This window comes from Ruegeria sp. YTSA075, from assembly GCF_059610245.1.
Genome location: NZ_JBXWNG010000016.1, coordinates 1 through 44,439 on the forward strand (window position 1 = coordinate 1; position 44,439 = coordinate 44,439).

The 44,439-nt window shown below is 56.2% G+C and carries 39 protein-coding genes and 1 tRNA gene; 19 read left to right on the forward strand and 21 right to left on the reverse strand.

Annotated features, from left to right (window positions below):
* Positions 1-342: 342 nt before the first annotated feature.
* Complete coding sequence (gene katG / locus AC2FGE_RS18880; RefSeq protein WP_496820835.1) at positions 343-2,544, reverse strand: catalase/peroxidase HPI; 2,202 nt, start codon at positions 2,542-2,544, stop codon at positions 343-345.
* A gap of 390 nt (positions 2,545-2,934) precedes the next feature.
* Here katG and AC2FGE_RS18885 point away from each other — a divergent pair, with 390 nt between their 5' ends.
* On the forward strand, positions 2,935-4,554 hold the full coding sequence (locus tag AC2FGE_RS18885) for a GMC family oxidoreductase (protein WP_496820836.1): 1,620 nt from the start codon (positions 2,935-2,937) through the stop codon (positions 4,552-4,554).
* Between the two features lie 6 nt (positions 4,555-4,560).
* Here the strand turns inward: AC2FGE_RS18885 and AC2FGE_RS18890 are convergent, their stop codons facing one another.
* Positions 4,561-5,406 carry an SDR family oxidoreductase gene (locus AC2FGE_RS18890; RefSeq protein WP_496820837.1) on the reverse strand — a complete coding sequence of 282 codons (846 nt, stop codon included), beginning with the start codon at positions 5,404-5,406 and terminating at the stop codon, positions 4,561-4,563.
* A gap of 87 nt (positions 5,407-5,493) precedes the next feature.
* Here AC2FGE_RS18890 and AC2FGE_RS18895 point away from each other — a divergent pair, with 87 nt between their 5' ends.
* Positions 5,494-6,126 (forward strand): class I SAM-dependent DNA methyltransferase, encoded by a 633-nt coding sequence (locus AC2FGE_RS18895; protein WP_496820838.1) that lies wholly within the window; start codon positions 5,494-5,496, stop codon positions 6,124-6,126.
* A gap of 67 nt (positions 6,127-6,193) precedes the next feature.
* On the opposite strand, the gene AC2FGE_RS18900 is transcribed toward AC2FGE_RS18895, so the two are convergent.
* Genes AC2FGE_RS18900 through AC2FGE_RS18910 form a run of 3 tightly spaced genes read right to left on the reverse strand, consistent with a single transcriptional unit; the run spans position 6,194 to position 10,142 of the window.
* A complete protein-coding gene (locus tag AC2FGE_RS18900; RefSeq protein WP_496820839.1) occupies positions 6,194-6,973 on the reverse strand; it encodes a carnitinyl-CoA dehydratase in 780 nt (259 codons plus the stop codon).
* Positions 6,970-8,985 (reverse strand): acetate--CoA ligase family protein, encoded by a 2,016-nt coding sequence (locus AC2FGE_RS18905; protein WP_496820840.1) that lies wholly within the window; start codon positions 8,983-8,985, stop codon positions 6,970-6,972. The genes AC2FGE_RS18900 and AC2FGE_RS18905 overlap by 4 nt, the downstream gene beginning before the upstream one ends.
* Complete coding sequence (locus AC2FGE_RS18910; RefSeq protein WP_496820841.1) at positions 8,982-10,142, reverse strand: acyl-CoA dehydrogenase family protein; 1,161 nt, start codon at positions 10,140-10,142, stop codon at positions 8,982-8,984. The genes AC2FGE_RS18905 and AC2FGE_RS18910 overlap by 4 nt, the downstream gene beginning before the upstream one ends.
* 77 nt (positions 10,143-10,219) lie before the next feature.
* Here AC2FGE_RS18910 and AC2FGE_RS18915 point away from each other — a divergent pair, with 77 nt between their 5' ends.
* Positions 10,220-11,161 carry a GlxA family transcriptional regulator gene (locus tag AC2FGE_RS18915; protein WP_496820843.1) on the forward strand — a complete coding sequence of 314 codons (942 nt, stop codon included), beginning with the start codon at positions 10,220-10,222 and terminating at the stop codon, positions 11,159-11,161.
* Here the strand turns inward: AC2FGE_RS18915 and AC2FGE_RS18920 are convergent.
* Positions 11,158-12,147: a sterol desaturase family protein gene (locus AC2FGE_RS18920; protein ID WP_496820845.1), complete on the reverse strand. Its 990-nt coding sequence runs from the start codon at positions 12,145-12,147 to the stop codon at positions 11,158-11,160. The two genes, AC2FGE_RS18915 and AC2FGE_RS18920, sit on opposite strands and share 4 nt — an antisense overlap.
* A 22-nt stretch (positions 12,148-12,169) precedes the next feature.
* The gene (locus tag AC2FGE_RS18925) at positions 12,170-12,925 is read right to left on the reverse strand and encodes a class II aldolase and adducin N-terminal domain-containing protein (RefSeq protein WP_496820846.1); all 756 of its coding nucleotides are present in this window, start codon (positions 12,923-12,925) and stop codon (positions 12,170-12,172) included.
* Between the two features lie 111 nt (positions 12,926-13,036).
* On the opposite strand from AC2FGE_RS18925, the gene AC2FGE_RS18930 reads away from it, so the two are divergent.
* The 7 genes from AC2FGE_RS18930 to AC2FGE_RS18960 all read left to right on the forward strand — a co-directional run bounded on the left by AC2FGE_RS18930 (position 13,037) and on the right by AC2FGE_RS18960 (position 20,529).
* Positions 13,037-13,897, forward strand: a complete 861-nt coding sequence (locus AC2FGE_RS18930; protein ID WP_496820847.1) for a LysR family transcriptional regulator — start codon at positions 13,037-13,039, stop codon at positions 13,895-13,897.
* 146 nt (positions 13,898-14,043) lie between these two features.
* A complete protein-coding gene (gene ade / locus AC2FGE_RS18935; RefSeq protein ID WP_496820848.1) occupies positions 14,044-15,846 on the forward strand; it encodes an adenine deaminase in 1,803 nt (600 codons plus the stop codon).
* Entirely contained in the window at positions 15,843-17,303 is a 1,461-nt protein-coding gene (locus tag AC2FGE_RS18940) for an AMP nucleosidase (protein ID WP_496820849.1), read from the forward strand. Before ade ends, AC2FGE_RS18940 begins: the two co-directional genes overlap by 4 nt.
* A gap of 130 nt (positions 17,304-17,433) precedes the next feature.
* The gene (locus AC2FGE_RS18945) at positions 17,434-17,721 is read left to right on the forward strand and encodes an HU family DNA-binding protein (protein WP_496820850.1); all 288 of its coding nucleotides are present in this window, start codon (positions 17,434-17,436) and stop codon (positions 17,719-17,721) included.
* A gap of 241 nt (positions 17,722-17,962) precedes the next feature.
* Positions 17,963-18,619 carry a transglycosylase domain-containing protein gene (locus tag AC2FGE_RS18950; protein WP_496820851.1) on the forward strand — a complete coding sequence of 219 codons (657 nt, stop codon included), beginning with the start codon at positions 17,963-17,965 and terminating at the stop codon, positions 18,617-18,619.
* Positions 18,620-18,736: 117 nt separating this feature from the next.
* Positions 18,737-19,450: a 3-keto-5-aminohexanoate cleavage protein gene (locus AC2FGE_RS18955; RefSeq protein WP_496820852.1), complete on the forward strand. Its 714-nt coding sequence runs from the start codon at positions 18,737-18,739 to the stop codon at positions 19,448-19,450.
* 191 nt (positions 19,451-19,641) lie between these two features.
* Complete coding sequence (locus tag AC2FGE_RS18960; RefSeq protein ID WP_496820853.1) at positions 19,642-20,529, forward strand: DMT family transporter; 888 nt, start codon at positions 19,642-19,644, stop codon at positions 20,527-20,529.
* Here the strand turns inward: AC2FGE_RS18960 and AC2FGE_RS18965 are convergent.
* A complete protein-coding gene (locus AC2FGE_RS18965; RefSeq protein ID WP_496820854.1) occupies positions 20,505-21,026 on the reverse strand; it encodes a glutathione peroxidase in 522 nt (173 codons plus the stop codon). The genes AC2FGE_RS18960 and AC2FGE_RS18965 overlap by 25 nt on opposite strands.
* Before the next feature lie 142 nt (positions 21,027-21,168).
* Between AC2FGE_RS18965 and msrB the strand changes: the two genes are divergently transcribed.
* Together msrB and msrA are read left to right on the forward strand one after the other, a co-directional pair.
* Complete coding sequence (msrB, locus tag AC2FGE_RS18970; RefSeq protein WP_496820855.1) at positions 21,169-21,615, forward strand: peptide-methionine (R)-S-oxide reductase MsrB; 447 nt, start codon at positions 21,169-21,171, stop codon at positions 21,613-21,615.
* Positions 21,615-22,124 carry a peptide-methionine (S)-S-oxide reductase MsrA gene (msrA, locus tag AC2FGE_RS18975; RefSeq protein ID WP_496820856.1) on the forward strand — a complete coding sequence of 170 codons (510 nt, stop codon included), beginning with the start codon at positions 21,615-21,617 and terminating at the stop codon, positions 22,122-22,124. The genes msrB and msrA overlap by 1 nt, the downstream gene beginning before the upstream one ends.
* Before the next feature lie 31 nt (positions 22,125-22,155).
* Here msrA and AC2FGE_RS18980 read toward each other — a convergent pair whose 3' ends face one another.
* The 8 genes from AC2FGE_RS18980 to AC2FGE_RS19015 form a co-directional block, all read right to left on the reverse strand.
* Complete coding sequence (locus AC2FGE_RS18980; RefSeq protein WP_496820876.1) at positions 22,156-24,159, reverse strand: hydantoinase/oxoprolinase family protein; 2,004 nt, start codon at positions 24,157-24,159, stop codon at positions 22,156-22,158.
* A 71-nt stretch (positions 24,160-24,230) separates the two neighbouring features.
* Positions 24,231-25,268: a tRNA epoxyqueuosine(34) reductase QueG gene (queG, locus tag AC2FGE_RS18985; RefSeq protein WP_496820857.1), complete on the reverse strand. Its 1,038-nt coding sequence runs from the start codon at positions 25,266-25,268 to the stop codon at positions 24,231-24,233.
* A 65-nt stretch (positions 25,269-25,333) separates the two neighbouring features.
* Complete coding sequence (gene fzlA / locus AC2FGE_RS18990) at positions 25,334-25,999, reverse strand: FtsZ-binding protein FzlA (RefSeq protein WP_480826121.1); 666 nt, start codon at positions 25,997-25,999, stop codon at positions 25,334-25,336.
* Positions 26,000-26,057: 58 nt separating this feature from the next.
* Positions 26,058-26,792 (reverse strand): monofunctional biosynthetic peptidoglycan transglycosylase, encoded by a 735-nt coding sequence (gene mtgA / locus AC2FGE_RS18995; protein ID WP_496820858.1) that lies wholly within the window; start codon positions 26,790-26,792, stop codon positions 26,058-26,060.
* 39 nt (positions 26,793-26,831) lie between these two features.
* The gene (locus AC2FGE_RS19000; protein WP_496820859.1) at positions 26,832-27,746 is read right to left on the reverse strand and encodes a Hint domain-containing protein; all 915 of its coding nucleotides are present in this window, start codon (positions 27,744-27,746) and stop codon (positions 26,832-26,834) included.
* Between the two features lie 183 nt (positions 27,747-27,929).
* Positions 27,930-32,462, reverse strand: coding sequence for a glutamate synthase large subunit (gene gltB, locus AC2FGE_RS19005; protein WP_496820860.1), 4,533 nt, complete (start codon positions 32,460-32,462; stop codon positions 27,930-27,932).
* The gene (locus AC2FGE_RS19010; RefSeq protein ID WP_496820861.1) at positions 32,459-32,893 is read right to left on the reverse strand and encodes a GFA family protein; all 435 of its coding nucleotides are present in this window, start codon (positions 32,891-32,893) and stop codon (positions 32,459-32,461) included. The genes gltB and AC2FGE_RS19010 overlap by 4 nt, the downstream gene beginning before the upstream one ends.
* A gap of 26 nt (positions 32,894-32,919) precedes the next feature.
* Positions 32,920-34,353: an NAD(P)-dependent oxidoreductase gene (locus AC2FGE_RS19015; RefSeq protein WP_496820862.1), complete on the reverse strand. Its 1,434-nt coding sequence runs from the start codon at positions 34,351-34,353 to the stop codon at positions 32,920-32,922.
* A gap of 230 nt (positions 34,354-34,583) precedes the next feature.
* On the opposite strand from AC2FGE_RS19015, the gene AC2FGE_RS19020 reads away from it, so the two are divergent.
* The gene (locus tag AC2FGE_RS19020) at positions 34,584-35,387 is read left to right on the forward strand and encodes an undecaprenyl-diphosphate phosphatase (protein ID WP_496820863.1); all 804 of its coding nucleotides are present in this window, start codon (positions 34,584-34,586) and stop codon (positions 35,385-35,387) included.
* Here AC2FGE_RS19020 and AC2FGE_RS19025 read toward each other — a convergent pair whose 3' ends face one another.
* Entirely contained in the window at positions 35,388-36,371 is a 984-nt protein-coding gene (locus tag AC2FGE_RS19025; protein ID WP_496820864.1) for a complex I NDUFA9 subunit family protein, read from the reverse strand. It lies immediately after the preceding gene.
* A 200-nt stretch (positions 36,372-36,571) separates the two neighbouring features.
* On the opposite strand from AC2FGE_RS19025, the gene AC2FGE_RS19030 reads away from it, so the two are divergent.
* A tRNA-Leu gene (locus AC2FGE_RS19030) sits at positions 36,572-36,658 on the forward strand.
* Positions 36,659-36,765: 107 nt separating this feature from the next.
* On the opposite strand, the gene AC2FGE_RS19035 is transcribed toward AC2FGE_RS19030, so the two are convergent.
* Complete coding sequence (locus AC2FGE_RS19035) at positions 36,766-37,674, reverse strand: SDH family Clp fold serine proteinase (protein ID WP_496820865.1); 909 nt, start codon at positions 37,672-37,674, stop codon at positions 36,766-36,768.
* Entirely contained in the window at positions 37,640-37,837 is a 198-nt protein-coding gene (locus AC2FGE_RS19040; RefSeq protein WP_496820867.1) for a hypothetical protein, read from the reverse strand. Before AC2FGE_RS19040 ends, AC2FGE_RS19035 begins: the two co-directional genes overlap by 35 nt.
* A 483-nt stretch (positions 37,838-38,320) precedes the next feature.
* Here AC2FGE_RS19040 and aac(6') point away from each other — a divergent pair, with 483 nt between their 5' ends.
* Complete coding sequence (gene aac(6') / locus AC2FGE_RS19045) at positions 38,321-38,767, forward strand: aminoglycoside 6'-N-acetyltransferase (protein WP_496820868.1); 447 nt, start codon at positions 38,321-38,323, stop codon at positions 38,765-38,767.
* A gap of 24 nt (positions 38,768-38,791) precedes the next feature.
* Here aac(6') and AC2FGE_RS19050 read toward each other — a convergent pair whose 3' ends face one another.
* Complete coding sequence (locus AC2FGE_RS19050; protein WP_496820869.1) at positions 38,792-39,184, reverse strand: P-loop NTPase family protein; 393 nt, start codon at positions 39,182-39,184, stop codon at positions 38,792-38,794.
* 724 nt (positions 39,185-39,908) lie between these two features.
* On the opposite strand from AC2FGE_RS19050, the gene AC2FGE_RS19055 reads away from it, so the two are divergent.
* On the forward strand, positions 39,909-41,336 hold the full coding sequence (locus tag AC2FGE_RS19055) for a tyrosine-type recombinase/integrase (protein ID WP_496820870.1): 1,428 nt from the start codon (positions 39,909-39,911) through the stop codon (positions 41,334-41,336).
* A 244-nt stretch (positions 41,337-41,580) separates the two neighbouring features.
* Positions 41,581-41,766, forward strand: a complete 186-nt coding sequence (locus AC2FGE_RS19060) for a hypothetical protein (RefSeq protein ID WP_496820871.1) — start codon at positions 41,581-41,583, stop codon at positions 41,764-41,766.
* Between the two features lie 340 nt (positions 41,767-42,106).
* Here the strand turns inward: AC2FGE_RS19060 and AC2FGE_RS19065 are convergent, their stop codons facing one another.
* A complete protein-coding gene (locus AC2FGE_RS19065; protein WP_496820872.1) occupies positions 42,107-42,574 on the reverse strand; it encodes a hypothetical protein in 468 nt (155 codons plus the stop codon).
* 244 nt (positions 42,575-42,818) lie between these two features.
* Between AC2FGE_RS19065 and AC2FGE_RS19070 the strand changes: the two genes are divergently transcribed.
* Together AC2FGE_RS19070 and AC2FGE_RS19075 are read left to right on the forward strand one after the other, a co-directional pair.
* Entirely contained in the window at positions 42,819-43,712 is an 894-nt protein-coding gene (locus tag AC2FGE_RS19070; RefSeq protein WP_496820873.1) for a hypothetical protein, read from the forward strand.
* Between the two features lie 96 nt (positions 43,713-43,808).
* On the forward strand, positions 43,809-44,261 hold the full coding sequence (locus tag AC2FGE_RS19075; protein ID WP_496820875.1) for a DUF2799 domain-containing protein: 453 nt from the start codon (positions 43,809-43,811) through the stop codon (positions 44,259-44,261).
* The last annotated feature ends 178 nt before the right edge of the window (positions 44,262-44,439 follow it).

The following is a 44,439-nucleotide window of genomic DNA, read 5'->3' on the forward strand; positions in this document are numbered from 1 at the left end:
CGTCTCAACCGTCTCTCCGGCCAGTCTCCGCCGTCGCCAGCGTCCCAACAACAACCTCAGCGCCGCCGGTGAAGGGGTATTTACGGATTAGGTCTGACACCTGCAACCCCCATTTTGAAAAAACTTCACATTTCTCGGCGAAAACTTACTAATGACAATAATAACAATAGGTTAGATACATGAACCATACCGAATTCCTGCCGATCCTGTGCTGTAGTTACGGCAAAAGCCAACCATCTGGTGGAATCGTACCCAATGCTTGGTATGCGCCCGAGAGTCGGACCAACAAAAAACGCCGCCCGAGTCTCCTCGGGCGGCGATATTCCTGCAATCAAAGCGGGATTACTTCAGATCGAAGCGGTCCGCATTCATCACCTTGTTCCAGGCCGAGACAAAGTCACATACGAATTTACCCTCGGCACCGGCCTGACCGTAGACCTCGGCCAGCGCTCGCAATTGCGAGTTCGAGCCAAAAACCAGATCGACGCGGGTACCGGTCCACTTGACCTCGCCACTTGTGCGGTCGCGGCCTTCATATACGCCTTTGCCAGACGGCTTCCATTCTGTGCTCATGTCCAGAATGTTGGTGAAGAAATCCGTGCTGAGCGTTCCGACGCGATCTGTGAACACGCCATGTTTGCTGTCACCAAAGTTGGCGCCAAGAACACGCAGACCGCCCACAAGCACGGTCATTTCGGGTGCTGACAGGGTCAGCAGCTGTGCACGGTCTACCAGCAGTTCTTCAGGTGAAACGGTATAGTCAGCCTTCTGATAGTTCCGGAATCCGTCAGCGGCGGGCTCCATCACTGCGAAACTGTCCACATCCGTCTGCTCTTGCGTCGCATCAGTGCGGCCCGGCGTGAACGGAACCTCGACATCCTGACCACCCGCTTTCGCTGCCTGTTCGACACCTACAGCACCGGCCAGAACGATCACATCGGCCAGCGACACTTTCTTGCCCCCGGACTGCGCATCGTTGAACGCAGCCTGAACACCTTCCAACGCGCCCAGCGCCTTGGACAGCTTCATCGGCTCGTTCACATCCCAGTCTTTCTGCGGCGCAAGACGGATGCGGGCTCCATTAGCCCCCCCACGCTTGTCCGACCCACGGAAGGTCGATGCCGAAGCCCAGGCGGTCGAGACCAGCTCGGACACCGACAAGCCGGTTGCGGCGATCTTGGCTTTGAGATCAGCCACATCCGCATCATCGACCAGATCGTGATCGACGTCGGGAACGTTGTCTTGCCACAACAGCTCCTCGGTCGGGGCCTCCGGACCGATATAGGCCGCGCGTGGGCCCATGTCGCGGTGAGTCAGCTTAAACCATGCGCGGGCGAAGGCATCGGCGAACTCGTCCGGGTTCTCATGGAAGCGTTTCGAGATCGGGCCATAGATCGGATCCATGCGCATCGCCATGTCGGCGGTGGTCATCATGGTTTTGACCTTTTTCGACGGATCATGCGCCGCTGGGGCCATGTCTTCTTCTTTGACGCCGACCGGCTCCCATATATATGCGCCCGAGGGGCTTTTGGTCAGGTTCCAGTCATATCCGAACAGCAGATCGAAAAAGCCGTTATCCCATTTGATCGGGTTGGCGGTCCATGCACCTTCGATACCACTGGTGGTGGTGTCGTCGCCCTTGCCGGACCCGAACTTATTGATCCAGCCAAAGCCCATGTCCTCAATCGGGGCGGATTCAGGGTCCGGACCAACCAGGTCGGGGTCACCTGCGCCATGCGCTTTACCAAAGGTGTGGCCACCTGCGACCAGAGCGACGGTTTCCTCGTCATTCATCGCCATCCGTCCAAAGGTGTCGCGGATATCGCGACCCGAGGCCAGAATGTTCGGTTCACCATCCGGACCTTCGGGGTTCACATAGATCAGACCCATCTGCACCGCGGCCAGTGGGTTTTCCAAATCCCGCTCACCTGAATAACGACTATTGGGATTGTCGGTCGGCGCAAGCCACTCGGTCTCGGACCCCCAATAGATGTCTTCCTCGGGCGCCCAGATATCCACGCGACCACCGGCAAAGCCAAAGGTCTTGCCGCCCATCGACTCGATGGCGCAGTTACCAGCCAGGATCATCAAGTCAGCCCAGGAAATCTGGTTACCGTATTTCTGCTTTATCGGCCACAGCAGGCGGCGCGCCTTGTCCAGGTTGCCATTGTCCGGCCAACTGTTGATCGGCGCAAACCGCTGGTTGCCGGTCGAAGCCCCGCCGCGGCCATCCGCCGTCCGATAGGTTCCCGCGCTATGCCAGGCCATCCGGATGAAGAAACCACCATAGTGCCCGTAGTCTGCGGGCCACCAGTCCTGTGAATCCGTCATTAGCGCATAAAGGTCGTCTTTCAGCGCCTTCATATCCAGTTTCTGGAATTCTTCGGCATAGTCGAAGTCAGCATCCATCGGGTTCGAAGCTGGCGCATGCTGATGCAAGATCGACAGGTTCAGTTGATTGGGCCACCAGTCACGATTTGATCGTGTCCCGGCACCGTGCATCACGGGGCATACGCCCGTTTTGGGGTTATCACTTCCATCCATATCGATCTCCAATGCTGGCTAAGGACTTGCGGCTTTGCGCAGTAAAACTTGCAATCAACAAGATCACAGAAAGATGTCACCGATATCGTTTTCAAGCCTAAGCCCAGAACGCTGGTGCGGTTTCTTCTCTGATCTCTTGCGTCGCGCCTCGTATATCAAAGCAAAACCATGAGAATAAGTTTTCTTTTTGGATTGTTTTGATAGTTTTTTGTTATTGATCATAGTGTGATTCCAGCCACCCTGACGATACCGACACAATGACCCTGTGTCCTGACTGAAATTGGCGATTGTATTTTCACATCCCGCTCGGGCACAGTCGGCGCTATTACCACGCGCCGTTCCCCTGACCCCTACATCACGCGGCGCCCCCAAAATGTTAAAGGCACTTGAATGGAATTTGACTATGTCATTGTCGGTGGCGGATCGGCGGGATCTGTCCTTGCCAACCGCCTGAGCGAAGATCCGCAAAAAACGGTTTGCTTGCTCGAAGCCGGGGGGCCGGGCGATCACCTCATCATAAGAATGCCCGCCGCCATCGTCGCCGCGTTACCGGGGCGCCCAAAGATCAGCAACTGGGCGTTCGAGACAGTTCCTCAACCCGGTTTGAACGGGCGCAAAGGCTATCAGCCGCGTGGCAAAGCACTAGGCGGATCAAGCGCCATCAACGCGATGCTCTATGTACGTGGGCAGCGACAGGACTATGATGGCTGGGCCGATCAAGGGTGCATCGGTTGGGATTGGGACAGCGTCTTGCCCTATTTCAAAAAGTCCGAAAACAACGAACAGGGCGGCGATGATTTGCATGGCGACAAAGGCCCGCTGCAGGTGTCACATCAAAAAGAACCGCGCCCAGTGACCCATGCCTTTGTAGAGGCGGCAGAACAACTGCAACATAGACGCACCGAAGATTTCAATCGCGGCAATAATGAGGGCGTGGGCCTGTATCAGGTGACCCAGTTTCATGACCCGGACAGAAATGGCGAACGCTGTTCCACCGCAGCCGCTTATGTTCACCCGGTGATGGATCGTCCGAACCTGAAAGTGATCACCTATGCTCACGCGAAGGAACTGACCTTTGAAGGTAAACGCGCCTCCGGAGTGGTCTACAAACGAAAGGCGAAAGGCCCCGACCTCAGTGTATCTGCCAGACTAGAAGTGCTGATCTGCGCCGGGGCGCTTCAATCGCCGCAACTGCTGCAGCTGTCTGGGATCGGCGCAGCGGATGAGTTGCAGCGGCACGGAATACCCGTCCGGCACGCGCTGCCCGGTGTAGGCAAGAACCTGCAGGACCATCTGGATTTCATTCTGGCTTACAAAAGCAAGGACACGGATAATTTCGGCCTAGGTCTCATCGGTGCGGCACGCCTGTTGGGCCACCTCTGGCGTTGGCGCAAAACCGGCGCGTCGATGGCGGCAACACCCTTTGCCGAAGGGGGCGCATTTCTAAAGACCTCGCCGGGTCTCGACCGCCCCGATATCCAGCTGCATTTCGCCATCGCGCTGGTCGATGATCACGCCAGAAAACTGCATTATGGCTACGGCTACAGCTGCCATGTCTGCAAACTGCGCCCGCACAGCCGTGGTTCGGTGGGGCTGCACAGCGCCGACCCGTTTGCCGCCCCCGCCATTGATCCCGGATTCCTGTCCGATGACCGCGATCTTGAAACCATGATCAAAGGCGCCCGCATGATGCGCGAGATCATGCAAGCCCCCGCTTTGGCCCCGTTCCGGCAATCCGAAATGTTCGGAACCGACACTGCAACCACGGATGCGGATTGGGAACAGCATATTCGCGCCCGCGCCGATACGATCTATCACCCCGTCGGGACCTGCAAAATGGGCCAGGATGATATGGCCGTGGTCGACCCCGAACTCAAAGTACGCGGGATCGACGGGCTAAGGGTTGTCGATGCCTCGATCATGCCGACACTGGTATCAGGCAATACCAACGCACCCACAATAATGATTGCTGAAAAAGCGGCAGACATGATCAAGGCGGCAGCGCGATGAACCGGGCTATTGCCCTTTCAGCAACGCCTCAAGGCCAACACGATAGTTGGGGTACAGCAACTGTACCCCAAGCTCATCCTTGATCCGATCATTCCGAACGCGTTTGTTCTCATCGTAAAAACTGCGTGCCATGGGGGTCAGATCAGCTTGGTCATAGGGCACGGCTGGCGGTAGGGGCAGTCTCTGTAGCTCGGCTGCATAGCCGATCACATCCTGCGGCGGCACCGGTTCGTCATCGCACACATTGTACACTGCCCCCGGATTGGGCGCTGTCATAGAGGCCACCAGAACCTGCGCGATATCGTCGACATGGATGCGTGAAAACACCTGCCCCGGCTTGATGATCCGCCGCAACCCACCGCGTTTGAGCTTGGAAAACGGCCCCCGCCCCGGCCCATAGATTCCCGCCAGACGGAAGATATGGACAGGCAGCCCTGGAATGGCAGCCCATTGCTCCTCGGCAATCAAGCGCCAGCGTCCCCGCTTCGCCGTTGGCGCAGGCGGGGTCGCCTCATCCACCCAATCGCCTTGATGATCGCCATAGATCGCCGTGGTCGACAAATACCCCACCCAAGTGAACTGAGCAGCCCGCGCTGCGATCTCATCCCTCAGCGCGGCCAGAACAGGATCACCCTCTTCGGTCGGCGCAGTGGAAATCAAAACATGTGTTACACCGTTCAGATCCGGTATCTCACCAGGCCAGACCAAGGGCACGGCACCAGACGCTCGGATCGCAGCCATGCCATCGGCGCTGCGGGTGGTTCCGATGATGTGCCACCCATCCGGAGCCAACCGGCGTGACAAAGCCTGCGCCGAATAGCCATGGCCAAAAGAGAAAAGCGTTCGTGTCATCCCCCCTAGATGATCTGGACGGAACCGGGATGCAAGCACCTCATGGACGACTTGATTCGAATCCCCTCCTGCGCCTTTCATAAAAGCATGGCCCAGAAAACACCCGACCTGCACGCCGCCTATGCGCTGACCTCGCCCGAGGATAACAAACGTCTCTATGCCGAATGGGCAGGCGACTATGATGACGGTTTTGCCGCGCGCGAGGATTATCAGCTGCATATCCACACCGCGCGCGCCTTTGTAAGCGCCTTTGGGCAGGGCCCAGTATTGGACGTGGGCGCAGGCACCGGCCTTTGCGGAGCAGTTCTGACCCGCTTAGGCGTAGGCCCGATAGACGCCACCGATATAAGCGCGGAAATGCTGGGACAGGCCATGCGCAAGGATATCTACCGTGATGCGATCGAAGCCGACCTCAACACCGGTATCCCTGTGCCGCGCCACAGCTATTCCGGCATCGTATCCTCAGGCACTTTCACCCACGGGCACCTCGGTCCCGAGGTACTGCCCAGCTTGCTGCGCGTCGCACGTCCCGGCGCTCAATTCGCGCTGTCGATCAACACGAAGCATTTCGAAAAACTGGGCTTTGCCGATGCGTTCCGCCAGTTGGAACAGGGTCGGATTCGAAACCTCTCCCTGCCCAAAGTCAAAATCTACGGCGATCTCGCCGCCGGCCCCAACAAAGACGACACTGCATTGATCGCACTGTTCGAGCGCAGCTGATCCGAACTTCATCTGGCCAAAAACACCTTGGGGGAGGTGCGGCTTGCCGCGCCGGAGGCGGAGCCCCCTACCGCCCTTTCCAAACAGGATCGCGCTTTTCAGCAAAGGCGCGCGCGCCCTCCAGATTGTCCTCGGACCCATAGAGAACATCCACGCTGGGCAGCTGTCGCTTCGTGATCCGATTCATTGCATCCTGAAACTTCGCATCCTCGGCATCGCGCACGATCTCCTTGATCGCGGCATAGACCAGAGGTGGGCCGCTGGCCAACAACCGCGCAAGTTCCCAGGTGCGATCCATCAGTTGATCGCCGGGCACGATTTCGTTGACCAGCCCCCAACGATGCGCCTCATCCGCGTCGAACCAGCGTCCGGTCAGCAACAGCTCCATCGCAATGTGATACGGGATGCGTTTGGGCAACTTGACGCTGGCCGCGTCTGCAACCGTCCCTGACCGTATCTCGGGCAGGGCAAAACTGGCGTGATCTGCTGCGATGATCATGTCAGCGCTCAGCGCCAGTTCCAGCCCGCCACCGCAGGCGATACCATTCACTGCCGCGATCACAGGCTTGTTCAGGCCGCGCAGCTCCTGCAACCCTCCAAACCCACCGACGCCATAGTCACCGTCCACCGCATCCCCATCAGCGGCTGCTTTCAAATCCCAGCCGGGGCAAAAGAACTTCTCTCCTCCACCCGTCAGAATCGCCACGCGCAGCTCGGGATCGTCCCGAAATTCCTGAAACGCTTCGCCCATGATCCGGCTCGTGGCCAGATCAATCGCATTGGCTTTGGGACGGTCCAAAGTAACTTCGAGGATGGCGCCATCACGGCGGGTTTTGATCGGACTCATTGGCGTGCCTTTCGGATTAGCGCATCCACTGCAACCGCGCCATCGGCGGTGCAGATCAGCGGGTTAATCTCAACTTCTTCGACTGTTGCCGCATTGGCAATGACATAGTTCTGAACAGCCTCGACTGCTTCCAGAATCGCGGCCATATCGGCGGCAGCTTTGCCACGATACCCCGTCAAGAGGGGTGCACAGGCCAGCTTGTCCAGCGCCGCCCGAACTACGGCCCGAGAGGACGGGATCAGTACCGAAACCGTGTCATGCAGGATTTCCGTCAGCACCCCTCCGGCCCCGAGGGTCAGAACATAGCCATGCGCCGGATCGCGGGTCACACCGATCAACAACTCGGCGACTGATCCGGTTGCCATTTCTTCGATCAACACCGTATCGGTGCCAATCGATCTGGCGGTTTCGACCAGATCAGATCGCATAACACCCAGCCGAACCGCGCCATGATCGGTCTTATGCGCCAGTCCGACGCCTTTCACGGCAAACGGCTCTTGCAGGTCGTCTGGAATCTGCGTTGCGCCTTGCGCTGCAATCTCACAACTGCGCGGGATGCGTAGACCAAACCCCGCGAGGGCCGATTTCGCCTCTGCCTCGCTCAGAACCTGATCTGCAGGTGTATCCGAGGGCAGCAACACCGGATCAGAGGCGGGCGGCAAAGGTCGCGCCGCGGCCTCAACGGCAGACAATGCCTCATGCAGCCCGGCAAAGGGCACGACCCGACCATCTGATAACTGCTGCGCTACGTGTTCAGGCATCAGCTCCGGCAAGGTTGCTGTCACCGCGAATGGTCGACCTGTTTGTACAACGCAGTTCAACGCGGCCTGCGTGGCACACACCCAATCTGTCGCGTCCGTATGTGGGTAATCAACGATGGCCATGGTCATGGCTTTGTCCGGCCCAGTCATCCCCGACCAGGCGCGGGTCATCGCCTCGGTATCCCGCCAAATATAGGTGTGATAATCCAGCGGATTTGCCAACGCCACCATCGGACCCAGAGCGGCGCGTAGGTCCGTTCGTTGTTGAGCTGTCAGGGGTGGAAAATGCAGGTCTCGCCCTTCGGCCATGTCAGCGGCCAAGCTGGCCTCGCCCCCCGAACAGCTGATCATGCCCAAACCGTTTCCGTCCAACCGTCCCGCAACATGCAACAGCTTGAGGCATTCCAGAAAACTGGGGATATCATCCAGCCGCGCAATGCCCAGACGATCCAGAAACGCCTGCGCCCCAGCATCGCCGCCCGCCAAAGAGGCCGTGTGCGAGATCGTCGCCGCCTGCGCGTGCTGCGACCGGCCCATCTTCAACGCAATGATGGGCACGCCCCGTTCTTGCGCTATTGCGGCCAAAGCCTCCCATTTCCGCAGATCACCGAACCCTTCGATATGGACACCAATCGCGGTGATCCGGTCATCATCCAAAAGGGCCGAGGCGATATCGGCTTGATGTGTCTGCGCTTGGTTCCCGCAGGTCAGCATGAAGGCCAGCGGCAGCGCGCGTTGCTGCATCGTCATGTTGATGGCGATGTTCGAGCTTTGCGTCAGGATCGCCACACCCCGATCAACCGGGCGCATTCCGTGTTGATCCGGCCAGATTGCGGCACGTTCCAACCCGTTGACGAAGCCATAGCAGTTCGGCCCAAGGATCGGCATGTCCGCTGCCGCAGCAACCAAATGGGCCTGAAGATCAGCACCCTGATCATCTTCGGCCTTGGCTTCGGTAAACCCGGAGGCAAAGCAAACCGCACCGCCCGCACCCGCAGCCGAAAGTTCTGAAACCACAGGGATCGTGGCATGGCGATTGATGCCAATAAAGGCCACATCTGGCGGGCGCGGCAAATCCGCAATCGAGGGCACTGCGCACTCACCCGAGACCTGATCCGCCTTGGGATGAACAGGCCAGATGTCGCCGGTGAACCCGAACTTCCGGGCCTGAGTGATGACGTCTGCACACCAGGCGCCGCCTCCGATCACGGCCATCGATGACGGGTTCAAAACACGCCCCAGGGGCCTCATGCGCCCAACGCCCTCAGCAAGTCCCGGCTGATGATATGGCGCTGAATTTCGCTGGTGCCGTCCCAGATACGCTCAACCCGTGCATCCCGCCAGAACCGTTCCAGCGGATAGTCATCCATCAATCCCATCCCACCATGCACCTGGATCGCCACATCCGTCACCCGTGCCAGCATTTCAGAGGCGTAGAGCTTGGCCGAGGCAATCTCGCGGTTCGCGGGCAGGCCTTTGTCCAACCGATCCGCCGCCGCCAGGGTCAACAAGTCCGCCGCGTCGATTTCGGTGATCATGTCGGCAATCTGGAAGGATACGCCCTGAAACTTGCCGATCTTCTGACCGAACTGCTCGCGCGTGGCGGCATAATCCAGAGCATAGTCAAAGGCTCGGCGCGCGCGCCCGACCGACATGGCGGCCACGGTGATCCGGGTGGCGTAAAGCCAGGTGTTCATCACCTCGAACCCACCATCGACCTCGCCCAGAACCTGGCTGTCCGGCAAGCGGCAATCGTCAAAATCCAGAACCATGTTCTTGTATCCACGATGGCTGACCGACTTATACCCGTCCCGGATCGTGAAACCGGGCGTGCCAAGATCCACCAGAAAGGCGGTGATCCGCTTCTTAGGTCCCTTGGGTGTCTGATCCTCACCCGTGGCGATGAAGACGATAATGAAATCCGCATGCTCAGCGCCCGAGATGAAATGCTTGGTCCCGTTGACCACCCAATCGCCGCCATCGCGCACGGCAGCGCATTTCATGCCGCGCACGTCCGAACCTGCGCCGGGTTCCGTCATGGCCAGCGCATCCATCCGCTCACCCCGCACGGCAGGCATCAGGTAACGCTCGACCTGTTCGCCTTCACAAGCCATCAGGATGTTCTGCGGACGTCCGAAAAAATGATTCAGCGCCATCGACCCACGGCCCAATTCCCGCTCGACCAAAGCGAATTCAAGATGGTTAAGACCCGCACAGCCGACGCTTTCGGGAAAGTTACAGGCATAAAAGCCCAGTTCGATCGTCTTGCGCTTGATGTCATCCGCGATCTCTTGGGGGACTTCGCCGGTGCGTTCGACCAGCTCTTCATGCGGGTAAATCTCGTTCTCGACAAAGCTGCGCACGGTCGAGGCGATCATCTCCTGTTCGTCGGACAGACCATATTGCATCTGAATTCTCCACATCTGGACCTACGCGCATCGTGACCGGGGTTGAGAATTTAATCATGCAGAGATAGCCATTTATCATGCGATTCTGGACTAAATCCTTCGCTGCACCGCAGCAAATCGGTGTACTTCTGTTCGAAGGATTTTCGAACCACTGCCTGGCCAATACGGTAGAGCCGCTGCGGGCCGCAAATATGCTGTCAGGGCGAGACCTGTATCACTGGACGTTCCTGTCTTTGACGGATGGTCCCGTGACATCGTCATCGGGCCTGCAGGTCGCACCACATGAACGGCTGCAAAACGCAAGCGGTGACATGTTGATGGTGATGCCATCCTACGGGTTTCAGGCCCATAGCGGCTGGCAAACCCTTTCGGGTCTCAGATCGGCCGCATCTCGCTATGAAACTCTGGCCGGTTTGGATACAGGCAGCTGGTTGCTGGCTTTGGCAGGCCTTCTGGATGGGCATCGCGCCACCATTCACTGGGAAGAACTGACAGGATTTACTGAGCGTTTCCCGGATGTTGATGTGGTGCGCGAAAGATTCGTGATTGATCGGAACCGCATCACCTGTTCTGGTGCGATGGCAGCGTTCGATCTGATTTTGCATCTGATTGGCCGGGATCAGGGGCAGGCGTTGGCGCTGGAAGTGGCCCAGCTGTTCATGACCCGCGATTCCGCCCGATCCCATACAGGCGGCGCGGGTGCGACCAGTGGATACGTGAACAAAGCGCTGGCGCTGATGCAGGAACATCTTGAAACACCTCTTCCGATATCCGAGATCGCCCGGCGCGTTGGTCGGTCTCAAAAGGCGCTTTCCCAGCGGATGCAATCCGAGTTAGGTGCAGGGCCTGCACAGGTTTATCGGCGGTTGCGGTTAAATCTGGCCCGCAAATTGGTATCCGAGACCGACCTGACCATTGCCGAAATCGCGTTGCGCGCCGGGTACGAAGACCCCAGCGCACTGACCCGCGCGTTCAAGAGTGAATTCGGAATGGCCCCACGCACCTTGCGAGCGGGTTAGGTATACATCTGTTTTTTGTAAGCCCGCGTGCGGGTTGTCGCCTCAGCCGACCCGTCGTGATAGGTACCAAACCACTTGTCGAAGGGGATCTCCGAGGTACCATAATTGCACTCGAAATACCGGTGATGCAGCTGGTGAAAGAAATCCCCGGCCCGCGCGGCGTCGGTGTCACCGGCCTTAAGCTTTTCGAACCCGGAATGCGACAGGACCGGGCTGATCTGCTGGAAATACGTGTGGAACAGCAGATGCAACGGGTGTGACGGGATGATCAGGTGGATGAAATAGGTGGTGAAATAGAGAATATTTTCATACCAATGGTTCGAAATCCCGGACCACGGCCCGATATTCACATTGCGATGATGCACCGCGTGGACGTGTTTATACAGCTTCGGGTGATGTTCCAGCCGATGCACCCAATAGAAATGCAGGCCCGACCACATCGGAATGAACAACATCCATAGAACGAACCAAATCGGCGCGGTGGCCCAGGTCACAGTCGGGACATAGCCGTTGGCCATCGCCCAATAGATCACCCATTGATAGACGGTCGCCACAGTCATCGCGCTGCCCAACGTCCACCAGATATTGTCCAGAACCTGATTGCGGAAGGTGAAATTACCGTTGTCGCGGGTCAGATCACGGCGGTCGAATTTTTTGTACATGCCCTGCCCTTTGCGCATGTACAGCCACCAGTGTAAGCCGCCCGCGACCAGGATTTGAGGCACCATGTTCAGCAGCCAGATGCGGAACATCCAACCGGCCGAAAAGGTCGTCATCGTTTCTAAACCAGGGAAAAACAGCGCATAGGCTACAATGGCCAAGCCCATGCAAAGGGTCAGCGCCGTGATCTGCAACCACGCACTGCTATACCACTTCAGCACAGCAACCGGTTGCGGCGGCCAGCTAAACAGCGGGTTCAATCCCACCGGGCCTTCGGGGTGGTAATTCCAGCGGGCGGCTTCGGCGTCCTGAGCGATGTCGGTCATGGCAGTCACTCCGAGTATGAGATCAAGTTGCGTAATCCGAGCCTTCGGTATCCAACATCGCTTTGATTTCTCGCAGATGCGCCTCGGCCTGATCGGGGTAGTCATCCAGCTCCTGAGCGGTCTTTTCGGCGATCTCGTCCGGGAGCACGCGCAAAGGCTGTCCGGTTTGTAGCGCGCGGATGTAGGTTTCGGCAGCGCGTTCGAAATAATAGAGCCTATTAAAGGCATCTGCCGGGTCACTTCCGATGATCAGAACGCCATGGTTGCCCATGATCATGACCTTTTTCTTCGGGTCCGACAGCATCGAAGCGCAGCGTTCTCCTTCGCTTTCAAACGCGAGCCCTCCGAATTCCTCGTCAATGACATAGCGGTTATAGAACGTGGCCGTATTCTGATCGATGGGCGGTAGATTGCTGTCTGCCAATGAAGCCAGCACAGTCGCAAAGATCGAATGCACATGCATCACGCAACGTGCGTGGGGACAGTGACGGTGGATCGAGCCGTGAAGCCCCCAAGCCGTTGGATCCGGCGCGCCGGGTTGTGTCATCACGTCGGGATCATTCGCATCTAACAGCAAAAGGTCCGAGGCCCGAATGCGCCCGAAATAGATCTGATTGGGGTTCATCAGGAACTGCGTGCCATCTTCGTTCACAGCCAGACTGAAATGATTGGCCACGCCTTCATGCATGATCAGACGTTCAGTCCAGCGAAACGTCGCGGCCATATCCACACGCTGAGGCCAATGGTCGATATTGGGGTGAAGATTGGCAACACTCATGGCATGGCTCCGTGGCAGCTAAACTATTTAAAACCTGCCTCGCGCCGGGAAATTTGACCAACGAAAAAATCGCACCTATCTCATTAGTAAAACTTATGCTGAGGTTATGACATGCAGAACACTCTTCCACCTCTGGGCTGGCTGCGCACTTTCGAAGCAGCGGCGCGCAATCTCTCGTTCACCGGAGCAGCGCGTGATCTGAATATGACCCAAAGCGCTGTCAGCCAGCAGATCAAATCGCTGGAGGGACATCTGGGTCAGCCTTTGTTCCTGCGTCGCCCCAAGGCGCTTGAATTGACCGAGGCCGGAATCACCTATCTGCCCGTTGTGCGCGAGGCTTTTCGTACGCTGGTGCGTGGTACACAGGCTGTGACAGGGGCGCAGCAGAATGCTGTACAGGTTCAGTGCAACATCAGCTTCGCCGTGAACTGGCTGGCCCCTCGCCTACCAGCGTTTCAAGCCGAACATCCGGACGTACATCTGAACATCTTCACCGAATTGTGGGAGCCCCGAGAAATGGCTGAAGGCGCAGCGGTTGAAATCCGATTCTCACTGCGTCCTGCCGATACCGTTCGAACCGAGTTGTTGCGGCAAGAATACTACTACCCAGTTTGCGCACCGGGCTTTTCGGTCACCCTGGACAGCCTTCAAGAACAGCCGCTGTTTGATTGTTCGAACCTGCTGTCAAACTGGGCAAGCTGGGCTGAAGAACAGGGTCTAAATTGGGAAAAACCTGCGATAACCTATGCGACGACGTATCTGGTCTGTTTGTCGGCGGTGATGGCGGGGGGTGGGCTTTGTCTGGCCCATGACGCCATTGCGGAGCATCTGATCGAACAAGGGCAGCTGGTCGCCCCGTTCGACCATCGCGCCCCAATGCCCGAGGCCTATTATTTGCTGCTTTCCCCTCAGGCTGAGGATACCCCGGGCGCGGTTGCTTTTGCCAATTGGATCAGGCGCGAGATCGGGTAGCTCCCGCCCATCGTCGCTGCCCCTTGCGGGACATCTCCTCTGGTTGGGCCGGGCAGCGCTGGCGCGCTGCGGACGGGTTTTATGATGATTTGATGACCCAAAATTACCGGGGTTGCACCCGACCGCGACTTCATGAAAATTGAGCCATGGAATACACACCTTTCCCAAGCTGGCCCGATGTCGCCCCTCGTTTGATTGCCGTTGCTGCCGGACGCGATGCCGCCGATATGGTTATTCGCGGCGGAATATGGGTCAATGTACATAGCCGCGAACTGTTGCCAGACCACTCGGTTGCCATTGCAGACGGGCGGATTGCCTTTGTTGGTCCGGATGCTTCGCATTGCATCGGCCCTGAGACGCAGATCATCGAAGCTGACGGGCGCTATATCCTGCCCGGTCTATGCGACGGCCACATGCATATCGAATCCGGCATGCTGACACCCGCCGAATTTGCGCGGGCCGTGATCCCGCATGGCACCACGTCAATGTTCACCGATCCGCATGAGATAGCGAATGTGTTGGGCCTGAATGGCGTGCGCATGATGCATGACGAAGCGATGATGCAGCCGGTGAATGTCTTCACCCAGATGCCCTCCTGCGCGCCGTCGGCCCCGGGATTGGAGACGACGGGTTACGAGATCACGGCCGAAGATGTCCGAGAAGCGATGAACTGGCCGGGCATTATCGGGTTGGGCGAGATGATGAACTTTCCCGGTGTGATCCACGGCGATCCTAAGATGCTGGCCGAGATTGCCGCCACCCAACGCGCCGGGAAAACGGTAGGCGGGCATTATGCTTCGCCTGATTTAGGACCTGATTTCGCTGCCTATGTCGCGGGCGGGCCCGCAGATGACCACGAAGGTACGTGTGAGGCCGATGCCATTGCCCGCGTGCGGCAGGGGATGCGGTCGATGATGCGGCTGGGCTCGGCCTGGTATGACGTGGAAAGTCAGATCACCGCCATCACCGAACAGGGCCTGGACCCGCGCAACTTTATCCTGTGCACCGATGATTGCCACTCGGGCACTTTGGTGAACGAAGGGCATATGAACCGGGTTGTGCGTCACGCGATTGCCTGCGGCTGCGATCCGCTGATTGCGTTGCAGATGGCTACGATCAACACCGCCACCCATTTCGGGTTAGAGCGTGAGATCGGTTCAGTCACTCCGGGGCGCCGGGCGGATATCATTCTCAGTTCCGACCTATCCAAGTTGCCGATTGAGACTGTAATTGCGCGCGGGCAGATGGTCGCGGAGAATGGTAGAATTACAGTTGACTGCCCACATCTGAACTGGCCCGACAACGCCCGCAATACAGTGCATCTGGGCCACGTGCTCAGCGCGGGCGATTTTGAGATTAAACCCCCAGCGGGGGCCAACCGGGTGCAGGCCAACGTCATCGGAGTTGTCGAAAACCAGGCCCCGACCAAAGCACTCAAGGCCGAGTTGCCGATCATTGGCGGGCTGGTCGAGGGCGAAGATGATGTCTGCCAAATCGCGTTGGTGGAACGTCACCAGGCGACAGGCGGGGTGACGAATGCCTTTGTTTCGGGCTTTGGCTATCAGGGCAAGATGGCCATGGCCTCAACCGTAGCGCATGACAGTCACCACATGATCGTGGTCGGCACCGACCGGGAACAGATGGCCCTGGCGGCCAACCGGCTGGCCAACGTGGGCGGCGGGATCACCCTGTTCCGCGATGGGCAAGAGCTTGCGATGGTCGAACTGCCCATCGCCGGTTTGATGTCCGACAGTCCGGCCGCCGAGGTTGCAGCCAAGGCCGATAACATGGTTGAGGCTATGCAAGCCTGCGGCTGTACACTGAACAACGCCTATATGCAGCACTCTCTTCTGGCGCTGGTTGTGATCCCGGAACTGCGGATCTCGGACCTTGGGCTTGTAGATGTGCGCACATTTGAAAAGATTGAACTTCTGGAACCACTGGCATGACAAAAATAAAAACACCTGATGCAATCGCACCGGAACAATTCACAGACCCCAAAGCAGCCGTAGCCCGGCTGGAACTGCTGTACAAACAAGCCACCGAGTTTCTGTGCGACAACTTCGCCTCGGCCCTGCAAGACGGCGCGCCAGAGGAACGGATCAGAGCCTACTATCCGGAAATTCGCATTAAAACAACGTCTTACGCGCAGGTCGACAGCCGGTTGAGCTTTGGCCACGTGTCCGAACCCGGCATTCATGCAACCACCGTCACCCGGCCCGACCTGTTCCGATCCTATCTGGTGCAACAGATCGCCCTGCTGATCAAAAACCATGGTCAACCCGTGACCATCAGCGCATCTGATACGCCGATCCCTGTCCACTTCGCAGTTGCCAACAATCCGGATCTGATGGTGCCGCAACAGGGCGCCGCCGGTTTCACCCTGCGCGATGTCTTCGATGTGCCCGATCTGAACACAACCAATGATGACATCGTCAACGGTGTGCTCGATCATGATACGGTCGGCCCGCTGGCCTTGTTCACCGCGCAGCGCGTGGATTATTCGCTGGCGCGACTGGCGCATTATACGGCAACAGATGCCGGGCATTTTCAGAACCACGTATTGTTCACCAACTACCAGTTCTATGTCTCGGAGTTCGAGAAATACGCGCGTGAACAACTGGCCAACCCCGAAAGCGGCTACACCAGTTTTGTTTCGACCGGAAATGTTGAGATCACGACCGCCGATGCAGATCTGGAACAGCCCCTGAAACTACCGCAGATGCCGACCTACCATTTGAAACGTGCGGATGGGTCAGGGATCACTCTGGTCAATATCGGGGTCGGTCCATCGAACGCCAAAACCGCAACCGACCATATCGCCGTCTTGCGACCGCATGCCTGGCTGATGGTCGGACACTGCGCCGGGCTGCGCAACACGCAGGCGCTGGGGGATTTCGTTCTGGCCCATGCCTATCTGCGCGAAGACAAGGTGCTGGACGACGATCTGCCCGTCTGGGTGCCGATCCCTCCACTGGCTGAGGTTCAGGTTGCGCTGGAACATGCGGTTGCCGAGGTGACCGAGCTGCAAGGCTACGAACTCAAGCGCATCATGCGCACAGGCACCGTGGCATCGGTCGACAACCGGAACTGGGAGCTGCGCGATCAGTCTGGTCCGGTGCAGCGGCTCAGCCAATCCCGCGCGATTGCGCTGGATATGGAAAGCGCCACGATTGCTGCAAACGGGTATCGTTTCCGGGTGCCATACGGCACATTGCTTTGCGTGTCAGACAAACCGCTGCACGGCGAATTAAAGCTTCCCGGTATGGCATCATCGTTTTATACCACCCAGGTCAGCCGCCATCTGGCGATCGGAATACGGGCGATGGAACACCTGCGGGGCATGCCGTTGGAGCGTCTGCACAGTCGGAAATTGCGCTCTTTCGACGAAACAGCCTTTCTGTGACGTAAAAAAGCAACGAAACCCCCATATTTTTAGGGGTTTTGGCGCTACTATTCGTTGTGTTCACCCACAATATCCCGTTACAGTTACGCGGTGAGGCCCAATTTATCGGGCACGTTAAGGAGACCAAGAAATGGCAAAGCCTATGACAAAGACTCAGCTGGTTGCTGCTCTCGCTGAGGAAATGGGGACTGACAAGAAATCTGCGAACACCGCACTGGAGGCCATCACCGGCCTGATCACCCGCGAAGTTTCGGCGGGCGGTGCAGTGACCCTGCCCGGCGTCGGCAAAATCTACTGCCGCGAGCGCCCCGAGCGCATGGTGCGCAACCCCGCCACTGGCGAGCAGTTCAAGAAAGAGGCCGACAAGGTGGTCAAAATGACCATTGCGAAGGCTCTGAAGGACAGCGTGAACGGCTGATCTTAGCCTTCATAGCGAACAGATTGAGGGCCGCCGTTTTGGGGGCCCTTTTTCTTTTGGGGACGTGAAGAGGTTGCATCTGGATGAATGCATCAGTTTTCTTTTCGGTGTCTGCTGGAAGCTCAGACCACCGATGCTGCGCAAAGCACGAAGGGCAGTTGAATTCAGTTTCGACCTTTCGATTTTTCCGCGACTTCAGTAGTCAGTTAAGGACTAGTTTAATCGAGGGTGGTGTGAAGACATGCGACGGATCTGCAAGATTGCATTGAGCGTGCTGTTCCTCGTTCTGGCAGGATTGTTCGGCTACGGCGCTCTTGGATACTGGGATGCTGTACGTCAGGCAGATGCGCACGCAGCACGTGCCGATGCTTTGATCGCTGACGGTCGGGGGCCGGATGATCTGGGCATCGAACAGCTCAAGCAACTTATCTTGGTGCAAGATCCTGGTTTCCTTGCCCATGCTGGCGTTGATCTCTCCACGGCGGGAGCTGGTCTAACTACAATCCCTCAATCCTTGGCCAAGAGGCTAGGTTTCGACGAGTTTCGCCCGGGAATTGGCAAGATACGCCAGACAGGCTTTGCGATGGGTCTCGAACGCCAACTCACAAAAGACCAGATACTCGCACTCTGGCTTGATACCGTTGAGATGGGACGCGGTCCTGACGGGTGGATGACAGGTTTCTTCGAGGCAAGCGAAAGTATCTACGGCCGAGCCCCCTTTGAGCTCACCAACCAAGAGTATTATCGTCTATTGGCCGTGCTCATCGCTCCAGGCCAGTTCCATCTTCTTGAAGATGACGTAGAACTGGACGAGCGCGCTGCTCGGATTACTAGACTCGCCTCTGGCGATTGCAGACCGGAAACTCAAAGTGATGTTTGGCTAGAAGGCTGTGCCTAGGCTTTGGCTCGCTCGACAGACGCTTCCAACACAGAAGGCATTTGCAATTAAGCGACGAAAGTCTGCTCTCCAGCCCGCTTAGCGGGCATCTGTAGAACGAAAGGTGATCGAATTGCAATGATTATTCAAGCTTGCTTAAATGGTGCACGCCCCGAACATTACCATCCGGCCTTACCTCTGACGAAAGAAGCGATAGTGACCGCCGCTGCGGAGAGTATTTCTGCTGGGGCAGGAGAGTTACACATCCACCCCCGCGACGCAGACGGAAAAGAAAGCCTCTCGCACGTTGACGAGCTTGTTCGCGACATCCGAAGCGCTTGCCCTGGTACTTTGGTTGGAGTGTCAACGGGGGCTTGGATCGAAAAAGACGTCGCTTTGACCAGAGAGCGCATCAACGACTGGTCCATTATCCCGGACTATGCTTCAGTGAATCTATCGGAAGCAGACGCGCCGGCGATCTTTTCGCTCCTCGAAACAAAGGGAGTTGGAATCGAAGCCGGGATAGCGACTGTTCAAGATGCCGAGCGTTTTATTACCCTGCCCCAACGAAACAGGGTCTTTCGCGTGTTGTTCGAAATCGAGGAACAGGACCTCAGCAAGGCACAAATCACGCTGGAAGGTATTCAAGCGATTCTGGAGGCGGAAGGCGTTCGACGTCCAGTTCTACTGCACGGCTTTGATGCAACCGTCTGGCATTTTGTGCGAGAAGCACGCGCAAGGCGATGGTCTACCCGCGTTGGCCTTGAGGACGGATGCTTGCTTGAAGATCAGTCCACTGCGGCATCAAACACGGCTCTCGTTGCTGACGCAGTTGCCATCTTTCGACGGTAAAAAGCACCGTAGCCGACATTCGCGCAACCGCAGCGAATTCACACTTCGTCCCGCAAAGCTGACAACAAGGTCACCAACTCTCAGAACGCCACATTCATCTTATCGAAGCACGCTAACCGATCCAAAAAACCGACAGCTTGCTTACCTGCTAAAATTCAGAAACAGTCCCGGCAGATTAACAAGGGATCACCATGGACATTCGCGCCATTGCCATGGGGCTGGCATTTGCCTTTATCTGGTCATCGGCCTTCACCTCGGCACGGATCATTGTGGCCGATGCGTCACCTCTGTTCTCCCTTGCCCTGCGGTTTCTGATTTCTGGTCTGATCGGCGTCGCCATCGCACGCGCCATGGGGCAAAGCTGGGCGCTGACGCGGGCGCAGTGGCGGGCGACTATTCTGTTCGGTATATGCCAGAATGCCCTGTATTTGGGTCTGAACTTCTATGCCATGCAAACGATCGAAGCTTCTGTTGCGGCCATCATCGCTTCGACCATGCCCCTGCTGGTAGCACTGGCCGCTTGGTTGTTCCTTGAGGATAAACTCCGGCCTCTGGGGGTACTCGGCCTTCTGGCCGGATTCGCCGGGGTCGCCCTGATCATGAGCAGCCGCATCACCGCCGGGATTGATTTATTCGGCGTGATGCTGTGCGGCATTGGTGCCCTGGCACTGACCTTTGCCACGCTTGCGGTGCGGGGTGCGACCTCGGGTGGGAACTTCATGATGGTTGTTGGTCTTCAAATGCTGGTGGGGTCGGCGGTTCTGTTCGTTGCCGCCCCTGTGTTCGAGAGCATCTACATCAACCCAACCGTCCCTCTGGCGCTGGCGTTCATCTACACGACCCTGTTCCCCGGCCTTCTGGCGACGTTGATCTGGTTCCTTCTGCTCGACCGGATCGGCGCCACCCGTGCGGCCACATTCCACTTTCTGAACCCGGTCTTTGGCGTGGCCGTCGCAGCGATCATACTCGGAGAGAAACTTGGACCATTGGACCTGTTGGGCGTTGCCGTCACAACCCTTGGCATCTTGGCCGTGCAGATGTCCCGGCAACCCGCTCAGCGCAGCAGCGCTTCGACCTGAGACAGAAGTTTGCGCGAATTGGGCCTGACATTCGATCCGAAGGTCGCCGCAACCTCACCCATGGAGTCGATCAGGATCTTGTTAAAATTCCAGTTGGGCACAAAGCCTGTCTGGCTGGCGACTGCCTGATAGAACGGGTGCGCGTTTTGGCCTGTGACCGGTGTGATAGCCGTCATAGGAAGGGTCAAACCATAATTCATTTCGCAGAATTGTTTGACCTCTTCCGCTGAGTCCAGTTCCTGATTGAAGGAATCCGACGGAACAGCGAGAACCACAAGGCCTCGGTCCGCGTAGGTTTCATACACATCTTGTAGCGCCGCGTATTGCCCTGTGAACCCGCATTGCGACGCCGTGTTTACAACGAGAACAGGTTGCCCGCGCCAGTCTTCGATCGACAGCGTGCCGCCATCTATCGACTCAAACTCACCCACCAGCGGGGCCGCCTGAACAACGCGTCCCACCAATATCAAAGCCGTCAAAAGCAGTAGTCTCAACATTGACCATCCTCCTTTTAAGACTTCTACGTCCGAAACGGGCCCACAGATCACTTGCACGAAGGCGAGAGGCCTCTGAAATATGACTTTGCTTTCCCGCGCTCAGACCCCAAATATTGGGCAAACGCCGAGAAAAGGAGACGCCATGACCCGCTATACCAAAGACCCCGAGGCCATCGCCGCTCTTTCCCCTGAAGAGTTCCATGTAACTCAGCGCAATGGCACCGAACGCCCTGGAACCGGAAAACATCTGGGCAACAAGGAACCCGGCATTTACGTTGATGTCGTCTCGGGCGAACCTCTGTTTGCTTCGACCCACAAATATGAATCCGGCTGTGGTTGGCCCAGTTTTACCAAACCCATCATCCACGAACATGTGGAAGAGTTTCGCGACACCACCCATGGCATGATCCGAACCGAGGTCCGCTCGAAACACGGTGACAGCCATCTGGGGCACGTGTTCACTGATGGCCCGCGTGATCAGGGTGGGCTGCGCTATTGCATCAACTCAGCCGCCCTGCGGTTCATCCATCGCGACGAGATGGAGGCCGAGGGCTACGGCGATTACCTGAATCATGTGGAGGAAATCTGATGACCATTGAACGCGCTGTTCTGGCCGGGGGCTGCTTTTGGGGTATGCAGGACCTGATCCGCAAACTGCCCGGTGTATCGCGCACCCGCGTCGGATATACTGGCGGCGATGTCCCCAACGCCACCTATCGCAACCACGGCACCCATGCCGAAGGGATCGAAATCTGGTTTGACCCGGCAGGCATCACCTATCGGGAACTACTGGAGTTCTTCTTCCAGATCCACGACCCGACCACCCTGAACCGTCAGGGCAATGACCGCGGGATGAGCTATCGCTCGGCCATTTACTACGTCGACGAAGCACAGAAACAGGTGGCGCTGGACACAATTGCCGATGTGGATGCCAGCGGCCTGTGGCCCGGCAAAGTCGTGACCGAACTTGAACCCGTGGGTGATTTTTGGGACGCAGAGCCCGAGCATCAAGACTATCTGGAGCGCATTCCCAACGGTTACACCTGCCACTTCCCGCGCCCCGATTGGGTCTTGCCCAAACGCGACGCGGCAGAGTAAGTATAGACCCCTCTCAGAAGCGTGAGGGGGGCTATCCCGTCGCCACGCGTGGCCGCCCGCTGACCTCAACAGTCAGCATCGCCTCGACAAACACATCCCGTTCTTCGATACGGGCCGTTCGGATGTCGCGGTCGACGACCACCCGAATGTCATCGGCCCCGGCTTCCCGCACCGCACCTTCGGCTTCGGCGCGCAAGACCTGTTCCAACAGCGCCAGCGCCTCATCTGATGCACCAAAATCCTGCGGCCCATCTTCCAAATGAACGCGGTATCGTCCTTCGGAGGGCGATGTGACGGTGCCCGACCGCCGCAAGGTCAACCGCCCGACCACCGCGCCGATGGCATTGGCAACGCCTGCGTGTTCCGGCAGCACCATCCGACAGTGCAATCGCTCTCCTACGGCAGGATAGTAGCTGGGGGCAGACGCACCCAGCCCGACCACATCCACATTCAACGCTGCATCCAAAGCCAGTAAACCCCGGTGTTGTGCCAGGCCCCGCTGGGTTAGAACATGGCGGGCAAGGTCTTTGGCGGGCAGGCCGAAATCATCAGCTTCTTCGGCAAAAGCAGTCTCTAACAAGGTTAAACTGGTTTGTTCGGTCAACTGATCGATAATCATCTGCGCCAGTTGCTCAGGCGATTTGGCCAGCATATCACCCGACCCAACCCGCTTGCGCGCCACCAGTTCCAATGCTTTGCGCGCTGCATCTGCATCCCAGGCGTCAACCCGCCCCAGCACATGGCTGGCATCCGATGGTGTAATGCCTGAGACCTGCACGATCCCGCGATCCACCAAACGGGTGAGCGCCCCGTTCTCCATCCGCGTCCGCAACAAATCGCTAAGCGGCAGAACCTGATCGCCGAGCCGATCCAACAAAACCTCTTCCCGCGCGCCAACGCCATCCGCGTGAATCCCAGGTACACGACGGGCGAACCGGGTATCATGCTCTCCGATCGTTGTTGCGCGCAGTTGCTCATCCAGCACCGCATGAACCACCCCGGGTGCTTCTGATGCGATCAGCGAGACGGGCAAAACCCGGCGCGGCCCCAGAAAGACGCCGCCACCCAGCCCTTCGGTCACCACATGAACCTGGCTGTCGCCCCCCAGACCGTGGGTCCGCATGGCCACGGCTTCAACCATAGTGCGAAACCCGCCAACCTGCGCCCCCGCCGGATCAATCGCGGGTTTCCCATCGCGGATCAACGCAACATCGGTCGTCGTCCCGCCAATATCGGAGACCAAAGCATTCTCGACCCACGTCAACCAGCGCGCCCCGACAATCGACGCAGCAGGACCGCTGAGGATCGTCTCGATTGGCCTCTCACGTGCCTGTTCAGCGCTCATCAACGCGCCGTCACCGCGCACCACCATCATCGGGGCGGTAATGCCCAACGCCAGCAACTGATCCTGTGCCCGCCCGATCAACCGGTCGATCATCCCGATCAGACGCGCGTTCAACACCGCCGTCACAGCGCGTTTGGGCCCGTTTAGCTTGGCCGACAGATGATGGGAACACGTGACCGGCGCACCGGTCCTTTCTGCAATGATCCGCGCTGCTTCCAATTCATGCGCCGGATTGCGTGTCGCAAACTGAGCGGCAACCGCAAAGCCCGAAACGCCTTTGTGAGAGTCTAAAAAACCCTCCAAAGCCTCGATATCCAACGGCTGAACCTCGCCACCTGCATGACTATGTCCACCGGCCACAACCAGCGCTGGGTCGTCTTTCAACGCGTCCCTTAACCCATGCTTCTCAAGATCACTTTCCTTGAATCCGATATAGATCAGAGCGACACGGCCACCTTGTCCCTCGACCAGCGCATTCGTCGCCAAGGTCGTCGAAAGAGACGCCATGGAGACCTGATCGGGGGTGACTCGCGCCTGATCCAACACAGCCGAAATCGCCTGACCCACACCAATCGCCAGATCAGCCCGCGTGGTCAGCGATTTGGCCGAGGCGATCACTTCGACCTCATCTCGGATCAACACCGCATCAGTATAGGTTCCGCCTGTATCCACCCCCAAAGCCAGCGCCATCGGGTCCTCCATTCGTTCGCTTTGGATGGGTGTAGCGGTTTGGACCGACACGTCCAGCCTGTTTGCGGCATTCAGGCCAATCGTTGCACCGCCCAGCGCGCCGCATCAGCCACCGTTGGATCGGGATCCTCGGTCAACGCTTCAGCAACCGGGCGCAAAGCCTGCTTCCCGGAGTTTCCAATAGCGTACAGCACATTGCGCACAAACCGATCCCGCCCGATCCGCTTGATCGGAGAGCCAGAGAACTTCGCCCGGAAGGCAGCATCATCCAGACCCGCCAATTCCGCCAGCGCAGGCGCCTTCAGATCATCGCGGGCTGCATATCGGATGTCACTGGCGGCAACTGCAAACTTGTTCCACGGGCAAGCCGCCAGACAATCATCACAGCCGTAAATCCGATTGCCCAGCTTTCCACGCAATTCCTCGTCGACGGGACCTTTATGCTCGATGGTCAGGTAGGAAATGCAACGCCGCGCATCCAATTTGTACGGGGCCGGGAACGCATCTGTCGGACAGCTGTCCAAACATGCACGACATGATCCACAGTGATCGACTTCTGCCGCATCCGACGGCAGCTCCAACGTGGTAAAAACAGACCCTATAAAGGCCCAATTACCCCAATCCCGACTGACCAGATTGGTGTGTTTGCCTTGCCAACCCAACCCCGCCGCGTACCCCAAGGCTTTCTCGGGCACCGGAGCCGTATCGACGAACACCTTCACTTCGCCGCCGGATTCGGCAATCAACCACCGCGCCAATCGCTTCAGGCGCTTTTTGACCAGGTCATGATAGTCCTTGTTCTGCGCATAAACGGAAATCGCCCCGTGCTCGGGATGCGCCAAGACCTCGGTTGGGTCATGTTCAGGCGTGTAACTCTCGGCCAACATGATCACCGAACGCGCCTCGGGCCACAAAGCCGCCGGATCACCCCGCCAATGGGTCCGTTCCGCCATCCAACCCATCTGCCCGTGATAGCCTGCCTCAAGAAACGCCTCTAACCGCTCAGGCACATGGGGCACATCCCACGGCCGACACACCCGACAGGATACGAACCCCTCGGCCAACGCCTGCGCGACCAGCTTGCTTTTTAGAACCGATTCATTCTTCATCTGGCCAAAAAACACCTTCGGGGGGTATCGCACCCCAGGCGCGGTGGAGGCAGACAGCCACCCTATCAGAAATCCAGATCGGCGTAATGGGGCGGAGGCCGAAACCCCGGCACCTGATCCGCCAGAATCGACCGGAACGCAGGGCGCGACTTGATCTTGGCATACCAGTCCTTCACCGCCGCACTGCGATTCCAATCCACGTCCGAAATATAATCCAGCGCCGATAAATGCGCCGCCGCCGCGAAATCGGCCAGCGTCATCTGATCCCCGGCCAACCAGCGGCGATGATCCAGCAACCATGCCATATAGTCCAGATGATACTTGATTGCCCGCGCGCCTTCTTTGACGTTTTTGCTGTCCGGATAGCCCTGTCCGGTCATCTTCTTGTTGACCCTCTCATACAGAAGTTTCGAGGTCACCTCATGGTGAAACTTGTCATCAAACCACGCCACCAAACGGCGCACTTCAAACCGTGCCTCAGGCGTTTTTGGCATCAGCGATGGTTCGGGTCGTGTTTCTTCGATATATTCACAGATCGCCGCGCTTTCTGACATGATCTGTCCGTCCAGCCGTAACACGGGCACTTTGCCCGCCGGGTTGCGGCGCAGGAAATCCGGGTCCTGCTCCCAGTATTTCTCTTCAACCAGTTCGACCTCGATTTTCTTTTCTGCCAGCGACAGCCGCACCTTGCGGCAGTAGGGGGACAGGGGAACGTGAAACAGACGCGCCATGGACTTCCAATCGAACCAGTGAGTACATCTCAGCTTTAGCCCCGAGAGGCGATAAGTTTCAATCCTCGAAACAATCCGCGCGACCATCTGCGCGGATGGTGGCCGCCCCTTCAAGGATCGCCGCCGCGCGTCTGCGGGTGAAAACTGACGGATCCGTGACCGAGCGTTTGCGCGGTGACGGCAGGATCGCCGCGATCCGCGCTGCCTGTGTCGACGTCATGTTCGCCGCGCTGACACCGAAATTGCGCTGCGCCGCAGCCTCAACCCCAAACACACCTGTGCCGGTTTCGGCGACGTTCAGATAGACTTCGAGTATGCGCTGTTTGCTCCAGAAAATCTCGACCACCGGCGTAAGCGAGGTTTCCATCGCCTTGCGCACCCAGCTGCGGCCCTGCCACAGGAACACATTCTTTACCACCTGCTGCGTAATGGTCGAGGCACCACGGTTGCCGCCACCCTCCAACGCATCACGGATCGCCGCGACATCAAACCCCCAATGCAGGCAGAAATTCGCATCCTCTGCCGCAACGACCGAACGCGCCATGATTGGATTGATCTCCTCGATGGGTACCCAATCCCGTTCGACCTTGCCCAACCGCCGCCATTCGGACCAGATCGTATGAGTGATTGGTGGGTTCACCACGGAATAGAGCAGCACAATCGCCAAAAAGAAACACACAACACCCAGAACCGCGCGCGTTACCCAGCGGCGCAGTCTCTCACCCAATGGCGTTGTCTTTTTGCGTGCCTTGCTTTTCTTGCCGCTTGATTTGCGGACTGCTTTCTTTGCCATACCACAGCTATACGACGCGCGCCGCCGCTTTGGAACGGCCTATATCACGATTGCACGCGCCTCGCGGGGTGGAACCACAGGCCGGGCCGTATCAGGCAATTTTGCATCCCGCGCATTCAATTCGGGGAACAGCCGCAGGATTTCGGCCTGGGTGTCACGCTCCGACGCCGTCAGCGCATGGCCGGGGTAATAGCTTTCGCTTTTGGCCCCATTGGCAATGACAATTTCATGCTGCTTGAACAGCAGATGGAAATAGACAACTTCGCCACCTTCGACACGTGTCACCGTATCGCCATTGACCAAAGTATGCGCGGCAACAAGCGCCTCGCTATAGCCAAACATGTAGTCCGCCCGCCAATCATCAATCAGCATCCGGTGCTGAGGAGAAACCAGCAAAGGGCGTTCCAAACCCAACACACCGGCCTCAAACCGGATCGGCGCAAGCTTTCCCTGCGCATCGACCTTTGTTTCACCAACCCAGATCAAAGGCTGCGGGCCATGATCCACGGTCATCACAAGATCACCGACCTTCAGGCTTTCCACCGGGCATTCGCCTTCCGGCGTTGCGATCATGGTTCCGGGCGTGAAACAGGGCGGGCCCAAGGTACCGACATTCAATGGCCCTTGCGTGTTTACAAATGTCGACGAGACAAACGTACCAGGTTGCAGCACCTGACCATCGGTCGGCGTAAAGACCCGGGATCCATCAGACAGATAAAAGGTCGTACCGGTATAGGTGACGTTGCCAACACCCGTCACATTGATCGTTACGGTATCACCCGGCCACGAATCTGTGACGTCCAGACCATTGACGGTATCCCCGCTAGGCGCGTCGATTTCGCCGTCGTCATCCACATCGATCAGATTGAACTTGTCCACAACAACCGCCGTACCGCCCGGAGGCGGATTCGCAGGGTCGAATGAATAAAACTGATCAAGATAGGTCGTTGGCATTCGATGCCTCCGGAGTGCTCAGGTGTATAATGCGCAGTATGCCAGAAATTCCGGATCAAACTATGGCAAAATTTATATTTGGTTTATGCAAATGTGGCAAAATTGTGGCAAAAGGCGCTGATTGACAAGGTCCCCACATGGGCAACGCACATGCGGGGACCTTACCCGTCATAGATCAAAAAACTATTCGGCCGGAACTGCGGTCGCTTCGATACTCAGCGGATGACTAAGCTTGTTCAACATCTCTTTGGGGCAGACCTGAAGAAAATGAGCCTTTTCCACATCCCAATGTTGCAGGATATCCGCAGCCTTGCGGCTTGAGGTTTCCCTGGCGTGACGTTCGATCAGCGATTTCAGCTGATCTTCCCAGTGGTCAACCGTCACCGGGCAGCTCACCAGCGTTTCCATGTTCATAAGCAGTTCGGCTTTGCCGTTGGGATCATACAGATAGGCCATGCCTCCGGTCATGCCTGCGCCAAAGTTGGCGCCGATATCACCCAGAATGACGGCGACACCGCCCGTCATGTATTCGCACCCGTTCGAGCCGCAGCCCTCAATCACCACTTTGGCACCCGAGTTTCGTACGGCAAACCGCTCACCCGCGCGGCCAGCCGCGAACAGATGGCCATCGGTGGCGCCGTATAGAACGGTGTTGCCAATGATTGTGTTGCCATCTGCCTTCAACGGGCTGACCTGTGGCGGACGCACGACGATCATACCGCCCGACAGACCTTTGCCAACATAGTCGTTGGCATCCCCAGATACCTCCAGTTTCAGACCCGGCGCCGCAAAGGCCCCCAGCGACTGACCGGCAGAGCCTTGAAGTTTCACATGCAGGTGGTCGTCCTGGAACGTGTTCCGCATACCGAAATTCTGAACGATATGGCTGGACACCCGCGTTCCCACGGTTCGGTGCGTGTTCTGCACCGCATAGGATAGCTGCATCTTCTCACCGTCTTTCAGGAACCGTGCAGCATCACGGACAATTTCAGCATCCAGCGTATCCGAGACCGCGTTGCGATCCCGATCGCGGTTGTAGACGATATCATGCGCGCCATCGACAGTGATCAGCAGCGGATTCAGATCCAGATCATCCAGATGGGCCGAACCCCGGCTGACCTGCGCTAGCAAATCAGCCCGGCCGATGATCTCATCAATCGAACGCGCGCCGAGGCTTGCCAACAACTCGCGTACTTCCTGTGCGTAGAAGGTAATCAGGTTGACGACTTTGTCCGCGTTGCCGGTGAACTTGGCGCGCAAGGATTCGTCCTGTGTACACACACCAACTGGGCAGGTATTCGACTGGCATTGACGCACCATGATACAGCCCATCGCAATAAGCGCTGCGGTGCCGATGCCATATTCCTCGGCCCCCATCATCGCAGCCATGACGATGTCACGACCGGTCCGCAGGCCGCCATCGGTGCGCAGAGTCACCCGGTCACGCAGGTTGTTCATCGCAAGAACCTGATGCGCCTCGGTCAGGCCCATCTCCCACGGAAGACCGGCATATTTGATCGACGTTGCGGGCGAGGCGCCGGTGCCACCATTGTGGCCCGAAATCAGGATGATATCCGCTTTCGCCTTGGCCACACCGGCAGCAATCGTGCCAACACCCGAGGACGCCACTAGTTTCACCGTCACCTTACAGCGCGGATTGATCTGTTTCAGATCATAGATTAGCTGCGCCAGGTCCTCGATCGAGTAGATGTCGTGGTGCGGCGGCGGTGAAATGAGCGTCACGCCTTTGGTCGAGTGCCGCAAACGCGCGATCAGGTCGGTGACCTTCATGCCCGGCAGCTGACCACCCTCACCGGGTTTCGCACCCTGAGCGACCTTGATTTCAAGCTCTTCACACTGGTTCAGGTACTCGGCGGTGACACCAAATCGGCCCGAGGCCACCTGTTTGATCTTGGCAGACGGGTTGTCGCCATTCGGCTCGGGCACGAAATGTGCCGGGTCCTCTCCACCCTCGCCACTGTCGGATTTCGCCCCGATCCGGTTCATCGCCACGTTCAACGTCTTATGCGCCTCGGGCGACAGCGCGCCCAGCGACATGCCCGGCGTGACGAACCGCTTGCGGATTGAGGTGATCGACTCGACCTCTTCAATCGGCACCGGCTTGCCTAGTGGTTTGAAATCCATCAGATCGCGCAGATGGATCGGCGGGTTCGATTGCATCTTGGCCGAATACTGCTTCCACAGCTCGTAGGATGCGCGATTACAGGCCATCTGCATCATATGCATCGAGGTTGCTTCCCACGCATGGGTCTCACCCGATTTCCGCGCTTTGTAGAACCCACCAATGGGCAGTACATCCAGACCGCGGGCCCAGCCCTTGGCGTGGATTTCCTCGGCCTTGGCCTGAATACCGGTCACACCGATGCCAGAGATGCGGCTTGTCATGCCTGGGAAATACTCGGCCACCATAGCGCGGCTGAGACCCACGGCTTCAAAGTTCAGACCGCCGCGATACGAGGAAATCACCGAAATGCCCATCTTGGCCATGATCTTGAGCAGACCTTGGTCAATGGCTTCGCGGTAACGAGCCACGTTCTCGGTCAGAGAGCCGTCCAGCAGCCCGCGATCAATGCGGTCGGCCAGCGAATCTTCGGCCAGATAGGCGTTCACGACGGTTGCACCGCAACCGATCAGAACTGCGAAATAATGCGGATCGACGCATTCCGCCGAGCGTACATTCAGGGAACAGAAAGTGCGCAACCCCTGGCGAGTCAGATGCGAATGCACCGCGCTTGTGGCCAGGATCATCGGCATCGCCACACGACCATGATCCGAGTTCAGATCAGTCAAGACCAGATGCCCCGCGCCCGAACGCACTGCCTCTTCCGCTTCGGCTCTAACACGGGCCAATGCGGCATTCAAAGCACCACGCCCAGGTTCAAAGCTACAGTCGATTTCAGCCAGCGGAGCGTTGAAATTCCCGACCAGCTTGTCCCACTGCGCGTTGCCGACAAAGGGACTTTCCAGCACGATGATCTCAGTCTGGCTACTGTCTTCGTCCAACACGTTCTTCAGATTCCCGAACCGCGTTTTCAACGACATCACACGGTATTCGCGTAAACTGTCGATGGGCGGGTTCGTCACCTGGCTGAAGTTCTGGCGGAAGAAATGACTCAGCGGGCGGTATTGCGTGGACAGAACCGCTGATGGCGTGTCATCCCCCATTGAGGCCAAAGATTCTTTGCCATCCTCGGCCATAGGGGCCAGGATTTGCTCCAACTCTTCGACAGAATAACCCGCTGCGATCTGGCGTTTGCGCAGTTCTTCGCCCGAAAAGATCGGCGTCTCGGTCACTCCGGCAAGCGATTCATCAACATCATTGATCTTGCCGACCCATTCACCAAAGGGCAACGCACGCGCCAGTTTGTCTTTGATCTGCTTGTCGCGGAACAGCTTGCCCTTCTTCATGTCGACAGCCAGCATTTGACCCGGTCCCAGCGCGCCTTTTTCCGTCACGCTGGCCTCATCAATCGGCACCATCCCGGCCTCGGACCCCGCGATAACCAAGCCATCACCGGTAACCACATAGCGCATCGGGCGCAGGCCATTCCGGTCCAGACCGGCGCAAACCCAGCGACCATCCGTCATGGCCAGAGCGGCAGGTCCGTCCCATGGCTCCATCACCGAATTGCAGTAGGAATACATGTCGCGCCACGCCTGTGGCAGCTCAACCGCCTGCTTGGACCAGCTTTCCGGCACCAACATGGTTTTCGCCATGGGGGCAGAGCGGCCGGCGCGCACCAGAACCTCAAAAACCGAGTCTAATGCGGCCGAATCTGACGATCCGCCTGCGATGATCGGTTTAATATCCTCGGCATAGTCGCCAAAGGTTCCGCTGGCCATGCGGATTTCATGGCTTTTCATCCAGTTGACGTTGCCCTTCAGCGTATTGATCTCACCATTATGAGCCAGCATGCGGAACGGCTGCGCCAGCCACCATTGGGGGAAGGTGTTGGTCGAATAGCGCTGGTGATAGATCGCAAACGCAGATTCAAAGCGTTCGTCCATCAGATCGGGGTAGAACACGGCCACCTGTTCCGCCAGCATCATACCCTTGTAGATAATCGACCGGCAGGACAGCGACGCCAGATAGAGGCCGGAAATCCCTGCAGACGCAGCGGCCTTTTCGATCCGGCGGCGGATGACATATAGCTCGCGCTCGAACGTCTCTTCATCAACGCCCTTGGAGTTCGAGATCAGGATCTGTTCGATCTCGGGCCGGGTCGCGTTGGCCTTTTCACCCAGGCAGGTCACATCGACCGGCACATGGCGCCAGCCATAAATGTAATAGCCCATCCGCAGAACTTCGGTTTCCACGATTGTCCGGCATTGTTCCTGCGCACCAAAGTCGGTGCGCGGCAGAAAGACCTGACCAACGGCAATCAATTCATCCAGATTAGGTTCGTGCCCGGTGCGACGGATCTGGTCATAGAAGAAAGGCACCGGGATTTGCACATGGATGCCTGCCCCATCGCCGGTCTTGCCATCCGCATCGACAGCGCCGCGGTGCCAGATCGCCTTGAGCGCATTGATCCCGGCATCCACCACCTTGCGTGATGGCTTACCGTCGACGGACACAACTAGACCCACACCGCAGGACGAATGTTCCTCTGCCTCGGAGTAAAGACCGTTTTCCGCCATCCACTGACGTTTGGCTTCTTCGGCTCGGACCCAATCGGCATCATATTTGGTCACTGGCTGTCTCCTTCTTCCGGCAAGGCATACATGGCTTCGACCTCTGCTTTGGTCATCTGCCGGCGTTCACCTGCGAACTCATACCCGTCGGGCTTTTTATCTATATAAAGTTCCAGTTGCAGCGCATTACCTGTGTCTGGGAACAGGCCCGCCGCCATCTGAGTGTGTCCGTGCATCTCGCCCGGCAGAGTGATCCGGTACCAGAGCGCCGAGCCACACTCGGCACAAAACGCCCGTTCGGCCCAATCGGACGATGTGAATGTCTTGACCGGTCCCAAAGCGGCATATCCGGGTTCAGCCGGAAATGTCACCAACATCGAACTGGTCCAGCGGCGACATTGGTCGCAATGGCACGCGCCAAGCGAATCCTTTGCCGGGGTGGCGCTGACCGTGACCGCACCGCACATACATTGGCCTTGCAATTCAGACATCAAACCCTCCTGTCGCTGGGCGTTGGTTACTCGGCTGCAATAGCGGCCTCGGCATTGAAACGCTCGATAATCGCATCTGCACAGTCGCGCCCATCGCGGATGGCCCAAACGACCAAAGAGGCACCCCGCACGATGTCTCCGATCGCATAGACGCCGTCCATCTCGGTCTCACCAGTCTGGAACGCCGCCTTGACGGTCCCCCAGCGGGTCACGGGCAGGTCGGGCTGGCCAAACAGGGTGGGCAGGTCTTCGGGCTCAAAGCCCAGCGCCTTGATCACTAGGTCGGCGTCTTCGACATAATCCGCACCTTCGATAATCTCAGGCGCTTGACGACCAGACGCATCGGGTTGGCCCAGGCGCATTTTCTGCACCATCACTCCGGTGACCTTGTCATCGCCGGTAAAGCCCTTTGGCGCGCTAAGCCATTCGAAAACAACGCCTTCTTCCTCGGCATTCTGCGTCTCGCGCTGCGAACCGGGCATGTTCGCGCGGTCACGGCGATAGAGACACTTAACCGAGGTTGCACCCTGTCGGATCGAGGTGCGTACGCAATCCATCGCGGTGTCTCCACCACCGATCACAACAACCTTCTTGCCTGCGGCATTCAAGCGGCCATTGTCAAACTCTTCGACCGCGTCACCATAGCTTTTGCGGTTCGAGGCAGTCAGGAAGTCGATGGCCTTTTCGATCCCGCCCAGACCGCTGCTGGGCATGGACAGATCACGCGATTTGTAGACGCCGGTTGCGATGATGACCGCGTCATGTTTGGCACGTATTTCATCAAACCTGGCCGCATCAACGTCACAGTTCAGAACAAACTCGACTCCGCCATCGGCCAACAGCTCATTGCGGCGCTGCACAACATCTTTTTCCAACTTAAAGCCCGGAATTCCGTACATCATCAACCCGCCCGCGCGGTCATAACGGTCATAGACCGTCACCTGAACACCCGCGCGACGCAGCATATCGGCAGCGGCCAAACCACCGGGGCCACCCCCTATGATACCGACGCTTTCACTGCGTTCGGTCCCTGGCACAACGGGCTGAACCCAACCTTTGTCCCAAGCTGTGTCGGTGATGTATTTTTCAATGGCACCGATTGTCACGGTTCCATGGCCTGACTGTTCGATCACGCAATTGCCTTCGCAAAGACGATCTTGCGGACAGATACGGCCGCAGATCTCGGGGAAGGTGTTGGTGGCCTGACTGGTGTGATAGGCCTCTTCCAGACGACCGGTTGCCGTCAAGTTTAGCCAATCCGGAATGTTGTTATGCAACGGACAATGGGATTGGCAATAGGGCACGCCACACTGGCTGCACCGGCTGGCTTGCTCTGCCGCTTTTTCCGCCGCGTATTCCGCGTAGATTTCGGAAAAGTCTTCTTTGCGGTCATCGGCGGCACGCTTTTCGGGCATGGCACGGTCGATCTGCACAAATTTCAGCATCGGTTGCTTGGCCACGGGTCAGACTCCATGAATTGGCTTGGTGGGCATTCTTTACGAGATGTGATTTCAGATGAAAAGTCAAATATACTGACCTAATTTACAAAAAATGCTCACACGAAGATGTTTTGGCGACATTTCGCGTCAATTTTAGTTCCGGTTCGGACCTATCAACCTGCTTTCCTTTTTCCGGACGCCGGAATACCCATGAACCGCGAACACAAAACGGTAGCGGTGCGGCAGGTTAAATGAGTCTCTTTCACTTGATTCTGGTGGCGGTCATTCAGGGACTTACAGAGTTTCTGCCAATATCTTCATCCGGTCACCTGATCCTGCTTCCAAACCTGACAGGGATGCAGGATCAGGGCCAAACTATCGATGTCGCTGTTCATGTCGGCACGCTGGGCGCGGTCGTTTTGTATTTCTGGAGCGATGTGAAAGACGCCATCTTCGGCTTACCACGTGCCCTGTTGGGTCGTACGGATACTCCGCAATCGCGGCTGGCACTTGGGCTTATCATCGCAACGATCCCAACTGTGATTGCTGGGCTGATCCTCTATCTAACGGGACTGACCGAGGCATTGCGTTCTATCGCAGTCATAGGCTGGACCATGCTTTTATTTGGTCTGCTACTTTACTGGATGGATCAGAAGGGAACGCAAACCAAAACAGCAAAGGATTGGGGCCTGCGGGATGCAATAGTCATGGGCCTGTGGCAGGCCGTCGCCCTGATCCCCGGCACTTCGCGTTCGGGTATCACAATCACCGGCGCACGTCAGCTTGGGTATACTCGCGAGGACGGTGCTCGGATTGCTATGCTGATGTCGATCCCGACCATCATCGCCTCGGGGGTTTTGCTGTCGGTAGATGTTGTCCAGCAGGCGGATGCACAGCTTGCAAAAGACGGAGCAATCGCTGCGGCCTTCGCCTTTGTCTCGGCGCTGCTGGCCTTAAGCCTGATGATGCGCCTGTTGCGCAGTGTCAGTTTCACGCCTTACGTAATCTACCGCGTTGTTCTGGGCATCATCCTCCTGGCCATCGCCTACAGCTGATCAGGTCCGCAAATTGTTGGCTGAATTCTGAATGTCGTCATACTGACCCGAGGGACGGAATTTCCAAAGGTACTCAGGCAATACTGACGCGAGCGTTGTTGGCTCGATGCCTAACTCCTTGAAGGACATAGCCCTATCCGAGACTACATTGTCGTGACGCAAGCTCTTGAGCTGGTCGCGGGTCAGGATATTGTTGGGGAATAGCTGAAAGCTGACAAATTTCACAATGTCCAGTACGCTGGCCATGATCTTCGCCACAAAGAAGGGCACACCCAGAATGATCCGATGACGGTGGATCACCCCAAGCATCTGCTGCATCAAAGCGCGGAAGGTTTTCACCTCGGGCCCGCCAAGCTCATAGACACCAGCCGTTGCCTGCCCCAAAACGCCCTTAACCGCAGCCTGAGCCACATCATCCACGTAGACCGGTTGGAACCGCGTCTCTGCGCCGACCAGCGGTAGGAACGGACCCATACGCGCCATGCTGGCAAAGCGGTTAAAGAACTGATCTTCGGTACCAAAGATGATCGATGGCCGCAGAATCACGGCGCCGGGCATATGCTGAAGCACACCAGCTTCGCCCTGCGCTTTGGTGCGGGAGTATTCGCTTTGGGCATCCGCATCTGCCCCAATCGAGGAAAGATGCACCATCCGGGAAATACCCTGCGCGGCAGCCAAGCGTGCGATCCGTTCTGCGCCTTCGGCCTGAACCGCAGGGAATTCGTTCTTGCCCAATTCGTTCAGAACGCCCACGCAGTTCACAACCGCATCCGCACCCTGCATCGCCTGCGCCACTGACGCGTCATCGCGAATGTTGCACAAGACCGGCTCGACCTGACCAACGACACCATAGGGTTTGACGAACATCGCTTCGTTCGGGCGCCGTACTGCAACCCGGACGCGCCACCCCTCACCCGCCATGCGCCGCGCGATGTAGCGACCGACAAAACCTGACCCGCCATAGATCGTGACCAGTTTGGACATGAGAGGCCTCCTGTTGGAAGTGTACGCCATAGACCTAACGCCCACACAGCCTCGGAACAAGGCGCTAAATCGCCACGCAACACCATTGCCTTTTGCCGGACCCAAGGCCCGGATCAGCGGGTTCAAAAAACTTTCAAGAATCTTCCCGAATCCGGTTGACGCCCCCCGTCGCTGGGCTTAAACGCCCCTTCACGACACCTGCCCAGGTGGCGGAATTGGTAGACGCGCTAGCTTCAGGTGCTAGTGTCCGTATGGACGTGGAGGTTCGAGTCCTCTCCTGGGCACCAAATTTCTCATTAAAATTTATTATTATCAATCAGATAACCGTTATCGCTTGATTGTTATCCACCCTGGAAACCACCTTACCCCCACTGAGTGCTGCGCAGTTCAGGTGCTAGGCTTGGGTCTTCGTAAATCCAACGGCTTTGTGGTTTTCGATGATCTTGAAAGCTGCAGTATTGGCAAGAGCGTGCATGTAACAATGATGTACCGATAGCAGAAGGTCTTGAAAGACCTCGTCTGCTTCTACTTCCGAGACAACAATCCCCAATGACTTGCACTCTTCGATGTGAATAGGGCGCTCATGGCGCTTGTTTCGGCCATAATCGCTAAGCGCGTCAACTATAGCTTTCGAGTGTGTCCTTGCATCCTCGTCGCCCTCAAACATGCAATTTCGCAGCTCTCTTTCAACGAACTCCTTTGACCACTTAACCGCATTCTCGCAATCAGAAAGGTAGCTCGGGGAGTACTTCGCGAGAATTGGTGCCCATATATGAGCTTTCAACTGATCTTCTTTGATTTCTTCAAATGCACGGCTAAAGCCTTCAATCACTCCCAATGCAGGGACCCCGTTGATTTGAGGGTCAATCGGTCCGAGATTGGAGTGCTTTGCTAAGAATACTTCTTTACAACATAGTGCAATCATTGTGCCAGCAGACATTGCTACGCCAGGAACTAAAGCGCGGATATCGTTACCGAACATCTTCCTGAGATAATCGACGATACTCTCAGCAGCACCGATGCTACCACCTTGGGAGTGAATAATGAGATCAAGGCCCTTAGTGCGATCAAGTTCATGAATAGCCAACATAAAGCCATTTTTGTCGTCAGCCGTCACTTCTGAGCCCGCGACCCCGCCCTTCGACAAAAACCCAGAATAATATCCAATTACATTTCGACCAGTATGTCGGTGAAGCTCAGCAAGGTATTTCTGTCTTACGGACTTAACTGAGTTTTGTGCAATTGAGCTAAACTCGCTCTGATTTGCGTTAATCTCGTTTTGAATCGTCTGCCAATTCGGCATTCTTTGGTAATCCTGTGTGGTACTCAGTATGACTTGGAGCCATCACAGGATAAGCCACTGAAGCATCATTTTGATACACATGTGCGGCCAAGCCTATAACTTGTGACTTTGGCGCATCATGTTCCCGTAAAAGCTCTTCTAGTTCCTGCGCTAAACCAGTCATTTTCAAACTCCCGTAAACGTACGAATCAAAGTAACATGCTTCGATTCTCGTGTGAATCCCCTAGCAATTCGTTACCTGGGAGACTTCGCCACCACCAAAGGCGGCTCCTTCGGAAACGACCTGATGTCGAACCATTTGAAACACGTGCCATCCGCGTTCCGTTTGTCGCCCATAAGCAGGTGCGCCCCCGTGGTCTTGTGTCGGATCAGCGCCGCTCTGAACGCTCGTAGGTCAAGCAACCACCAGTTTAGGATCGAGTGCCCGTCTGGCCCTGCATGGCCGTAGAACATCCAATCCCCATGACCGTTTACAATCTTGGATAGCTCGGTCTCCGCACCTGTGGGCAGCTTTGCCCGGATGGTGAACTGGTTCGGATATCGGTCGGCGTACCCGTGACGCCTTGACACATGTCGACGATAACTGGTCCGACTTCCGTTCTGACCATGGTTGCGGACTTTTGAGAAACTGGCTTACGTATCAAGAATGCCAATTCGGATCGCTACTCATTCGGACACCCCAGCTTGGGTCGAACTCCGTGCCCAGCTCTGGAAAGAAACCTCGTTAGATCAGCATAGGAACGAGGCTGAAGCGATGCTTGCCAAATCCCCTAGCGAATGCGTTGTATTCTTGGACGTCGTCGAAGGCTTTGGTGTTCGTGCATTCGCAGAGGCATCGTTGCGACATGATTATGTGAATGGGTGCAATACCACGCCTGTTGCTTTCCTTGAGGGTATATTTGTGTGTCCCGAAGACCAAGGGTCCGGCATTGGCAGGCAGTTGCTAAGGGCCGTACAATCGTGGGCCGTCGAACGAGGGGTCTCGGAATTAGCGTCTGACGCGGACCTCGAGAATGTGGCAAGTCATGCGTTTCACCGTGCGTTGGGCTTCGAAGAAACGGACCGAGTGGTCTACTTTCGAAAACCGTTGTAGATTTGGTTTAATAGCAGGGCATCCTCAGCGATGTGGAATACCCAAATTACCAATCGCCAACGCTTCGCTGAGGTTAGCAAGGAATACACCTACTTCTCGTGTTGAGGTGAGGTGGTAAGTGGCCTTATCAGATGGTGAATCTTCATATAGCGCCTGCATTTTCTGGCGTGCTGAGTGGCGGGTTCGCCAGATATAGGACCAGAACTCCAAGCTGAGTTTTTCTGGGCATCCATCGGGAAGATCCGGACGGGTTCGACCATAATAGAGTAAGGTGCGCCGCAAAACGCGCCACGCCCGCAAGCGCAAGGGAATATCAAGCCAGACTAGGGTGTCTGCTCGGTCTAAGCGCTCGGGCCATGTAGCACTATGACCCCCTTCAAATATCCACTGAGGGTCTCTTATGACTTCCAGCGTCATCTTCGACTTTTCCGCCCGGTCTCTCTCATTCCAGCCAGATTTCCAGTGGATGTGGTCCATGTGGACAACTGGCAAAAAGGTCAAAGCCCCTAAACGCCTTGCGAGGGTCGACTTCCCAGCCCCAGGTTGTCCAATAATCATTACGCGCTGCATAACAGCATGGTGATGAATGATCGTCGCGGGCGCAACAGGTGCTTCTATCCGTTTGGAGCCGCGCTTAGTCGGGATTGGAACACCATTCACAATCCAGTTCTCAAGGGCATACAGCTCTGCCCACCAAGCCTAAATCAAAACCTTCAACGAAGCCGAGAGCGACGCGATCCAAACGTTCTGTATCGACCTATTCATGTGGTGTGCCGACCGGCTGAGTCCGGGTTCCAGTCTTAGGATTCAATTTAGTGGCTCCTGTGAACCATTCATTAACCAAGATGGTGGCAATAAGTGCCCATGCTACAAGTTTGGAAAATAGAAGTGCAGCCAATACCAGATGCCAGAGAGGCAGCCAATGGCTGGGCGCTCGCTCATACGGCAAATGAGGCGTTAGCAATTGCCGGTATTCAAGACGCCAAAGTTATTCGAAAGCCGGATCATCTTTGGATCTCTAAGGAGAGGCTGATCTGGGAAAGGTCGACTTAGCTACGTTTTTGAGAGCCGACCACTTTCATAGCTCAAGGTATATAACCGCCGCTCTATGCTCCAGTGACATTTGTTGAGGAGCTGTACAATGACCAAAGCAAAACACGCGCCGTCTTTGTCGTGCATGGAGAACGTCAAGAGCTTACCAGTTCGTGCCAGCCCATATTGGAATATCTTGGAGTACTGCCGTCACATCGGTTTGGCGAAATTGCCGTCAGGAAGTTGCAATTGGTTGGCACGAATTCGCCGTAAAGACGGAAGGTACAGCCAAATAAAAATCGGCAAAGTTTCTTCATTCCACGAAGACGGCATAGACTATGCACAGGCATTGGTTTTTGCAAACGAATGGTTCAATCAAGCTGACATACGCAACATTGCTTCGAACCCATACCCAATTGGAGTGAACACGAAGCTTATCTATAAGAAATCAAACAACAAATTCACAGTGGGTGATGCAATGCGAGGATTTGTTGAATGGAAACGTATCGCTGCCGCAAAAACCTATTTTGAAACAACTCTCTCCATAATCAACCATCACATTATCCCGAGGTTAGGTGATTTGCCTGTAGAGGAGCTTAGCCAACCCGCTTTCACTCAATTCTGTCTCGATATCCTTGAGACAACGCCTAAAAGGGGAAAAGGTGCCAAAGTCAGAAAAACTAGCATTGAGTCTTTGGATCACGAGCAGCTCAGAAAACAAAAGAAGACGCTCAACACGGTAATCGGGCTGCTGCGAGCAGGAATTGAGATGGCTTGGGAGAACGGCGATATTGAGAACGAGCGTGCTTGGCGAAAGCTGCGACGCGTGCCTCATGCAGACACGCCGCGACAGTTGTTTTTGACGAGGGCGCAAGCCAAGCGTTTGATTGCGTCCTGCCGTCCTGACCTTGCACTATTAGTGCAAGCGGCATTGTACACTGGTTGTCGGGTATCGGAACTTGCAATCCTGAAGGCTCGGGACGTTGGCGGTCATGTTTTTGGTATATACGTTGCGCCTTTGAAGAGTTATCGCGGACGCTATGTGATCCTGCCAGATGAGGGTATGTCATTTTTTTTGGACCAGGTTGACGGCTTGGACGATGAGGATCTGGTATTTCGAATGGAGTCTGGCAAACCCTGGACTGGATGTCACAAGTACTTGTTCAAGGTTGCGGTACGTCGCGCGAGACTGCCAGAACAGTTTGTGTTTCATGGCCTCAGGCACACCTATGCAAGTCAGTTGGTACAAGCAGGTACTCCCCTCACGGTAGTCGCCAAACAGCTGGGTCACAGCAATACTGACACCGTCAGCAGAACCTACGGTCATCTGTGCAGTGATTCAATTGAGACCGAAGTAGGTCGGAGGTTCGCGCCACTGCAAACCCCGCGCGACGACGCGCGTCTCCAGTTACTGCGAGGATCACTTCAAAACAAAGGAGAACCATCTTGGTCCTGGCCCACTAAGAACCGAAGTAAGGCTGCAGGAGAGTTGGTTGAATTGCTCAAAGCAAAGCACGACGAGTCGCAGAAGCGATAATCCACAGTCTTTACGCCTCGGAAGTGCTCGATGAAACCACAGAAGACGCATCATCGCTGCTCATCTCATTGCGTGCGAATTGGAAACAAAGCTCTGTACTAGTCTTAAGGGTTTAAAAGTATTGGCACATTTTGTGCCTCGAAGCTCGTTTTCGCATACAGCAGTGCTAGGAATTGGAACAATTTACCATTCCTTAAGAGAATCGTTTCAATTTGGGCGAAACTATGTGGATGGGAGCAATCGAATGGACAGAGAGTTCTTGGAACGCGCTGCTGAAATTGAGCTAAGGCTTGAAGCCGAACACATGTTTCTGACTGCCGAGGCCATACGACAGGTCGTCAACGCGTATGTTGCGGATCACACACACCTAAAAATGAATACGATTGGCCCGAAAACTGCAGAAACCAAAACAGGTTTAACTATGCGTTAACTAGTCTCGCTCGATTGTGTTCTAAACAATAAATGAGAGGCATGATGAGCAATAATCACTGGTTCGTAGACGCAATCTTCGAATTGAAGAAATGCGCGGAAGAGGAAGGTTCAAAAAACACACTATGCGGCTTGAGAACTGCTTTTGAGATATTTTTGGAAGAAGCCTCACTAACGGATGACGACAGGGCTTTCGTTCAGCGATTGATAGATGAAAACACAGAACTCACCCGTGAGGTGAGTTTCTCGAACTAGATTTGAGCTCCGTTTGAGCCGTGTCTTTTTGTGCAATGGCACAATTTGAGTTTAAGGACGTGCTGCTTGAGTAGCCGTCCCCTAATCTATGCTACTTCGCCCAGAAAGTGAGGCGGGTTCTGGCAGCAAATCTGCATGCGACAATGACTTTGAGCAAAGAAATCGTGAAGCCTCTCCAATATTTTGGTGACGACCGCAAGGACACCAGACCATCTCTGCGAAAGAAGTTGGAAGTGGTCAGTCGGCGGTGTGGAAGAAAACTCTTCAATCAACTGCCCGATGATACTAAGTCTTTGCTCTTCTCCTAGAAATTGTAGAGATTCGTCTGAGTCCAGAGAAATCGCAATTTCTTCTGCAACCCATACCGAACTCGCGATCAACTGCCTTAAGTCATACGGCGTGGCGACCAGCTCAATTAGAACACCCATTGCAACAACATCGAATAAGTTGGGTGCTGGAGTAACTCTGCCAAACGCAAAAGTTAATCGCGTTCCAAAAAACGGGCGAAGGACAAGCCAGGAATTTTGGACCTGATCAAGGGGTTTTCCAAGCACCAAAGCTACATCCTGAAATGCAAAAGGGGTCGTCGTCGTGCAAAACAATTCTCAATCCTAATTCTTCCCACAACCCCAGATTGAACGATAGAATCATAACAGTGGCTTAACATACCGAACTTTCTGGAAGCGACGTAATTAGACGGCACCGCTCGGAAAGTCATGAATGTTAGGTCCACGTTAATTCCTCCTGGCTAGAGATTCGGAAGACTTTCCGATTTTCAACAGTTCTGGAGTGTTTTTAATGAAAGCTGTATCTTTTGCATTCGTTGCAATTTTGCTCTTTACCAGCGCTTCAGCAGATCCAGTAAAGTCCAGTTTCTTTACAAACGATTTCATTGGAGATGGTCACGACCGATGGAGGTCCGCTAGTTACACACTTTTCCAAGGTTTCGAAGGTGAAAAGACAAACGGAATCCCACACGACATTCGGGCGAGAGCAGAGATCATTTCCCCCTGGGGCGCGAGAGACCAGCCAAATAATAGCGACCGACCCTACGTGGGATTGTTGGGGTTTGGGATATTCGCCAATGATAGTTATGGCGCACTGCAATACAACGCGGGCCTCGAAGTGCTCCTTACTGGAGATCAAACGAACATCGCCGATTTTCAGCAGGGCTTTCATGAACTAACAGGGATTGCCGGTTACCTACCTGAAGATATGCCCCATGAACATGTGGGCGATAGCGTCACAGGTATGATCGCAGCCGAACTCGCAAGACCTTACAAAATATCTGACAGCTTTTCTGTTAGGCCGTTTGTAGGAGTTCAGGCCGGATACGAAACCTTCGGGCGAATTGGTGTCGACCTTCTTGTTGACGGTTATGCTAACGCCCAACGCTACGTTCGTGACCCAGTTTCCGGTTTCTTGCAGCCATCTTCTCCTGAGCGGGCGTCGAGGATGGACGACATGTCGTTTCTTTTGGGGATCGACTACACGTACATCACACACAGCGATTTCTTCCCGGATTGGTCAGATGTCGAAATGACCAACTCGCGCATTCGGGCGCGGGCAGGAGTTCAAGTGGCGATAGGCAAGGTCTCAACATTTGTCGGGCTTACCTATCTTAGCAAAGAATTCGCTTCACAGGTCGAAAGTCAAACAATAGGAGTTCTATCTCTCGAATTTCCTTTCTGAATTTCCACCTTAGGATTTTGTTAAGCGCCGTTTCTTATTCTCCTGAAAACATCGCGCCTTATGTGCGCCAACCTCTTCAAAAAAGGGACGAGAGCGATGGTCAAGCTTATGATGAACGGTGAGCAGATTGGTTTTTTGAGCAAACAATGGATGAAGTCAAAGTTGTATGTTGGCTCTATGGTGTTGGTTCTCTGTGCCAGTGGTCCGGCATCAGCGAGTGATAGGTTCGATGGATTTTTTTCGAATTGGTTCTCGCCTGAATCTTGTATTGGTAAGATAGATTGGTTCGAGGTCGGGATGTCCGACGGAAAAATAGGAATAGAGCCGAGCTATTTCCGCGTCTACGAACAGCTTTGTGCACGCCGATCAAAAACGCCTGATAGGGAAGCGTATTTCGCTGCTTACCGTCAGGGTGTACGGTCCTATTGTAAGCCCGAGAATATCTATCAGCTCGCTCGTAGCGGTGCTGTTGCTACCGGCGCGTGCGAGGACACGGCCGCTATTCGCAGGGCCGTTCAAGATGGGTTTGCAAACCTTCTTGAGCAGTGATGGAATAAAGCGCTAGGAAGTACTATTCTTTTGACGTGAGGCACTAAATAAATCTTTACCAGTTTGCGGAATACTCGAACCAAACCAAGACTTCCCCCGGACTAGGCTCCAGACTCATTAAATTACAGCCAGAACAGGACGGTAGCTGCGAGTGCGATTGCGGATAGGAAGACCTTCG

What these genes read in the sequence shown, in the direction of transcription:
- katG (WP_496820835.1), bottom strand. Translation starts at nt 2,544, where the DNA reads ATGGATGGAAGTGATAACCCCAAAACGGGCGTATGCCCCGTGATGCAC.
- AC2FGE_RS18885 (WP_496820836.1), top strand. Translation starts at nt 2,935, where the DNA reads ATGGAATTTGACTATGTCATTGTCGGTGGCGGATCGGCGGGATCTGTC.
- AC2FGE_RS18890 (WP_496820837.1), bottom strand. Translation starts at nt 5,406, where the DNA reads ATGACACGAACGCTTTTCTCTTTTGGCCATGGCTATTCGGCGCAGGCT.
- AC2FGE_RS18895 (WP_496820838.1), top strand. Translation starts at nt 5,494, where the DNA reads ATGGCCCAGAAAACACCCGACCTGCACGCCGCCTATGCGCTGACCTCG.
- AC2FGE_RS18900 (WP_496820839.1), bottom strand. Translation starts at nt 6,973, where the DNA reads ATGAGTCCGATCAAAACCCGCCGTGATGGCGCCATCCTCGAAGTTACT.
- AC2FGE_RS18905 (WP_496820840.1), bottom strand. Translation starts at nt 8,985, where the DNA reads ATGAGGCCCCTGGGGCGTGTTTTGAACCCGTCATCGATGGCCGTGATC.
- AC2FGE_RS18910 (WP_496820841.1), bottom strand. Translation starts at nt 10,142, where the DNA reads ATGCAATATGGTCTGTCCGACGAACAGGAGATGATCGCCTCGACCGTG.
- AC2FGE_RS18915 (WP_496820843.1), top strand. Translation starts at nt 10,220, where the DNA reads ATGCGATTCTGGACTAAATCCTTCGCTGCACCGCAGCAAATCGGTGTA.
- AC2FGE_RS18920 (WP_496820845.1), bottom strand. Translation starts at nt 12,147, where the DNA reads ATGACCGACATCGCTCAGGACGCCGAAGCCGCCCGCTGGAATTACCAC.
- AC2FGE_RS18925 (WP_496820846.1), bottom strand. Translation starts at nt 12,925, where the DNA reads ATGAGTGTTGCCAATCTTCACCCCAATATCGACCATTGGCCTCAGCGT.
- AC2FGE_RS18930 (WP_496820847.1), top strand. Translation starts at nt 13,037, where the DNA reads ATGCAGAACACTCTTCCACCTCTGGGCTGGCTGCGCACTTTCGAAGCA.
- ade (WP_496820848.1), top strand. Translation starts at nt 14,044, where the DNA reads ATGGAATACACACCTTTCCCAAGCTGGCCCGATGTCGCCCCTCGTTTG.
- AC2FGE_RS18940 (WP_496820849.1), top strand. Translation starts at nt 15,843, where the DNA reads ATGACAAAAATAAAAACACCTGATGCAATCGCACCGGAACAATTCACA.
- AC2FGE_RS18945 (WP_496820850.1), top strand. Translation starts at nt 17,434, where the DNA reads ATGGCAAAGCCTATGACAAAGACTCAGCTGGTTGCTGCTCTCGCTGAG.
- AC2FGE_RS18950 (WP_496820851.1), top strand. Translation starts at nt 17,963, where the DNA reads ATGCGACGGATCTGCAAGATTGCATTGAGCGTGCTGTTCCTCGTTCTG.
- AC2FGE_RS18955 (WP_496820852.1), top strand. Translation starts at nt 18,737, where the DNA reads ATGATTATTCAAGCTTGCTTAAATGGTGCACGCCCCGAACATTACCAT.
- AC2FGE_RS18960 (WP_496820853.1), top strand. Translation starts at nt 19,642, where the DNA reads ATGGACATTCGCGCCATTGCCATGGGGCTGGCATTTGCCTTTATCTGG.
- AC2FGE_RS18965 (WP_496820854.1), bottom strand. Translation starts at nt 21,026, where the DNA reads ATGTTGAGACTACTGCTTTTGACGGCTTTGATATTGGTGGGACGCGTT.
- msrB (WP_496820855.1), top strand. Translation starts at nt 21,169, where the DNA reads ATGACCCGCTATACCAAAGACCCCGAGGCCATCGCCGCTCTTTCCCCT.
- msrA (WP_496820856.1), top strand. Translation starts at nt 21,615, where the DNA reads ATGACCATTGAACGCGCTGTTCTGGCCGGGGGCTGCTTTTGGGGTATG.
- AC2FGE_RS18980 (WP_496820876.1), bottom strand. Translation starts at nt 24,159, where the DNA reads ATGGCGCTGGCTTTGGGGGTGGATACAGGCGGAACCTATACTGATGCG.
- queG (WP_496820857.1), bottom strand. Translation starts at nt 25,268, where the DNA reads ATGAAGAATGAATCGGTTCTAAAAAGCAAGCTGGTCGCGCAGGCGTTG.
- fzlA (WP_480826121.1), bottom strand. Translation starts at nt 25,999, where the DNA reads ATGGCGCGTCTGTTTCACGTTCCCCTGTCCCCCTACTGCCGCAAGGTG.
- mtgA (WP_496820858.1), bottom strand. Translation starts at nt 26,792, where the DNA reads ATGGCAAAGAAAGCAGTCCGCAAATCAAGCGGCAAGAAAAGCAAGGCA.
- AC2FGE_RS19000 (WP_496820859.1), bottom strand. Translation starts at nt 27,746, where the DNA reads ATGCCAACGACCTATCTTGATCAGTTTTATTCATTCGACCCTGCGAAT.
- AC2FGE_RS19010 (WP_496820861.1), bottom strand. Translation starts at nt 32,893, where the DNA reads ATGTCTGAATTGCAAGGCCAATGTATGTGCGGTGCGGTCACGGTCAGC.
- AC2FGE_RS19020 (WP_496820863.1), top strand. Translation starts at nt 34,584, where the DNA reads ATGAGTCTCTTTCACTTGATTCTGGTGGCGGTCATTCAGGGACTTACA.
- AC2FGE_RS19025 (WP_496820864.1), bottom strand. Translation starts at nt 36,371, where the DNA reads ATGTCCAAACTGGTCACGATCTATGGCGGGTCAGGTTTTGTCGGTCGC.
- AC2FGE_RS19035 (WP_496820865.1), bottom strand. Translation starts at nt 37,674, where the DNA reads ATGCCGAATTGGCAGACGATTCAAAACGAGATTAACGCAAATCAGAGC.
- AC2FGE_RS19040 (WP_496820867.1), bottom strand. Translation starts at nt 37,837, where the DNA reads ATGACTGGTTTAGCGCAGGAACTAGAAGAGCTTTTACGGGAACATGAT.
- AC2FGE_RS19050 (WP_496820869.1), bottom strand. Translation starts at nt 39,184, where the DNA reads ATGACGCTGGAAGTCATAAGAGACCCTCAGTGGATATTTGAAGGGGGT.
- AC2FGE_RS19055 (WP_496820870.1), top strand. Translation starts at nt 39,909, where the DNA reads ATGACCAAAGCAAAACACGCGCCGTCTTTGTCGTGCATGGAGAACGTC.
- AC2FGE_RS19060 (WP_496820871.1), top strand. Translation starts at nt 41,581, where the DNA reads ATGGACAGAGAGTTCTTGGAACGCGCTGCTGAAATTGAGCTAAGGCTT.
- AC2FGE_RS19070 (WP_496820873.1), top strand. Translation starts at nt 42,819, where the DNA reads ATGAAAGCTGTATCTTTTGCATTCGTTGCAATTTTGCTCTTTACCAGC.
- AC2FGE_RS19075 (WP_496820875.1), top strand. Translation starts at nt 43,809, where the DNA reads ATGGTCAAGCTTATGATGAACGGTGAGCAGATTGGTTTTTTGAGCAAA.